Source organism: Streptomyces sp. NPDC020192 (genome assembly GCF_044388685.1).
GTDB lineage: Bacteria > Actinomycetota > Actinomycetes > Streptomycetales > Streptomycetaceae > Streptomyces.
In genome coordinates, this window is record NZ_JBIRXG010000007.1 from 1 (window position 1) to 55,835 (window position 55,835).

Annotated in this window: 56 protein-coding genes and 1 pseudogene (1 of these 57 running past the window's edge); 30 read left to right on the forward strand and 27 right to left on the reverse strand. The window is 70.6% G+C overall.

Annotated features, from left to right (window positions below; genetic code table 11):
- Window positions 1-975: 975 nt before the first annotated feature.
- Window positions 976-2,064, reverse strand: coding sequence for a redox-regulated ATPase YchF (gene ychF, locus ACH47Z_RS15395; RefSeq protein WP_399073747.1), 1,089 nt, complete (start codon window positions 2,062-2,064; stop codon window positions 976-978).
- Window positions 2,065-2,260: 196 nt separating this feature from the next.
- Here ychF and ACH47Z_RS15400 point away from each other — a divergent pair, with 196 nt between their 5' ends.
- Window positions 2,261-2,797, forward strand: coding sequence for a DUF6542 domain-containing protein (locus ACH47Z_RS15400; RefSeq protein WP_399073748.1), 537 nt, complete (start codon window positions 2,261-2,263; stop codon window positions 2,795-2,797).
- Between the two features lie 33 nt (window positions 2,798-2,830).
- Here the strand turns inward: ACH47Z_RS15400 and ppgK are convergent, their stop codons facing one another.
- Window positions 2,831-3,580: a polyphosphate--glucose phosphotransferase gene (ppgK, locus tag ACH47Z_RS15405; protein ID WP_399073749.1), complete on the reverse strand. Its 750-nt coding sequence runs from the start codon at window positions 3,578-3,580 to the stop codon at window positions 2,831-2,833.
- Window positions 3,581-3,609: 29 nt separating this feature from the next.
- Window positions 3,610-4,626, reverse strand: a complete 1,017-nt coding sequence (locus ACH47Z_RS15410; protein WP_399073750.1) for a 4-hydroxy-3-methylbut-2-enyl diphosphate reductase — start codon at window positions 4,624-4,626, stop codon at window positions 3,610-3,612.
- A gap of 65 nt (window positions 4,627-4,691) precedes the next feature.
- Between ACH47Z_RS15410 and ACH47Z_RS15415 the strand changes: the two are divergent.
- The 5 genes and pseudogenes from ACH47Z_RS15415 to ACH47Z_RS15435 all read left to right on the forward strand — a co-directional run.
- A pseudogene (locus ACH47Z_RS15415) lies at window positions 4,692-4,877 on the forward strand (amino acid permease); the annotation flags it as partial.
- Window positions 4,878-4,903: 26 nt separating this feature from the next.
- Window positions 4,904-5,068, forward strand: a complete 165-nt coding sequence (locus tag ACH47Z_RS15420; RefSeq protein ID WP_399073751.1) for a hypothetical protein — start codon at window positions 4,904-4,906, stop codon at window positions 5,066-5,068.
- A 46-nt stretch (window positions 5,069-5,114) separates the two neighbouring features.
- Window positions 5,115-6,323: an exodeoxyribonuclease VII large subunit gene (gene xseA, locus ACH47Z_RS15425; RefSeq protein ID WP_399073752.1), complete on the forward strand. Its 1,209-nt coding sequence runs from the start codon at window positions 5,115-5,117 to the stop codon at window positions 6,321-6,323.
- Window positions 6,320-6,544 carry an exodeoxyribonuclease VII small subunit gene (locus tag ACH47Z_RS15430; RefSeq protein ID WP_399073753.1) on the forward strand — a complete coding sequence of 75 codons (225 nt, stop codon included), beginning with the start codon at window positions 6,320-6,322 and terminating at the stop codon, window positions 6,542-6,544. Before xseA ends, ACH47Z_RS15430 begins: the two co-directional genes overlap by 4 nt.
- Before the next feature lie 136 nt (window positions 6,545-6,680).
- Window positions 6,681-7,271, forward strand: coding sequence for a malonic semialdehyde reductase (locus ACH47Z_RS15435; RefSeq protein ID WP_361188456.1), 591 nt, complete (start codon window positions 6,681-6,683; stop codon window positions 7,269-7,271).
- A gap of 72 nt (window positions 7,272-7,343) precedes the next feature.
- Here ACH47Z_RS15435 and ACH47Z_RS15440 read toward each other — a convergent pair whose 3' ends face one another.
- Window positions 7,344-7,871 (reverse strand): DUF4245 domain-containing protein, encoded by a 528-nt coding sequence (locus ACH47Z_RS15440; protein WP_399073754.1) that lies wholly within the window; start codon window positions 7,869-7,871, stop codon window positions 7,344-7,346.
- A gap of 127 nt (window positions 7,872-7,998) precedes the next feature.
- Between ACH47Z_RS15440 and glpX the strand changes: the two genes are divergently transcribed.
- Window positions 7,999-9,033 (forward strand): class II fructose-bisphosphatase, encoded by a 1,035-nt coding sequence (glpX, locus tag ACH47Z_RS15445; protein ID WP_399073755.1) that lies wholly within the window; start codon window positions 7,999-8,001, stop codon window positions 9,031-9,033.
- A gap of 66 nt (window positions 9,034-9,099) precedes the next feature.
- On the opposite strand, the gene ACH47Z_RS15450 is transcribed toward glpX, so the two are convergent.
- Together ACH47Z_RS15450 and ACH47Z_RS15455 are read right to left on the reverse strand one after the other, a co-directional pair.
- Window positions 9,100-9,474: a WhiB family transcriptional regulator gene (locus tag ACH47Z_RS15450; protein WP_399073756.1), complete on the reverse strand. Its 375-nt coding sequence runs from the start codon at window positions 9,472-9,474 to the stop codon at window positions 9,100-9,102.
- A 174-nt stretch (window positions 9,475-9,648) separates the two neighbouring features.
- Window positions 9,649-10,368 carry a DUF1707 domain-containing protein gene (locus tag ACH47Z_RS15455; protein ID WP_399073757.1) on the reverse strand — a complete coding sequence of 240 codons (720 nt, stop codon included), beginning with the start codon at window positions 10,366-10,368 and terminating at the stop codon, window positions 9,649-9,651.
- A gap of 181 nt (window positions 10,369-10,549) precedes the next feature.
- Here ACH47Z_RS15455 and ACH47Z_RS15460 point away from each other — a divergent pair, with 181 nt between their 5' ends.
- The 4 genes from ACH47Z_RS15460 (at window position 10,550) to ACH47Z_RS15475 (ending at window position 15,547) form a co-directional block, all read left to right on the forward strand.
- Window positions 10,550-12,220, forward strand: coding sequence for a fumarate hydratase (locus ACH47Z_RS15460; RefSeq protein ID WP_399073758.1), 1,671 nt, complete (start codon window positions 10,550-10,552; stop codon window positions 12,218-12,220).
- 419 nt (window positions 12,221-12,639) lie between these two features.
- Entirely contained in the window at window positions 12,640-13,278 is a 639-nt protein-coding gene (locus ACH47Z_RS15465) for a hypothetical protein (RefSeq protein ID WP_399073759.1), read from the forward strand.
- Window positions 13,279-13,298: 20 nt separating this feature from the next.
- Entirely contained in the window at window positions 13,299-14,843 is a 1,545-nt protein-coding gene (locus tag ACH47Z_RS15470) for a hypothetical protein (RefSeq protein WP_399073760.1), read from the forward strand.
- Window positions 14,840-15,547, forward strand: a complete 708-nt coding sequence (locus ACH47Z_RS15475; RefSeq protein WP_399073761.1) for a TIR domain-containing protein — start codon at window positions 14,840-14,842, stop codon at window positions 15,545-15,547. Before ACH47Z_RS15470 ends, ACH47Z_RS15475 begins: the two co-directional genes overlap by 4 nt.
- A 67-nt stretch (window positions 15,548-15,614) precedes the next feature.
- Here the strand turns inward: ACH47Z_RS15475 and ACH47Z_RS15480 are convergent, their stop codons facing one another.
- Complete coding sequence (locus ACH47Z_RS15480; RefSeq protein WP_399073762.1) at window positions 15,615-16,529, reverse strand: macro domain-containing protein; 915 nt, start codon at window positions 16,527-16,529, stop codon at window positions 15,615-15,617.
- A gap of 106 nt (window positions 16,530-16,635) precedes the next feature.
- Between ACH47Z_RS15480 and ACH47Z_RS15485 the strand changes: the two genes are divergently transcribed.
- Window positions 16,636-17,997 carry a macro domain-containing protein gene (locus ACH47Z_RS15485; protein ID WP_399073763.1) on the forward strand — a complete coding sequence of 454 codons (1,362 nt, stop codon included), beginning with the start codon at window positions 16,636-16,638 and terminating at the stop codon, window positions 17,995-17,997.
- 339 nt (window positions 17,998-18,336) lie between these two features.
- Here ACH47Z_RS15485 and ACH47Z_RS15490 read toward each other — a convergent pair whose 3' ends face one another.
- Entirely contained in the window at window positions 18,337-19,029 is a 693-nt protein-coding gene (locus ACH47Z_RS15490; protein WP_399073764.1) for a nucleotidyltransferase domain-containing protein, read from the reverse strand.
- 103 nt (window positions 19,030-19,132) lie between these two features.
- Here ACH47Z_RS15490 and ACH47Z_RS15495 point away from each other — a divergent pair, with 103 nt between their 5' ends.
- From ACH47Z_RS15495 to ACH47Z_RS15505, 3 genes are all read left to right on the forward strand, one after another.
- Window positions 19,133-20,518: a class II fumarate hydratase gene (locus ACH47Z_RS15495; protein ID WP_399073765.1), complete on the forward strand. Its 1,386-nt coding sequence runs from the start codon at window positions 19,133-19,135 to the stop codon at window positions 20,516-20,518.
- A gap of 84 nt (window positions 20,519-20,602) precedes the next feature.
- Window positions 20,603-21,292, forward strand: coding sequence for a DUF402 domain-containing protein (locus tag ACH47Z_RS15500; RefSeq protein WP_399073766.1), 690 nt, complete (start codon window positions 20,603-20,605; stop codon window positions 21,290-21,292).
- Between the two features lie 259 nt (window positions 21,293-21,551).
- A complete protein-coding gene (locus tag ACH47Z_RS15505) occupies window positions 21,552-23,723 on the forward strand; it encodes a SpoIIE family protein phosphatase (RefSeq protein WP_399073767.1) in 2,172 nt (723 codons plus the stop codon).
- 61 nt (window positions 23,724-23,784) lie between these two features.
- Here the strand turns inward: ACH47Z_RS15505 and ACH47Z_RS15510 are convergent, their stop codons facing one another.
- Complete coding sequence (locus ACH47Z_RS15510) at window positions 23,785-26,172, reverse strand: transglycosylase domain-containing protein (protein ID WP_399073768.1); 2,388 nt, start codon at window positions 26,170-26,172, stop codon at window positions 23,785-23,787.
- A gap of 238 nt (window positions 26,173-26,410) precedes the next feature.
- Between ACH47Z_RS15510 and ACH47Z_RS15515 the strand changes: the two genes are divergently transcribed.
- From ACH47Z_RS15515 to ACH47Z_RS15535, 5 genes are all read left to right on the forward strand, one after another.
- The gene (locus ACH47Z_RS15515) at window positions 26,411-27,340 is read left to right on the forward strand and encodes an SPFH domain-containing protein (protein WP_399073769.1); all 930 of its coding nucleotides are present in this window, start codon (window positions 26,411-26,413) and stop codon (window positions 27,338-27,340) included.
- Window positions 27,286-27,573, forward strand: coding sequence for a hypothetical protein (locus ACH47Z_RS15520; protein ID WP_399073770.1), 288 nt, complete (start codon window positions 27,286-27,288; stop codon window positions 27,571-27,573). The genes ACH47Z_RS15515 and ACH47Z_RS15520 overlap by 55 nt, the downstream gene beginning before the upstream one ends.
- Window positions 27,574-27,678: 105 nt before the next feature.
- The gene (locus ACH47Z_RS15525) at window positions 27,679-28,203 is read left to right on the forward strand and encodes a PadR family transcriptional regulator (protein ID WP_399073771.1); all 525 of its coding nucleotides are present in this window, start codon (window positions 27,679-27,681) and stop codon (window positions 28,201-28,203) included.
- Window positions 28,200-28,898 carry an ABC transporter ATP-binding protein gene (locus tag ACH47Z_RS15530; protein ID WP_399073772.1) on the forward strand — a complete coding sequence of 233 codons (699 nt, stop codon included), beginning with the start codon at window positions 28,200-28,202 and terminating at the stop codon, window positions 28,896-28,898. The genes ACH47Z_RS15525 and ACH47Z_RS15530 overlap by 4 nt, the downstream gene beginning before the upstream one ends.
- A complete protein-coding gene (locus tag ACH47Z_RS15535) occupies window positions 28,895-31,237 on the forward strand; it encodes an ABC transporter permease (protein WP_399073773.1) in 2,343 nt (780 codons plus the stop codon). Before ACH47Z_RS15530 ends, ACH47Z_RS15535 begins: the two co-directional genes overlap by 4 nt.
- A 113-nt stretch (window positions 31,238-31,350) precedes the next feature.
- On the opposite strand, the gene ACH47Z_RS15540 is transcribed toward ACH47Z_RS15535, so the two are convergent.
- Window positions 31,351-32,304, reverse strand: coding sequence for a hydrogen peroxide-inducible genes activator (locus ACH47Z_RS15540; RefSeq protein WP_399073774.1), 954 nt, complete (start codon window positions 32,302-32,304; stop codon window positions 31,351-31,353).
- Between the two features lie 135 nt (window positions 32,305-32,439).
- Between ACH47Z_RS15540 and ACH47Z_RS15545 the strand changes: the two genes are divergently transcribed.
- Both ACH47Z_RS15545 and ACH47Z_RS15550 read left to right on the forward strand, forming a co-directional pair.
- On the forward strand, window positions 32,440-32,994 hold the full coding sequence (locus ACH47Z_RS15545) for a peroxiredoxin (RefSeq protein ID WP_399073775.1): 555 nt from the start codon (window positions 32,440-32,442) through the stop codon (window positions 32,992-32,994).
- Window positions 32,995-32,997: 3 nt separating this feature from the next.
- On the forward strand, window positions 32,998-33,531 hold the full coding sequence (locus ACH47Z_RS15550; RefSeq protein ID WP_399073776.1) for an alkyl hydroperoxide reductase: 534 nt from the start codon (window positions 32,998-33,000) through the stop codon (window positions 33,529-33,531).
- 21 nt (window positions 33,532-33,552) lie between these two features.
- On the opposite strand, the gene ACH47Z_RS15555 is transcribed toward ACH47Z_RS15550, so the two are convergent.
- From ACH47Z_RS15555 to ACH47Z_RS15575, 5 genes are all read right to left on the reverse strand, one after another.
- On the reverse strand, window positions 33,553-34,941 hold the full coding sequence (locus ACH47Z_RS15555; protein WP_399073777.1) for an AI-2E family transporter: 1,389 nt from the start codon (window positions 34,939-34,941) through the stop codon (window positions 33,553-33,555).
- A 139-nt stretch (window positions 34,942-35,080) separates the two neighbouring features.
- Window positions 35,081-35,779 carry a transglycosylase SLT domain-containing protein gene (locus ACH47Z_RS15560; protein ID WP_399073778.1) on the reverse strand — a complete coding sequence of 233 codons (699 nt, stop codon included), beginning with the start codon at window positions 35,777-35,779 and terminating at the stop codon, window positions 35,081-35,083.
- A 398-nt stretch (window positions 35,780-36,177) separates the two neighbouring features.
- The gene (locus ACH47Z_RS15565) at window positions 36,178-37,503 is read right to left on the reverse strand and encodes a PhoH family protein (RefSeq protein ID WP_399073779.1); all 1,326 of its coding nucleotides are present in this window, start codon (window positions 37,501-37,503) and stop codon (window positions 36,178-36,180) included.
- Between the two features lie 381 nt (window positions 37,504-37,884).
- Window positions 37,885-38,658, reverse strand: coding sequence for an isoprenyl transferase (locus tag ACH47Z_RS15570; RefSeq protein ID WP_399073780.1), 774 nt, complete (start codon window positions 38,656-38,658; stop codon window positions 37,885-37,887).
- Window positions 38,659-39,386: 728 nt separating this feature from the next.
- Window positions 39,387-40,190, reverse strand: a complete 804-nt coding sequence (locus ACH47Z_RS15575; RefSeq protein WP_399073781.1) for a methyltransferase domain-containing protein — start codon at window positions 40,188-40,190, stop codon at window positions 39,387-39,389.
- 52 nt (window positions 40,191-40,242) lie between these two features.
- Between ACH47Z_RS15575 and ACH47Z_RS15580 the strand changes: the two genes are divergently transcribed.
- Window positions 40,243-40,734 carry a DinB family protein gene (locus ACH47Z_RS15580; RefSeq protein WP_399073782.1) on the forward strand — a complete coding sequence of 164 codons (492 nt, stop codon included), beginning with the start codon at window positions 40,243-40,245 and terminating at the stop codon, window positions 40,732-40,734.
- On the opposite strand, the gene ACH47Z_RS15585 is transcribed toward ACH47Z_RS15580, so the two are convergent.
- Entirely contained in the window at window positions 40,724-41,137 is a 414-nt protein-coding gene (locus ACH47Z_RS15585) for a hypothetical protein (protein WP_399073783.1), read from the reverse strand. The two genes, ACH47Z_RS15580 and ACH47Z_RS15585, sit on opposite strands and share 11 nt — an antisense overlap.
- Window positions 41,134-42,060 carry an LLM class flavin-dependent oxidoreductase gene (locus ACH47Z_RS15590; protein ID WP_399073784.1) on the reverse strand — a complete coding sequence of 309 codons (927 nt, stop codon included), beginning with the start codon at window positions 42,058-42,060 and terminating at the stop codon, window positions 41,134-41,136. Before ACH47Z_RS15590 ends, ACH47Z_RS15585 begins: the two co-directional genes overlap by 4 nt.
- 45 nt (window positions 42,061-42,105) lie before the next feature.
- On the opposite strand from ACH47Z_RS15590, the gene ACH47Z_RS15595 reads away from it, so the two are divergent.
- The 5 genes from ACH47Z_RS15595 (at window position 42,106) to ACH47Z_RS15615 (ending at window position 45,570) form a co-directional block, all read left to right on the forward strand.
- Window positions 42,106-42,483: a DUF192 domain-containing protein gene (locus ACH47Z_RS15595; protein WP_399073785.1), complete on the forward strand. Its 378-nt coding sequence runs from the start codon at window positions 42,106-42,108 to the stop codon at window positions 42,481-42,483.
- Window positions 42,484-42,579: 96 nt separating this feature from the next.
- The gene (locus tag ACH47Z_RS15600; RefSeq protein WP_399073786.1) at window positions 42,580-42,858 is read left to right on the forward strand and encodes a Scr1 family TA system antitoxin-like transcriptional regulator; all 279 of its coding nucleotides are present in this window, start codon (window positions 42,580-42,582) and stop codon (window positions 42,856-42,858) included.
- A complete protein-coding gene (locus ACH47Z_RS15605) occupies window positions 42,855-43,277 on the forward strand; it encodes a DUF3224 domain-containing protein (protein WP_399073787.1) in 423 nt (140 codons plus the stop codon). Before ACH47Z_RS15600 ends, ACH47Z_RS15605 begins: the two co-directional genes overlap by 4 nt.
- Before the next feature lie 270 nt (window positions 43,278-43,547).
- Window positions 43,548-44,108 (forward strand): ArsR/SmtB family transcription factor, encoded by a 561-nt coding sequence (locus ACH47Z_RS15610; protein WP_399073788.1) that lies wholly within the window; start codon window positions 43,548-43,550, stop codon window positions 44,106-44,108.
- A gap of 100 nt (window positions 44,109-44,208) precedes the next feature.
- Window positions 44,209-45,570: an alpha/beta hydrolase family protein gene (locus ACH47Z_RS15615; RefSeq protein WP_399073789.1), complete on the forward strand. Its 1,362-nt coding sequence runs from the start codon at window positions 44,209-44,211 to the stop codon at window positions 45,568-45,570.
- 95 nt (window positions 45,571-45,665) lie between these two features.
- Here ACH47Z_RS15615 and ACH47Z_RS15620 read toward each other — a convergent pair whose 3' ends face one another.
- A complete protein-coding gene (locus ACH47Z_RS15620) occupies window positions 45,666-46,913 on the reverse strand; it encodes a serine hydrolase domain-containing protein (RefSeq protein ID WP_399073790.1) in 1,248 nt (415 codons plus the stop codon).
- Window positions 46,914-47,068: 155 nt separating this feature from the next.
- Here ACH47Z_RS15620 and ACH47Z_RS15625 point away from each other — a divergent pair, with 155 nt between their 5' ends.
- Together ACH47Z_RS15625 and ACH47Z_RS15630 are read left to right on the forward strand one after the other, a co-directional pair.
- Window positions 47,069-48,226, forward strand: a complete 1,158-nt coding sequence (locus tag ACH47Z_RS15625) for a sensor histidine kinase (protein WP_399073791.1) — start codon at window positions 47,069-47,071, stop codon at window positions 48,224-48,226.
- Window positions 48,217-48,885: a response regulator gene (locus ACH47Z_RS15630; protein WP_399073792.1), complete on the forward strand. Its 669-nt coding sequence runs from the start codon at window positions 48,217-48,219 to the stop codon at window positions 48,883-48,885. The genes ACH47Z_RS15625 and ACH47Z_RS15630 overlap by 10 nt, the downstream gene beginning before the upstream one ends.
- Window positions 48,886-48,937: 52 nt before the next feature.
- On the opposite strand, the gene ACH47Z_RS15635 is transcribed toward ACH47Z_RS15630, so the two are convergent.
- The 9 genes from ACH47Z_RS15635 to ACH47Z_RS15675 all read right to left on the reverse strand — a co-directional run.
- Window positions 48,938-49,546: an OmpA family protein gene (locus ACH47Z_RS15635; protein WP_399074210.1), complete on the reverse strand. Its 609-nt coding sequence runs from the start codon at window positions 49,544-49,546 to the stop codon at window positions 48,938-48,940.
- 13 nt (window positions 49,547-49,559) lie between these two features.
- On the reverse strand, window positions 49,560-50,141 hold the full coding sequence (locus tag ACH47Z_RS15640; protein WP_399073793.1) for a hypothetical protein: 582 nt from the start codon (window positions 50,139-50,141) through the stop codon (window positions 49,560-49,562).
- Between the two features lie 33 nt (window positions 50,142-50,174).
- The gene (locus tag ACH47Z_RS15645; RefSeq protein ID WP_399074212.1) at window positions 50,175-50,774 is read right to left on the reverse strand and encodes a pilus assembly protein TadG-related protein; all 600 of its coding nucleotides are present in this window, start codon (window positions 50,772-50,774) and stop codon (window positions 50,175-50,177) included.
- Window positions 50,771-50,968 (reverse strand): Flp family type IVb pilin, encoded by a 198-nt coding sequence (locus ACH47Z_RS15650; protein WP_399074214.1) that lies wholly within the window; start codon window positions 50,966-50,968, stop codon window positions 50,771-50,773. Before ACH47Z_RS15650 ends, ACH47Z_RS15645 begins: the two co-directional genes overlap by 4 nt.
- Before the next feature lie 110 nt (window positions 50,969-51,078).
- On the reverse strand, window positions 51,079-51,825 hold the full coding sequence (locus ACH47Z_RS15655) for a response regulator (protein ID WP_399073794.1): 747 nt from the start codon (window positions 51,823-51,825) through the stop codon (window positions 51,079-51,081).
- 12 nt (window positions 51,826-51,837) lie between these two features.
- A complete protein-coding gene (locus ACH47Z_RS15660; protein ID WP_399073795.1) occupies window positions 51,838-53,007 on the reverse strand; it encodes a sensor histidine kinase in 1,170 nt (389 codons plus the stop codon).
- Window positions 53,008-53,179: 172 nt separating this feature from the next.
- Window positions 53,180-54,067 (reverse strand): DUF5936 domain-containing protein, encoded by an 888-nt coding sequence (locus tag ACH47Z_RS15665; protein ID WP_399073796.1) that lies wholly within the window; start codon window positions 54,065-54,067, stop codon window positions 53,180-53,182.
- Window positions 54,068-54,082: 15 nt separating this feature from the next.
- Window positions 54,083-55,030, reverse strand: a complete 948-nt coding sequence (locus tag ACH47Z_RS15670) for a type II secretion system F family protein (protein ID WP_399073797.1) — start codon at window positions 55,028-55,030, stop codon at window positions 54,083-54,085.
- Between the two features lie 11 nt (window positions 55,031-55,041).
- A protein-coding gene (locus ACH47Z_RS15675; RefSeq protein WP_399073798.1) for a CpaF family protein crosses the window boundary here: on the reverse strand, window positions 55,042-55,835 show its 3' portion. Its footprint extends 544 nt past the window's final position; 794 of the gene's 1,338 nt are visible here — the last part of the coding sequence; its start codon lies off the right edge, out of view — the gene reads right to left on this strand; its stop codon occupies window positions 55,042-55,044.

The following is a 55,835-nucleotide window of genomic DNA, read 5'->3' on the forward strand; positions in this document are numbered from 1 at the left end:
GTTCACAGCGTCCTCGCTGTGTTATTTCAAAGGAACCTCGTCCCAGCAGATGCTGGAGACGGGGTATCAACATATCTGGCGTTGATTTTTGGCACGCTGTTGAGTTCTCAAGGAACGGTCACTTCCTTTGTACTCACCCTCTCGGGCTTTCCTCCGGGCGCTTCCCTTCGATCTTGCGTTTCCGACTCTATCAGACCTTTTCTCGATCCGATTTCCTCGGCGCTTTCCAGGTTCTCGCTCTCGCGTTTCCCTCTCCGGCGGTTCCGACTCTATCAGATCCTTTCGGCGCCTGATTCCCAGTCAGCGGGAGTTGCCTTCACGACTGTTGGGCCGTTCCGACGAGTGAGACTTTAGCTGATTCGCTGCCCCGGACGCTAATCGAGCCGCTCACGCTCGAACCTTCGGGCACGGATTCCTTATTTAGCAAGAGCGCACAGCAGGCAGAACGGCATGACAAAGCACCGTCAGCTTCTGTGGATCTTACGGAATAGCCGTCCGGGGCCGACTGGAATCGGTACTCACGTCGGACAACTCGGAGAAGAGTACGGATCGGGGAACCCCGTGTCAACTTTGGTCCTGCGGCTTACCCACCGGGCACGTTCTCGACGGATGTCTCATGATCGACGAACGAAACACCACGCAGGTGAAACCGGAAGTTGCTTCTTCCCGCCGACGATGTTCCCTGGCGGGTAGCCGGAAACGGACTCCGGTCGACGGCGGGTCAGGATTGCGGCCGTCCAACTCTGGCTGGTCCAGCAGCAGGGTCAGGTCTCGCCCCGGCCTGCCTCCGTGGCCTGCGACGGCTCAGTTGCACCTCGGGCGGAATATTGCCAGTCAGCTGACACCGACCAACGTGGCGCCAGAATCATCCGGCACTCATCTGGCACGGCGCTGACGAAGGGGCCGGCTCCCGAGGAGCCGACTCCTTCTCACCTGCACGCTTGTGAACCCACCTCACGCACAGCAGCAAATCGGTTACACGTTGAACCGGAACTCCACCACGTCCCCGTCCTGCATGACGTACTCCTTGCCCTCCATGCGGGCCTTGCCCTTGGCGCGGGCCTCGGTGACCGAGCCGGTGGCGAGCAGGTCGGCGAAGGAGATGACCTCCGCCTTGATGAAGCCCTTCTGGAAGTCGGTGTGGATCACGCCAGCCGCCTCGGGGGCCGTGGCGCCCTTCTTGATCGTCCAGGCGCGGGACTCCTTGGGGCCGGCCGTGAGGTAGGTCTGCAGGCCGAGGGTGTTGAAGCCGACGCGGGCGAGGGTGGCGAGGCCCGGCTCGTGCTGGCCGACGGACTCCAGCAGTTCCAGGGCCTCCTCCTCGTCCAGCTCCGCCAGGTCCGCCTCCAGCTTGGCGTTGAGGAAGATCGCCTCGGCGGGGGCGACCAGGGCGCGCTGCTCGTCCTTGAAGGCGTCGTCCGTCAGCTCGTCCTCGTCGACGTTGAAGACGTAGAGGAAGGGCTTGGTGGTGAGCAGGTGCAGGTCGTGGAGGAGCTCGTTGCGCTCCGTGCCCTGGACGATGCCGTGTGCGAAGAGCGTGTCGCCCTTCTCCAGGATCTCCTTGGCCTCCTCGACCGCCTTGACCTTGGGCGCCACGTCCTTCTTGATCCGCGACTCCTTCTGGAACCGGGGAAGGACCTTCTCGATCGTCTGGAGGTCGGCCAGGATCAGCTCGGTGTTGATCGTCTCGATGTCGTCCTTCGGCGAGACCTTGCCGTCGACGTGGACGACGTTCTCGTCCTTGAAGGCGCGGATGACCTGGCAGATCGCGTCGGACTCGCGGATGTTCGCGAGGAACTTGTTGCCGAGGCCCTCGCCCTCGGAGGCGCCGCGCACGATGCCGGCGATGTCGACGAAGTCGACCGTGGCCGGAAGGATGCGCTCCGAGCCGAAGATCGACGCCAGCTGCGCGAGACGGGCGTCGGGGACGCCGACCACGCCGACGTTCGGCTCGATCGTGGCGAACGGGTAGTTGGCCGCCAGCACGTCGTTCTTGGTCAGGGCGTTGAACAGGGTCGACTTGCCGACGTTGGGCAGGCCGACGATTCCGATCGTGAGCGACACGTTGCGACTTCCCGTAGATGAGTGGGCGATGTGAGCGGGACAGGGGTGCCAGGGGCCAGAGACCGACACCGGCCGATCCCCCAGTTTACGGCGTCCCCGCCCACCGGCTCCCGGGAGCGTCGAACGCCCGGCCAAGCTGCGTTCACCGGCGTGTCTGAGGGGCGATTCGGCACATAAACAGACCTAAGTTGGTCCAGTGGAGCAACACAGAACGCGACCCCCGAAAGACGGACCGCGACGCGGCACGCCGCCGCCCGCGCAGCTGCCCCCGCAGGCCCGGCGCGGGCCCGCACCAGCGGAGCGAGGCGCGCGGCAGGGGCGGGTCGCCCGGCCGGCGCCGCCCGGGCCACGGCTGCCGGGTCCCCGGCTCACCGGGCTCGGCAGCGGGCTGTTCAGCACCGTCGGGATGCTCCTGCTCGGCTGCCTGGACCAGCTGCTGTTCGGCGCTTCCATGACGGTGTACGGCGTGCTGTTCCTGCCGGTGTGCGTCCTGACCGCGCTGTGGGTGCGCGGTGGGGATCTGCTGACCGCTCCCGTGATCCTGCCGATCGCGTTCGCCCTCGGGCTGTTCCCCGTCGCCGACGGCAACGGGGGGCTGCTCGCCCGCCTGATGGGCGTGTTCACCGGGCTCGCCACGCAGGCCGGCTGGCTGTACGGCGGGACGCTCGTCGCCGGTGTGATCGTGCTCGTACGCCGGGTGCGGTGGGTACGGCGGCGCCGGCGCCGCACCTGAGCGCCGTACCCGACCGCCGTACCGCCGCTTCTCCTACCGCTGCTGCTCGGCCGCTCTCATCGCCGCCCCCACGATCCCCGCGTTGTTCTGCAGCTGCGCGGGGACGATCTCGGCTCTGATGCCCTCGATGAGGTGCAGGAACTTGTCCGCCTTGCGGCTGACACCGCCGCCGATGATGAACAGCTCGGGCGAGAAGAGCATCTCCACGTGCGCCAGGTACTTCTGGACGCGACGGGCCCAGTGCTCCCAGGTCATGTCGCCGTCCTCCTTGGCCTTGCTGGAGGCGCGCGTCTCGGCGTCGTGGCCGTTCAGCTCCAGATGGCCCAGCTCCGTGTTGGGCACGAGGACGCCGTCGACGAAGACGGCGCTGCCGATTCCGGTGCCGAAGGTGAGCAGGATGACCGTGCCCCTGCGGTCGCGGCCGACGCCGAAGCGCATCTCGGCGACGCCCGCCGCGTCCGCGTCGTTGACCACCGTCACCGGCAGCCCGCCCAGCCGGCCGGAGAACAGTGCGCCCGCGTCCGTGTCGATCCAGCCCTTGTCGACGTTCGCCGCCGTACGGACCATGGCGCCGCCCGTGACCACCCCGGGGAAGGTCAGGCCGACCGGGCCCGTCCAGCCGAAGTGGTCCACGACCTGCTTGACCCCGTCGGCCACACCGTCCGGTGTCGCCGGGTGGGGGGTGAGCACCTTGCAGCGCTCCTGGGCCAGGTCGCCCTTGTCCAGGTCCACAGGGGCGCCCTTGATCCCGGATCCGCCGATGTCCACGCCGAAGATCTGCATGGCACCACGTTACGACGGACCACTGACAGTCACGCCTCGGCCGTGCCGCTCCCACCACGCTCGGCCACCAGTGCGGCCGCCTCATCGCGCAGGTCACGGCGGAGTTCCTTGGGCAGCGAGAAGGTGATGGACTCCTCGGCCGCCCTGACCAGCTCCACGTCGCCGTAGCCACGCTCGCCGAGCCACTCCAGCACCTGCTCGACCAGTACCTCCGGGACGGAGGCACCGGAGGTGACGCCGACCGTCGTCACGCCCTCCAGCCAGGCCTCGTCGATCTCGCTGGCGAAGTCCACCAGGTAGGCCTCGCGGGCACCGGCCAGCTTGGCGACCTCGACCAGCCGCTTGGAGTTGGAGGAGTTGCGCGAGCCGACGACGATGACCAGCTCGGCCTCGGCGCCCATCTGCTTCACGGCGAGCTGGCGGTTCTGCGTGGCGTAGCAGATGTCGTCACTGGGCGGGGAGACGAGTCCCGGGAACTTGGTCTTCAGGGCGTCGACGGTCTCCATGGTCTCGTCCACGGACAGGGTGGTCTGGGACAGCCAGACGACCTTCGACGGGTCGCGGACCTCGACCTTGGCGACGTCGCCCGGGCCGTCGACGAGCTGGATGTGGTCGGGGGCCTCGCCGGAGGTGCCGATGACCTCCTCGTGGCCCTCGTGCCCGATCAGGAGGATGTCGTAGTCGTCGTTGGCGTAGCGGACGGCTTCCTTGTGGACCTTGGTGACCAGGGGGCAGGTGGCGTCGATGGTGGCGAGGCGGCCTCGCGCGGCCTCCTCGTGCACGACCGGGGCGACGCCGTGCGCCGAGAACATCACGATGTTGCCGGCCGGCACCTCCTCCGTCCGCTCGACGAAGATCGCGCCCTTCTTCTCCAGGGTCTGCACGACGTACTTGTTGTGGACGATCTCGTGCCGGACGTAGATCGGGGCCCCGTACTGTTCGAGGGCCTTCTCGACGGCGATCACGGCGCGGTCCACACCCGCGCAGTAGCCACGGGGGGCGGCGAGCAGGACACGGCGGCCAGTCGAAGAGGTCATGCGTCCCATCGTAAGGCCGCGTTCGGCCGCCCAGAGATCGCGTGCCCGCTGCCGCGCGGGGAAGACTGGTGGGCATGTCCGACACCGGAACGCCGGCTTCCACGACCGACGAGCGGCACCGGCTGCGGCGCAGCCTCGGCTTCTGGGACCTGGTCGTCTACGGGCTGCTGTTCATCGCCCCGATGGCGCCGGTGGGCGTGTTCGGCACGCTGGACGCCCGGTCGCACGGCGCGGTGGCGCTGGTGTACGTGGTGGCGACGGCGGTACGGCCGCGGGGCGGGGGCCGGTGAGCTGGTGGCGGCATGTGCTGGTGCCGGTGCTCGGGGCGGCGATCACGGTGGCGGTGATCGTGGCGGCGAGCGGGGTGGCGCAGGTGGTGGGGGCGGTGTGGCTGGTCATCGGCTTGGTGGTGCTGGTGGAGCAGCGGGGCAGGGTGCGGCCTGTTGAGTAGCTGAGCCGCAACGCCCGGTGTCAGAGGGGACCGTTACGCTCGGCGCATGGCTGTCAACACCTCCCCCGAAGCCCCCCTCCCCGTCGGTGAGGTCTCCCGGCTGATCGGGGGATGGATCGACCGGCTCGGGGCGGTGTGGGTCGAGGGGCAGATCACGCAGTTGTCGCGGCGGCCCGGCGCCGGGGTCGTGTTTCTGACGTTGCGGGACCCGTCGTACGACATCTCCGTGAGCGTGACCTGTTATCGGCAGGTGTTCGACGCCGTCGCCGATGTCGTCGGCGAGGGCGCGCGGGTCGTCGTACTCGCGAAGCCCGAGTGGTACGCGCCTCGCGGCCAGCTGTCGCTCCGCGCCGCCGAGATAAGGCCCGTCGGCGTCGGGGAGCTGCTGGCCCGGCTGGAGCAGCTGAAGAAGGCGCTCGGTGCCGAGGGGCTGTTCGCGGCGGAGCGGAAGAAGCCGCTGCCGTTCCTGCCGCAGCTGATCGGCCTGGTGTGCGGGCGAGCCTCGGCCGCGGAGCGGGACGTGCTGGAGAACGCCCGGCACCGCTGGCCCGCCGTCCGCTTCGAGGTGCGCAACGTCCCCGTGCAGGGCGTGCACGCCGTCCCGCAGGTCGTGCAGGCGGTGAAGGAGCTGGACGCGATCGAGGACGTGGACGTGATCATCGTCGCGCGGGGCGGTGGCAGCGTCGAGGATCTGCTCCCCTTCTCGGACGAGCAGCTCGTACGGGCCGTGGCAGAGTGCCGTACGCCCGTCGTCTCCGCCATCGGGCATGAACCCGACACTCCGCTGCTGGACTATGTGGCCGACCTCCGGGCCTCCACCCCCACAGACGCGGCCAAGAAGGTTGTACCGGACGTGGGCGAGGAGCTGGAGCGGGTGCGGATGCTGCGGGACCGGGCCCGGCGGTGTGTGCACGCGTGCGTGGAGCGGGAGGACCGGGGGCTGGCGCACGCGCTGGCCCGGCCGGCGATAGAGGATCCGCACCGGATGATCGACGAGCGGGCCGACCAGGTCGCTTCGCTGGTCGAGCGTTCGCGGCGCTGCCTCGGGCATCTGCTGGACCGCGCGGACTCGGAGCTGACGCACACGCACGCGCGCGTGGTGGCCCTCTCCCCCGCGGCCACGCTCAGGCGCGGCTACGCGGTGCTGCAGAAGGCAGACGGGCACGTGGTACGCGATCCGGAAGAGGTCGCGCAGGGCGAGGCGCTGCGGGCGCGCGTCGCCGACGGTGAATTCACGGTGAAGGTGGGCGAATGACGAGCAAGGTGGACGAGACGCTCTCCTACGAGCAGGCACGGGACGAGCTGATCGAGGTCGTACGGCGCCTGGAGGCGGGCGGTACGTCGCTGGAGGACTCCCTGGCGCTGTGGGAGCGCGGCGAGGAGCTGGCCAAGGTGTGCCGGCGCTGGCTGGAGGGTGCGCGGGCCCGGCTGGACGCGGCCCTCGCCGAGGAGGAGGCCGAAGAAGAGAGCGAGTAGGAACGGCCGGGGCACTGTGAAGCGGATCACCGCACTCCAGATTTTGTTGAAGGTTAAACCTACTCTGTCGTATGGTCGGTGCGTCAGCCGGTCCGGCACTCCTCGGACCGGACGCGCACGTTGAGGAAGTCCCCGCATGTCTCTCGTTCTTGACTCCACCGCCCAGGACCTGCTGTTCCGCGAGGCCCGCACCGCGAACACCTTCACCGACGAGCAGGTGACCGACGAGCAGGTCCAGGCGATCTACGACCTGGTCAAGTACGGCCCCACCGCCTTCAACCAGTCCCCGCTGCGCATCACCCTGGTCCGCTCCCCCGAGGCCCGCGAGCGCCTGGTGCAGCACATGGCCGAGGGCAACCAGCCGAAGACCGCCGCCGCCCCGCTGGTCGCGATCCTCTCCGCGGACAACGAGTTCCACGAGGAGCTGCCAGCCCTCTTCCCGCACTTCCCGCAGGCCAAGGACGTGTTCTTCAGCGAGCGTCCGGCCCGTGAGGGCGCCGCCGCGCTGAACGCCTCCCTGCAGGCCGCCTACTTCATCGTCGGCGTCCGTGCCGCGGGCCTCGCCGCCGGTCCGATGACCGGCTTCGACTTCGAGGGCGTCCGCAAGGAGTTCCTGGACGACGACCACACCCCGCTGATGATCGTCAACATCGGCAAGCCGGGCCCTGACGCCTGGTTCCCGCGCTCGCCGCGCCTGGCGTACGAGGACGTCATCACGACCGTCTGAGCCACCCGGCACACCGCGCACGACATGCCACAGGCCCCCGGCACCGCCGGGGGCCTGTGGCGTATCCGCAGGTCACTTGGTCTTCAGCGCCGCCGCCATCTTCGTCAGGTCACCGAAGGACGCCGTGCCGGCCACCACCGTCGTGGAGCCGTGGGTGCCGTCGAGGACGAGGGCGTCGTAGCGGCCGCCGGTGTAGTGGGTCCAGGTGCGGCCGTCGATCGTCTCGGTCTTCTTCGTCGCCGACGCGCCCTGGCTGGCGTCGTCGATGAAGTCGGCGGGCTTCTGCGTGGACTGCTCCAGCTGCACGTACTGGCCGTCCGGGGTCTGGAAGCCCATGTGCCAGCGGTCGCTCTTCGCACCGTCGTAGCTGACGGAGGTCGCCTTCCAGGTGCTCGGCAGACCCTCGGGAGCCGCGACCGGGTAGCTCGCCGCACGGCGCGCCGTGAGCAGCTCGACCCGGTAGTCGACCCGTTTGAGGTCGGGAGCGTGATCGTCGTGCGGGATCGCGAAGAAGTAGACGACCGCCGCCGCGACACCGATCACGGCCAGGGAGAGAATCATGTCCCGGGCCGTCTTCTGCTTGCCTTTGGAACCTGCCACGCCCCCTATGGTCGCAGGTGCCCCAAGCGCTCATCCGTGGGGCCCCCTGCTCATTTTGTCTGCCTAACGATAGAGTCAAGTCCAATACCCTCATCCGGCCGTCGTCGTATCAGAAAGGTGCGCTCCGATGACCGAAAATCATCATCTTCCGTCCGAGCTCGATGTTCCCTCCGAGGCTCCCGACCGCAACCTCGCCCTGGAACTCGTCCGGGTGACCGAGGCCGCCGCCATGGCCGCGGGCCGCTGGGTGGGGCGTGGCGACAAGAACGGCGCCGACGGGGCCGCGGTGCGCGCCATGCGGACCCTCGTCTCCACCGTGTCGATGAACGGCGTCGTCGTCATCGGCGAGGGCGAGAAGGACGAGGCCCCGATGCTCTTCAACGGGGAGCGCGTGGGCGACGGCACCGGCCCGGAGGTCGACATCGCCGTCGACCCGATCGACGGTACGACGCTGACGGCCAAGGGCATGCCGAACGCGATCGCCGTCCTGGCCGCCGCCGAGCGTGGCGCCATGTTCGACCCGTCCGCCGTGTTCTACATGGACAAGCTGGTCACCGGCCCGGAGGCCGCGGACTTCGTCGACATCAACGCGCCGGTCGCCGTGAACATCCGGCGTATCGCCAAGGCCAAGCGGTCCGCGCCGGAGGACGTCACCGTCGTCATCCTCGACCGGCCGCGGCACGAGGGCCTGATCAAGGAGGTCCGGGAGGCCGGCGCGCGCATCAAGCTGATCTCCGACGGCGATGTCGCCGGCTCGGTGTACGCGCTGCGCGAGGGCACCGGCGTCGACCTGCTGCTCGGCATCGGCGGCACGCCCGAGGGCATCATCTCGGCCTGCGCCGTGAAGTGCCTGGGCGGAACCATTCAGGGCAAACTGTGGCCGAAGGACGACGAGGAGCGGCAGCGGGCGATCGACGCCGGGCACGATCTGGACCGGGTGCTCACCACGGACGACCTGGTATCGGGTGAGAACGTGTTCTTCGTCGCCACCGGGATCACCGACGGTGAGCTGCTGCGCGGCGTGCAGTACCGCTCGGAGACCGCGCTGACCGAGTCCATCGTGATGCGGTCGAAGTCCGGGACGGTGCGGCGGATCTATTCCGAGCACCGGCTCAGCAAGCTGCGGGCCTACAGCGCCATCGACTTCGACAAGGCCAAGTAGGTCCGGGGTTTTGTAGCGCCTGAGCGGTTCCCCGCGCCCCTTCGGGGGCGCGGGACGTGCCTCTGCCTAACCCGCCATCCTGTCTGCCGTCGTCCTCGCCGCCTTCTTCAGTTCCATCTCCCTGCGGCGACGCCTCGCCAGGACCACCCGGCGCTCCGCTGCCGTGAGGCCGCCCCAGACGCCGTAGGGCTCGGGCTGGAGAAGGGCGTGTTCGCGGCATTCGACCATCACCGGGCAGCGGGCACAGACGCGCTTGGCCGCCTCCTCGCGGGACAGCCGGGCGGCGGTCGGCTCCTTCGACGGCGCGAAGAACAGGCCGGCCTCGTCACGCCGGCACACCGCTTCGGTGTGCCAGGGTGCGTCTTGGTCCCTGTCTCGCACTGGCACCCGCTGGGCCGGAACGGCAGCGACCTGCAGGGACGAATGCGGCGGTTGCAGCACGGTCTACTCCTGACGACGGCTTCGCGAGCGAGAGACGATGCAGCAAGGCCTACCCGCTGTGCGCGCGCCTATGCACTGCGTTCCCAACCGTGGGCGCACGGCGGCTCGTTCGCGCCCCCTGGCTCGCCACGCGCGAGGACCGGCTCCTTCCGCTTACCGGCCGATTCGCGACCGTCAATGGCCCAGGTGTTTGCGCAGCTTGCTGTCGACCTTGTCCTGGACCCGCTCCAGCTTCCGGTCGACCTTGCTCTGCACCCGGTCCAGGATGTCGCCTATGCGCTTGCCGCGCCGGGGCCGCGCCTCCACGTTGCCGAGGACGGCCCAGCCGTCGACGTAGACCACCGGGGCGTCGGCGTCGACCGAGTCCAGCGTGTCCACCTCGAAGTTGCCGAGGACACCGCCGCCGGTGCCGCGCAGCGACACGTTCTCCGGGACGCGGATCTGGACGTCGCCGAAGACCGAGACGGCCTTGATCACGACCTGCTGGTACTCGAAGATCGCCTCGCTGAGGTCGATCTCGACGCTGCCGAAGACCGAGTACGCGTGCAGCCGGCGCCCGGCGCGCCAGCGGCCGCGGCGCACGGCGCTGCTGAAGACCGCGACCACGTTGGCGTCCGCCTCGTGGGGTATCGCGCCCGGGGTGGGCCGGGGCGGGACCGGCGTGTAGGCGGGGGCGGCCGGCTGCTGGTGGGCGGCGGGCAGGTCCCGGATGAAGACCTCCAGCTCACCCACCGTCTTGGCGTGCAGCACTCCCTCCACGCGCTCGGCGTGCTCGTCGGCGGTCAGGCGCCCCTCCGCGAGGGCCTCCCGCAGGATGTCGGCGATGCGGTCACGGTCGGCGTCCGAGGCACGCAGCTCGGCAACCGGCGTCTCGGTGTGCTTCTGAAGGTCCACGGCAGACAGCGTACCGAAACGCGATAGATCGCGACTACCCCTCATCCGACACCTGTGGAAAACCCTCACCCCGCCCGAACTGAGCCTTACCTCACAGGTTCCGTGTCAGCGGCAGGTTCTACGCTGGTGAGGCCCGCCAGCGTCGGCGGGCGCCGTCCGTCAGAGTGAGGAATGGGCTGAGATGCCTGAGTTCGCGTACACCGATCTGCTCCCCCAGGGAGAGGACACCACCCCCTACCGGCTGGTGACCTCCGAGGGCGTGTCCACCGTCGAGGGACCGGACGGGCGGACGTTCCTCAAGGTGGAGCCGGAGGCGCTGCGCAAGCTGGCCGAGGAGGCCATCCACGACATCCAGCACTACCTGCGCCCGGCCCACCTGGCCCAGCTGCGCCGCATCATCGACGACCCGGAGGCCAGCGCCAACGACAAGTTCGTCGCGCTGGACCTGCTGAAGAACGCGAACATCGCGGCGGCCGGTGTGCTGCCGATGTGCCAGGACACCGGCACGGCGATCGTCATGGGCAAGCGCGGGCAGAACGTGCTGACCGAGGGCGGCGACGAGGCGGCCCTCTCGCGCGGCATCTACGACGCGTACCTGAACCTCAACCTGCGCTACTCGCAGATGGCTCCGCTCACCATGTGGGAGGAGAAGAACACGGGCTCCAACCTCCCGGCGCAGATCGAGCTGTACGCGACCGACGGCGGCGCCTACAAGTTCCTGTTCATGGCGAAGGGCGGCGGCTCGGCCAACAAGTCGTTCCTGTACCAGGAGACGAAGGCCGTCCTGAACGAGGCCTCCATGATGAAGTTCCTGGAGCAGAAGATCCGTTCGCTGGGCACGGCCGCCTGCCCGCCGTACCACCTGGCGATCGTCGTCGGCGGTACGAGCGCCGAGTACGCGCTGAAGACCGCGAAGTACGCCTCCGCGCACTACCTGGACGAGATCCCGGCGGAGGGCTCGGAGCTGGGCCACGGCTTCCGCGACAAGGACCTCGAGCAGAAGGTCTTCGAGCTGACGCAGAAGATCGGCATCGGCGCGCAGTTCGGCGGCAAGTACTTCTGCCACGACGTCCGCGTGATCCGGCTCCCCCGCCACGGCGCCTCCTGCCCGGTCGCGATCGCCGTCTCCTGCTCGGCCGACCGCCAGGCCGTCGCGAAGATCACCGCCGAGGGCGTCTTCCTGGAGCAGCTGGAGACGGACCCGGCGCGGTTCCTGCCGGAGACGACCGACGAGCACCTGGACGAGTCCGGTGACGTCGTCAAGATCGACCTGAACCAGCCGATGGACACGATCCTCGCCGAGCTGACCAAGTACCCGGTCAAGACCCGGCTCTCGCTGACCGGCCCGCTGGTCGTGGCCCGTGACATCGCGCACGCCAAGATCAAGGAGCGGCTGGACGCGGGCGAGGAGATGCCGCAGTACCTGAAGGACCACCCGGTGTACTACGCCGGTCCCGCGAAGACCCCCGAGGGTTACGCCTCCGGTTCCTTCGGCCCGACCACGGCCGGCCGTATGGACTCCTACGTGGAGCAGTTCCAGGCGGCGGGCGGCTCCAAGGTGATGCTCGCGAAGGGCAACCGCAGCAAGCAGGTCACCGACGCGTGCAACGCCCACGGCGGTTTCTACCTCGGCTCCATCGGCGGCCCGGCCGCCCGCCTCGCCCAGGACTGCATCAAGAAGGTCGAGGTCGTCGAGTACGAGGAGCTCGGCATGGAGGCCGTCTGGAAGATCGAGGTCGAGGACTTCCCGGCGTTCATCGTGGTGGACGACAAGGGCAACGACTTCTTCCAGGATCCCGCCCCGGCCCCGACGTTCACGTCGATCCCGGTGCGCGGGCCCGGGCTGGCGTAGCGCCTGTGGTGCGGCGGGGGATGGCCCGCGGCGGAGCCGCTGATGGATACTGCGCCCCCGCCGCCCCTACCCGTCCCATCCCCAGGGGCTGCCGCCCCTTCGACCCCGCCCGGGGAGCTCCAGGCCCTGGACCCCGTCGGCCCGACGACCTCGTCCTCAAACGCCGGACGGGCTGCTCGGTGCCGTCGGACGAACCAGTCGAACGACTCCTTCCAGGTCCCACGCCGCAGTTCCCGTACCGAGCCCCTGGCCCTCCGCCAGGGGCTCTGCCCGTTCCGGCTCCGGCCGCCGCAGCCGGATCGGAAGCGGTTCGGAAGCGGTGAAACCCGCTCCGGCCGGGCGGATGTCGGGCAAGGTAACTCCGTTCGTACCGAAGAGACGAGCGTGACCCGGCGGTCTGCCGGGAGCTGCGAGGAACCATGAACCATACCTACCGGCCGCCGAGCCTGTTACCCGCCGCCGGCCACGAGCGGACGTACGCGCTGATCATCGCCGGTGTCCCGCTCCTGCTCATCCTGCTGACCGGCGTACTGCCCGGCCTGGCCTCGGACAGCGGCGGATCCACCGACGCGGCCCCGAGCGGCGGCGGCTACTCCTATCAGCCTTCCTTCTCCTACCAGCCACCCTTCACCGATCCGGCGACATCGGACACCTCCATACCGGACACCTCCACGACGTACGGCACGACCCCGGAGGCGTCCGCCTCGGGCACCGACGCCACCGACCTCCTCTCCCCGAGCCCGAGCATCACGACGGGCACGGAAGACGCGGCCGATCCCCGCTCGACGGTCACCCGCTACTTCGAGGCCATCAACAACCGTGACTTCAAGACCGCTTGGGACCTCGGCGGCAAGAACCTCGACGCGTCCTACTCCTCCTTCGTGTCGGGCTTCGATCAGACCGCGCAGGACGACGCCACAGTCGAGTCCGTCGACGGGACGACGGTCTCGGTGAGCCTGACCGCCCGGCAGACCAACGGCACGCAGAAGTCTTACAGCGGCCGGTACACCGTGGTGGACGGGATCATCACCGCCGCCTCGATCACCCCCACCGGCTGAGCAGAGCGGAGCAGCACGACATGGCCAGTGACATCCTTTCCCGCTCCGCTCCGCCGCCGGAGCCGACCGGGCCCGTCCCGGACCGCTCGCCCGGGGACGCCACGAGCGACGCCACCCGGCTGCTGTGCGCCGGCACCTACCTCGACCCCGAGTACCGCGCGACCGTCATCGGGGAGCTGACCCACCCGTTCCGGGTCGTGGCACCGTCGTACGGGTACGACGCGGTTCCCGTGCTCGCGCACGCCCTCGCGGCGCGCCGGCTGCACCGCGTCCGGCTGGCGGTCCTCGGCGCGGGTCTCGTCGTCACGTTCGTCCTCATGGGCACCGGCGTCCTGAACTCCTACGCCGGATGGCTGACCGCGCTGTGGCTCGTGTGGGTCACCGCGTATCTACGGCGGGTCGTCACCCTGCAGACGCTGGTGTCCCGGCTGCGCGGCCGTACCGATCCGACGGGCCGGACGAGCGGGTTCAACGGCTCCTATCCCGAACACCCCCTGCTGACGGCCGAACTGGTGGCCAAGATCGACAAGGAGCAGACGGCGGACGGCAGTCTGGTGCGCTACGGCGGCTACAAGCCGTTCGTCGGCGCGGGCGAGCCCGTGCGGCGCTGGTCCACCGCCGAGTTGCTGATCGGGGCGCCGGTGCCCGTGTTCGAGCAGCACCGGCACGGACCGGGCATGCCCACGGACACCGTCCCCGGCCAGGAGCCCCAGCGGCAGGAGGTCATACCCTTCACCGCCGAAAAGCTCATCTCGTACGTCGCCGACCGCATGACCGCGGAACTGCGCGACCGGGCCCGCCGGTCGGAGCGGATCGACGGACTCGCCGTCGAGCGGAGCACGTTCACCACGGCCGTCACGACCCGTCCCGGTGTGACGGAGCCGGCCCGGGACACGCGTGACGGCGGCTGGGAGGACCGCTACGACGCACAGCGCCCGTATCTGTGTGTCCGGGTGGGCTCGTGGAACCAGGAGCTCGTCACCACGGCGTTCGTCGGATTCGACCTCAAGGGAAACTCCCTGCACACCGAGTTCTACTCGTACGTGCTGGCGCCGATCCAGGCGAGCTTCCACCTGGTGGACCGGCTCCCCGCCGCCCTGAACGTCCGACTGCTGCTCAGGGTCGCGTGGCACACCCTGCGGAGCACACCCGAGGCCGTTCTGCGCCCGGTGCTCAACCGGCTGCGCAGGACCCGGATCCGGGTGCTGGAGTCACCCGACACCAGTGAGTTCCGCCTCGGCCGCTACGCGGACACCGTGCGGAACCGCGGGGCGTTCACCAGCATCCGGGAGCTGGCGACCAGCGACGACTTCCACGTCTTCTTCCAGGAGACGGACACGATCAAGTACACGCAGATCGTGGAGCGCCAACTGCTGCAGGTCATCCGTGACTTCCTGCTCGAGCACAACGTGGACCTGGCGGAGCACGAGGCCCGCCAGACGAACATCCTCAACAGCTACGGCGACAACAACAACTTCGTGAACAACAACAGCGGCACCGTCAACTCGGGCACGCAGAACTTCCACCGCGGCGCCGAGAGCGGCAAGGGGGCGGGAACCTCATGACCGGGACCGGGCACCACAACAACTTCGTCCGCGACAACAGCGGCACCGTCAACTCGGGGACACAGAACTTCTACGACGGTCCCCAGCATGTCCCGCCTGTCTCGCCTGCCCCGCCGCGGCACGGCGCTTCCGGCCCCTCCCCCGACCGCGGCCGCAACGTCTTCGTCGTCCACGGGCGGGACGAGGAGGCGCGGATGAAGGTGTTCGACCTGCTGCGCCTGCTCGATCTGCGGCCGCTGGAGTGGGAGGACCTGGTCAGAGCCACCGGCAAGACGGCGCCGTTCCTCGGCGAGGTCGTCGCGCAGGCCCCCGCGCAGGCCCAGGCGGCGCTGGTGCTGCTCACCCCGGACGACATCGTGCAGCTGCATCCGGATCTGCGGGGGCCGAACGAGCCGCCGTACGAGAGCGAACCGACCGGTCAGCCCCGGCCGAACGTGCTGATCGAACTGGGCATGGTGCTGATGGCGTACCCGGAGCGCACGCTGCTGGTGGAGGTCGGGGCGCTGCGCACGATCTCCGACATCGCGGGCATGAACGTGATCCGGTTCGACGGCTCGGCGACCGCGCTGGGCAAGGTCGTCGAGCGGCTGAAGCTGGCGGGCTGCAAGGTCAACGACACCGGCTCGGACTGGCGCCAGACCTGGCCGTACCGCCATCTGTCGGCGTACGGCCGCACCGGGGGCGCGGTGCCGCCGGCCCGCTGAGCCGCGGTACGGGCCCGGTGACCGGGGGAGGGGCCCGTACCGCACCGGCGCGAACTCCCGGCGGGTGTCAGGCGTGCCGCCGGGCACCCGCCGCCAGCGTGGCCAGGAAGGCGCCGGCCTCCGGCAGGTCGATGCGGCCCAGCTCGCCGGGGCGGACCACCACGTGCAGTTCGCGGCAGACCGTCCGCTCCCAGGAGTGCGTGACGAACGACAGCAGGATCAGCCGCAGCAGGCTGTCCTCGTCGAGGTCGTGCAGCCGGGCGAGGCCGGCGCCGGTCAGCGGCATGGTGACCCGTTCGAGCTGGGCGTGCCGGTGGACGGCGTCCCACAGCCGGTCCAGGCCGAACCACAGGTCGTGCACGCTGGAGGAGGCGACGCAGTCGTTGCCCATCCGGCTGTAGGCGACGGCGAAGACCAGCTGCGGCCGGCTGCCGAGGGTGGCGACGGTCCCGATCGGGTACCGGTCCCGTTTGCCGCGCGGCTTGTCCCGTGCGCTCTCCCGCCCGACCGGGACGGCCCCGTGCAGCGCGGCGGCCAGTTCCGCGTCCAGGCGCGGGGCGTCCCCGTCGTAGCGGCGGGCGAGCAACTGGCCTTGTACGCTGCCGTCGTTGATGACGACACCGTCGTCCACGAGAGTGTCGAAGGTGTCGGTGAACCCCACCACCAGATGACCCGGCTGCTCGAAGAGGTCGCCCTCCTCGACCACCACCGTCATACCGGGGCGCCGGAACTCCTGCCGTACCGCGGACTGGGGGCGCGCCCGGGCGAGTCCCCAGGCCAGGCACAGGGCGACGGAGCCGGCCAGGACCGGCCCGGGAGGGGACACGGCGCGGGGGAACAGCTGCCCGACGAACTGCACGACCGCCGACACGGCGCCGAAGGCGGCCAGCACACTGCCCGCGAACATCCGCCGCCCGCGCCGCGACCCCGGAAGCCGCAACCGGAGCCGCACCCCGGTCTCTCGCGAACCGGACCATCGCATGTTTCCCTCCAGGACCTGTCGGTGTTGGTACGCTGACGCGCGGTCACGCGGCCGAGGGGGCACGGAGGGGGCGAGGCGCGTGCAGACCCGCACATCGTGCGTACGCGTGAGCGTCCTGGGGCCCGTACGGCTGGACGTGCACGGCACTCCGGTACACCTCACCCCGCTGACGGCCCGTCTGCTGGTGCGGCTGGTCGCCGCCGAGGGCGAGGCCGTGACCGCGCGCCGGCTGTACCGGGACGTCTGGCAGCCGACCGCCGAACTGCCACGGCAGGAGCTGCGCAACCGCAACGAGGTGCAGAAGCGGATCAGGGAGCTGCGGCAGGCGTTCGACCTCGCCGGGCCGGGGCACGGCGCCCGGATCATCCGCACCGGACAGCTGCCGTCCGCGCGCGGTGCGCAGAGCACCTACCAACTGTGCCTGTCCGAGGACGAGTTGGACAGTACGGAGTTCACCCGTCTGGTGGGCGAGGCGCTGCGCGCGGCACCGGCCTCGGCCGTGCGGCTGCTCGGGGAGGCGCTGCGGCTGTGGCGCGGCCGGCCGCTGACCGAGGTGGACGACGAGGAGTTCGCGCTCGCGCCGGTGCGGCGGCTGACCCGGCTCCGGGAGACCGCGCTGCGGGAACTGGTCGACGGACACATCGCGCTGGGCCGTGACGACCTCGCGCTGCCGGTGGCCGAACAGCGGACCCGGGAGCGGCCGGACGACCCCGAGGCCGCCGACGTCCTCGCCCTGCTGAACGCCCGGCTGCGCAAGCGGTACGGCGGTGAGCTGCTGCGGCACACCCTGCGCGGGCTGCGGGTGGACGTCGTCGTGGTGCGCGGTGACCTGTTCGAGCAGGGGGACGCCAATCTGGTCGTGGGGTTCTCCGACACCTTCGACACCTTCGCCGACGATGTCGTGATCAGCCGGGAGAGTGTGCAGGGGCAGCTGGTCGACCGCCTCTTCGAGGGCCGGCACCGGCTCCTCGACGACAAACTGCGGCGCGGACTGGGCGAGTTCACGCCCTTGTCCACGGAGAGCGTCCAGGCGAAACGGCGCGGCCGGCGTGCCCGCTTTCCCATCGGTACGGTGGTGGCGGTGCCGGTCGGCAGGCGCCGTGTGTTCGCCGTGGCCTACTCCCGGCTGGGCAACGACCTGCGCGCCCGGTCCGGCCCGGCGGATCTGCGCCTGAGCCTGGAGCGTCTCTGGCCCTCGGTCGCGCTGCACGGCCTGTTCAAACCGGTGGCGATACCCCTCATCGGCGCGGGCCTGTCCCGTATCGTCGAACTCGACCGCACGCAGCTCCTGCTGCTGATCGTCGAGACCTTCACCGAGAGCCTGCGCCAGGACCCGGCCGTCTCCCCGGAACTGCGCATCGTGCTCCGCACCGACGACCTGGAGCGCACGGACCTGTCGGCGGTCGAGGCCTTCCTCCGTGTCGCCGACGAACGGGGCCCGGCCTCCCCACCGGCCACGGTCCGCTGAGCGCCCACGATCCGCTGACTGCCCACAGCTCGCTGACCAGCCAGGATCCACTTCCCGGCCACGGTCCACTGACCGGCCACGGTCCACTGACCGGCCGCGGCTCGCTGACCGCCCACGGTCGGCTGACCGGCCACGATCCACTGACCGGCCGCGGTCCGCTGACCGGCCACGGCGCATTGCCCGTCCACCGCGGCGCGTTGACCGGCCACGGTACGTCGACCGCCCACGACGCGTTGATCTGCTCACTCCCCCAGCAAAGCCCCACCCCCGCTTCCGCCGACAGCCACGGCCCGCTTCCGGAACGCTTCCGACCGGCGCACGGGACCGGGTGCCCCGCCCTCACCCCCGCCGGTACCCGGCCCACAGCGGCCCACCCGCCAGCCCCAACGCCTCCGTGAACGCCGCCATCCCCTCCGCCGTACCCGCGATCGCCGCGCCCGCGGTCAGCCGGCCGTGCAGCCCTGGCTCGGCCTCGGCCAGGCGCCGGGAGAGCCACTTGCCCCCGCCCAGCCAGTGCCCACCCGCCAGCAGGGCCAGTTCCGAGGCGCGCCGCAGCAGCTCGGCCACCAGATAGATCCGCTCCAGCGGGTCGGCGCAGCCCCGGAAGTCGTCCAGGGCGTCGGTCAACGCGTACCGCCGGTCCTCCAGCTCCGCAACCGACACCGCGGGCGGCCCGGCGGCCAGCCTCTCCCGGGCCTCGGTCCGCAGCGCGGCCCCCAGGCCGTCCGTGTCGGTCAGCAGGAGCCCGTTCGCGCACATGGCCAGCAGCGGTGACCCGCGCTCGGCCGTCTCGCGCTCGGCGAAGCCCCGCCAGTCGGCCTCGGTCTGCACGAACAGTTCCACCGGCCAGCCCTCGTGCACGAGGCTCTCGCGGAAGGGCGCGGGCGGGCCGGGCAGCAGCACCACGATGTCGAGGTCCGAGGTGGGGGTACGGCGGTCGGTCAGGACGCTTCCGGTCAGGAACGCCGCGCGGGCCCCGGGGAAACGGGTCCGTACCAGGTCGCGGGCGATCGTCGCATGATCCCTCTCCATCGGGACAGTGTGCCGTCGGCATCGGGGCCCTGAGCCGTCGGCCCCCGCACCCGCCCGGACCAACCCCCGGAACAACGCCACCCCCTCGACCGCTATACCCGGCATGAGCGAATACCGCATCGAGCACGACTCCATGGGCGAGGTCCGGGTCCCGGCGCAGGCCAAGTGGCGGGCGCAGACGCAGCGGGCCGTCGAGAACTTCCCGATCTCCGGACAGCGCATCGAGCGCGCCCACATCGAGGCGCTCGCCCGGATCAAGGGCGCCGCCGCGAAGGTGAACGCGCGGCTCGGGGTGCTCGACAAGGACATCGCCGAGGCCGTTCAGGAGGCGGCTGTCGAGGTCGCCCGCGGGGACTGGGACGAGCACTTCCCCATCGACGTGTTCCAGACCGGTTCCGGCACCTCGTCCAACATGAACACCAACGAGGTCATCGCGACGCTGGCCAGTGAGCGGCTCGGGCGGGATGTGCATCCGAACGACCACGTCAACGCCTCGCAGTCGTCCAATGACGTGTTCCCGTCCTCCATCCACATCGCCGCCACCGCCGCCGTCACCCACGATCTGATCCCGGCCCTCACCCACCTCGCCGACTCCCTCACCCGTAAGTCCGAGGAGTTCGCCGACGTGGTGAAGTCGGGCCGGACACATCTCATGGACGCCACGCCGGTGACCCTGGGCCAGGAGTTCGGCGGGTACGCCGCCCAGGTGCGCTACGGCGTCGAGCGGCTCACCGCCTCCCTGCCCCGCCTCGCCGAGCTGCCGCTGGGCGGGACGGCCGTGGGGACGGGCATCAACACGCCGGCCGGGTTCTCCGCCGCCGTCATCCAGGAGGTCGCCCTCGCCACCGGGCTGCCGCTCACCGAGGCCCGGGACCACTTCGAGGCGCAGGGTGCCCGGGACGGGATCGTGGAGACCAGCGGGCAGCTGAGGACCATCGCGGTCGGGCTCACCAAGATCGCCAACGATCTGCGCTGGATGGCGTCGGGGCCGCGGACCGGGCTCGCCGAGATCCGGCTGCCGGACCTGCAGCCCGGGTCGTCCATCATGCCGGGCAAGGTCAACCCGGTCGTCCCGGAGGCCGTGCTGATGGTCGCCGCCCAGGTGATCGGCAACGACGCCACCATCGCCACCGCCGGAGCCGCCGGGAACTTCGAGCTGAACGTGATGCTCCCGGTCATCGCCAGGAACGTGCTGGAGTCGATCCGGCTGCTCGCCAACGTGTCGCGGCTGCTCGCCGACCGGACCGTCGACGGCATCACCGCCGACCGGGAGCGGGCCCGTGAGTACGCCGAGTCGTCCCCGTCCGTGGTCACCCCGCTCAACAAGTACATCGGCTACGAGGAGGCCGCGAAGGTCGCCAAGAAGTCCCTCGCCGAGCGGAAGACCATCCGGGAGGTCGTCCTCGAGAACGGGTACGTCGAGCGCGGCGATCTGACGGTCGAGCAGCTCGACGAGGCGCTGGATGTCCTCAGGATGACGCGGCCGTAACCGCGAGCGAACCTTTACGGTCACCGGCGCGGAACCGTGACATGCACCGCAGCGTCGTGTGCCTACGGCACCTAATATCTGTCCATGACGGACGGCGGAGCGATGACACGCACGGCAGCGGGAGCTGCGAGGTACTGGTCCCCCGGGAGCCGGATCCTGTGGCGCTACCGGGAGAACGCCGGCGAGCACTTCCACATCGCCCGGCCCGTCACCGTCGTACGCGACGACACGGAGCTGCTCGCCGTGTGGCTGGCCCCCGGCACCGAGTGCATGAAGCCGGCGCTGGCCGACGGCACGCCGGTGCATCTGGAGCCGCTCCAGTCCCGCTACACCAAGCCGCGCACGGTGCAGCGGGACCACTGGTTCGGCACCGGTGTGCTGAAGCTCGCCCAGCCCGGCCGGCCCTGGTCGGTGTGGCTGTTCTGGGAGCCGGGCTGGCGGTTCAAGAACTGGTACGTCAATCTGGAGCAGCCGCTGGCCCGTTGGGCGGGCGGGGTGGACTCCGAGGACTACTTCCTGGACATCTCCGTGCACCCGGACCGCAGCTGGCACTGGCGCGACGAGGACGAGTTCGCGCAGGCCCAGCGGGACGGGCTGATGGACGCGTCGACCGCCGAACGGGTACGGGCGGCGGGTGAGGACGCCGTCGAGGTGATCGAGGCCTGGGGGGCTCCGTTCTCGGAGGGCTGGCAGCACTGGCGCCCGGATCCGTCCTGGGCGGTACCTTCTCTCCCCGAGGACTGGGACCGTACGACCGCGCACGTGTCCTCATGAGACCCTTGATGCGCCCCCGGGCAGGAAACGTAGGATCGTCCTCCGCAAGAGCGCACACAAGCAACTCCCGGAGCATGCGCCGGGTCTGACCGATCGTCACCGAGGGGCGGCACGACGTGAGCGAGGGGCACCAGGGCACAGGAACCACCTCTGACCACGCGGGAATTCCGTTCCTGGGGCACGCATTGCGGGTATCGGGACTTCTGCGGGAGCAACTGCGCGCCCGGCGCGCAGTGCCGTACGGATGGATGCGACACGCGTGACGGAGCAGCCCACCTCCTTCGAGCGCCCTCAGGGCGCCGACCCCGCGGAGGCCCGCGGGGCGGTCCTGCATACCCCGAAAGCGCCCGGCAGCTCCGGCTTACCGGTGCAGGCCCGGGCCGACGGAACGCCGTCCGGACCGGGCACGGCGACACCCTGTGGTCAGGGACAGGACGGCAAGGGGACGCAGCCCCCGGTCGGCAAGGGGAAGGAGCCCCCAGTCAACGGCCCCGAGCACTCCCAGCCCGCCGCCGCCGACGAGGCCGTGGGGGCATCTCCCGCGCATGGGGGTCCCCCTGCGCGAGCGAAGCCGAGCGTGGGGGAACACCGCCCGCGTCCCGCGCCGGAGGGCATTCCGCCCCAGCCCGGTGCCGAGCAGGAGCGGACGCCGGGCGGCCAGGACCGCCGTACCGGACGCGGACTGCCGCCGGGCCGGCCGATGCCGATGCGGCGCGACGGGGACCGGCTGAGGTTCGTGGGCGCGGCCACCCGGCGCATCGCGCGCGGCCTCGATCTGGACGAGATCGTGATGGGCCTGTGCCGGGCGACCGTGCCGACGTTCTCGGACGCGATCCTGGTCTATCTGCGCGACCCGCTGCCGGTCGGCGACGAGCGGCCCACCGGTCCGGTGGTGCTGCGGCTGCGCCGGACCGACCGGATACCGGAGGAGCGGGACACCGACGGGGTGCTGCTGCCGCCGGCCTTCGACCCGGAGCCGGAGCCGAGCGCGCTGACCGAGCTGTCCTCGCTCACCACCGAGCTCGCCGAGGTGCGCCCCGGCGGCGCGCTGAACGAGGTGCTGCGCGGGGTGCGCCCGGTGTTCGCCGACGCGCCCGCCGCCCGGGCCGCCCTGCCCGAACTGCTCGGCGACGGCAGCGAGGCGCTCGTACCGTCCGGGCAGCACGCGATCCTCGCCCCGCTGCGCGGCCGGCGCCGGGTGATCGGCGCGGCCCTGTTCCTGCGCCGCCCGGAGCGGCTCGCGTTCGAGGCGGACGATCTGCTGGTCGCCGCCCAGCTGGCCACGCACAGCGCGCTCGGCATCGACAAGGCGGTGCTGTACGGCCGCGAGGCCTACATCGCCGACGAGCTGCAGCGCACCATGCTGCCCGAGACCCTGCCCCGCCCGACCGGGGTGCGGCTGGCCTCGCGCTATCTGCCGGCCGCCGAGACCGCGCGGGTGGGCGGCGACTGGTACGACGCGATCCCGCTGCCCGGCAGCCGGGTCGCGCTGGTCGTCGGTGACGTCATGGGCCACTCCATGACCTCGGCGGCGATCATGGGCCAGCTGCGTACGACCGCGCAGACCCTGGCCAACCTGGACCTGCCCCCGCAGGAGGTGCTGCACCACCTGGACGAGCAGGCGCAGCGGCTCGGCACCGACCGCATGGCGACCTGTCTGTACGCCGTCTACGACCCGGTCACGCATCGCATCACCATCGCCAACGCCGGTCATCCGCCGCCCGTGCTGCTGCACCTGGGCGGCCGGGCCGAGGTGCTGCGGGTGCCGCCCGGCGCGCCGATCGGCGTCGGCGGGGTGGACTTCGAGGCGGTCGAGCTGGACGCGCCCGCCGGGGCCACGCTGCTGCTCTACACCGACGGTCTGGTGGAGTCCCGGCTGCGGGACGTGTGGACCGGGATAGAACAGCTGCGGGAGAAGCTCGCGGCGACCGCCCGGCTGACCGGCCCCGACCATCCGCCGCCGCTGGAAGCCCTGTGCGACGAGGTGCTGGACATGCTCGGGCCGGGTGACCGGGACGACGACATCGCGTTGCTCGCGGCCCGCTTCGACGGGATCGCGCCGAGCGATGTCGCGTACTGGCGGCTGGACCCGGAGGAGACGGCTCCCGGCCAGGCCCGCCGGCTGGCCCGCCGCGCGCTCGCCCGCTGGGACCTGGAGGACCTGACGGACGCGGTGGAGCTGCTGGTCAGCGAGGTCGTGACGAACGCCGTACGGTACGCGTCCAGCCCGGTGACGCTCCGGCTCCTGCGCACCGACGTGCTGCGCTGCGAGGTCGGCGACGACGTCCCGCAGCTGCCGCGGCTGCGCCAGGCCCGGGCCGACGACGAGGGCGGGCGCGGCCTCGTCCTGGTCAACAAGCTGGCCCGGCGCTGGGGCGCGACCCGGCTGAGCAACGGCAAGGTGGTGTGGTTCGAGCTGAACCGGGCCTGAGAGAGCCGTACATGTGTGAAGGGCGCCCGGGGAGTCCCGGGCGCCCTTCACGTGTGCGCTCCTACTGGCCGAAGTTCTGGCCGTCGCCCGGATTGAGCGGGTTGCCCGTGACGGGGTCCGTCGGCGGCTGCGTCGTCGGCGGCTGTGTGGGAGGCGTGGACGTCGGCGGCTGTGTGGGAGGCGTGGACGTCGGCGGCTTGCTGGTCGGCGGCTTCGACGGGGGCGTGGACGTCGGCGGCTTGCTGGTCGGCGGCTTCGACGGCGTGTTGGACGCCGTGGCGGGGGTCGACGGCGTGTCGGACGGCTGGACGGCCGCGCCCTGCGTGGTGTCCAGGTCGAACTTGGTGACGTCGCCCATCGCCCCGAAGGTGTACGCGGCCCATATCAGCGCCGGATAGCTGCCGCCGTTGATACGCCCGCCGCCCTTGGTGATGAGGCCCGTGGCGCCTGTCAGCGGAACCTGCGCGTGGGACTTGGCGGACTCGCCGAACAGGCCGACCGAGGTGACCAGGCCGGGCGTGTAGCCGGTGAACCAGGCCGACTTGTTGTTGTCGGACGTACCCGTCTTGCCGGCGACCTGCTGGCCGTTACGCGCCGGGTTGCTCGCCACCGACTGGTTGGCCGTACCGTCGTCGACCACGCCGGTGAGCACGGAGGTGACCGTGTCGGCGGCGGTCCGGCTGACCACCTGGTCGCCGATCGGGTCCGGGAGGTTGACGGTGCGGTCCTTGTGCTCGGCCGACTTGATGATCGCCGGGGTGACCTTCTTGCCGTGGTTGTCGAGGGTCGCGTACATGCCGGCCATCTCCATCGGGCTCGCGCCCATGGAACCCAGCGTCTGCGCGGGGACCGCCTCCATGCCCTTGGTGTCCATGCCGAGCGCCTTGGCCGTGGTCATGACCTTGTTCATGCCCACGTCGACGCCCATCTGCGCGAAGACGGAGTTGACGGACTGGTTCATCGCCGTCTGGACGGTGATGTTGCCGTAGTCGTGGTTGTCCTCGTTCGGCGGGCCGAAGCCGACCTTGGCGCCGTTGTCCACGACCTGGCGGCCGCTCGTGCCGTCGTAGATCGTGCTCGCGCCGATCGCCCGGCCGTCCTGCGTCTTGGCGCCCTCGTCCACGGCGGCGGCCAGGATCACCGGCTTGAAGGTGGAGGCGGGCTGGTAGTCGCGGCGGGTCGCGTTGTTGGTGAAGTGCTTGAAGTAGTCCACGCCGCCGTACATGGCGAGGACCCTGCCCGTCTTCGGGTCGACGGACACGGCACCGGGCTGGACGTCGCCGTCGACGGAACGCTTCTTCGCGTTCAGCTTGCTGGTCAGCTGCTCCGTGACGGCCTGCTCCAGCTGACGCTGCTTCTTCTTGTCGATGTTGAGCGTGATGGTCCAGCCGCCCTTTTTCACCAGCGCCTCGGCGTCATTGAGGGTGGCGGCGTCGCCCTGGGCGACGAGCTGCTTGTACAGGGCCGAGTTGGCCGCGTCCACCAGGTAGCCGGTCTGCCCCTTCATACCGGGCGCCGCCTTGGGCGCCTTGGGGATCTCGAACTTCATGGCCTGGCGCTTGCCCGCGTCCAGCCAGTGCTGCTTGACCATGTTGTCCAGCACGTAGTTCCAGCGGGCCTGCGCCAGCTTCTTGCCCGTGTCGGTCGCGATGCCCCAGTCGTACTGGTTCGGCGCCTGGAGCAGCGCGGCGAGGTAGGCGCCCTCCTCGACCGTGAGGTTCTTGGCGTCCTTGCGGTAGTAGGCCTGGGCCGCGGCCTGGATGCCGTAGGCGCCGCGGCCGTAGTAGCTGGTGTTGATGTAGCCCGCGAGGATGTAGTCCTTGGACTTCTGGCGGTCCAGCTTCAGCGAGATGACCAGTTCCTTCAGCTTGCGCGTGGGGGTCTGGGTCTGGTCCAGGTAGTAGTTCTTGACGTACTGCTGGGTGATGGTCGAACCGCCCTGTGTGCCGCGCCCCATGGCGGTGTTGAGCAGACCGCGGGCCATGCCTCTCAGGTCGATGCCGCCGTCCTGGTAGAAGGTCTTGTTCTCGGCCGCGACGAAGGTGCGCTGGACGTCCTTGGGGACCTCGGCGAGGTCGACGCTCTCCCGGTTGAGTTCGCCGGTGCGGGCGAGGAGCGTGCCGTCGCTGTACCTGTAGATGTTGCTCTGCAACTGGGCGGCCGCGTTCCCCGCCGGGATGTTGATCGTCATGTACAGCGCGATGAACGCGCCCACGACGAGCAGGCAGAGGCCGAAGAAGGTCCCGAGCATCTTCTTCCAGGTGAAGAGCCGGCGTATTCGGCCCTTGGGCGGCTTGGCGGCCTTGCCGGCGGCCCTGCGGCCCGGGGCGGGCCCGGCGCTGCCGCCGGGTGCGGGAGCGGCACCGCCCTCGGGGGCGGAGCGGCGGCGCTTGGGTGCCGCGCGGTGTCCGCCGCGCTGTCGCGCTCGTCTCTCTTCCGCTCGTCCCATGGGTCCCTACGCTCCACATCCGTCTCGGGGTCAGCTCCGAAAACTAACACCCGCCTATATGACAAAGGGCGTCCGATCCGCTCTTTTACGGACGTGACAATCAGCACCTGCCCCAAGGGAACCGACGGTTCTGGAGGCCGGAGGGTTGCTTCGGGACTGCCCCGGGTTGCTTCGGATCAGAAAAGTGTTATCACTTAGATAGACCGAAGTGAGCAGTACCAGAAACGGGGGATCACCCATGACCACCACCGACGCCACACCCGACGTACCCGAGATGCCCGCGCCCCGCGTACGGGAGTTCACCGCGCCCAGCATCGGCGGCGGGCTCGCCCTGCTGCTCGGCCTGGTCGGGCTCGGCGCGACCGTCGCGCTGCTCGCCACCGCCGCGGCCGTCTCCGCCGCCGGCGCCAAGGCCGGACTGATCGTCGCCGGGATCGTCGTCTTCCTCGCCGCGGTCATCTCGCTGCGCGGGCTGAACACGGTCGCCCCCGGCGAGGCCCGGGTGGTCCAGCTCTTCGGGCGCTACCGGGGCACGATCCGCCAGGACGGCCTGCGCTGGGTGAACCCCTTCACCTCGCGGACCCGGATCTCCACCCGGGTGCGCAACCACGAGACCGCCGTACTGAAGGTGAACGACGCCTACGGCAACCCGATCGAGCTGGCCGCGGTCGTGGTCTGGAAGGTCCAGGACACCGCGCGGGCCACCTTCGAGGTGGACGACTTCGCCGAGTTCGTCGCCACGCAGACCGAGACCGCCGTGCGGCACATCGCGATCGAGTACCCCTACGACGCCCATGACGAGGGCGGCCTGTCGCTGCGCGGCAACGCCGAGGAGATCACCGAGAAGCTGGCCGTCGAGCTGCAGGCGCGGGTGGAGGCGGCCGGAGTACGGATCGTCGAGTCGCGCTTCACCCATCTCGCGTACGCCCCCGAGATCGCCTCGGCGATGCTCCAGCGGCAGCAGGCCGGGGCGGTCGTGGCGGCCCGGCGGCAGATCGTGGACGGCGCGGTCGGCATGGTCGAGGCGGCGCTCGGCCGGATCGCGGAGGCGGACATCGTGGTACTGGACGAGGAGCGGAAGGCGGCGATGGTGTCCAACCTGATGGTCGTGCTGTGCGGCGACCGGGCCCCGCAGCCGGTACTGAACACAGGGACCCTCTACCAGTGACGGACTCCCCCGAAGGGACTCCCCGGCGGCGGCCGCAGCAGCGCAAGCAGGTGCTGCTGCGGCTCGACCCGTCGGTCTACGACGCACTGGCCCGCTGGGCCGGGGACGAGCTGCGCTCGGCCAACGCGCAGATCGAGTTCCTGCTGCGGAAGGCGCTGGCGGAGGCGGGCCGGCTGCCGAAGGAGGCGGGACCGCTGCCGCGCAGGGGCCGGCCGCCTGTTTCGGAACCGTGACAATCGGCTCCGACCTGCACCGCCGTACACCCTCCTCACGACCGGCCATGATCTACACACTCCGCGTATACACCTCACGTATACACCGTGTGTAGAGTCATCTGCATGTCCATCGGTCACACCCTTCTAGGGCTCCTGGAGTCCGGCCCGCGCCACGGTTACGACCTCAAGCGGGCCTTCGACGAGAAGTTCGGTCACGACCGGCCGCTGCACTACGGCCAGGTCTACTCCACGATGTCCCGACTGCTGAAGCACGGCCTCGTGGAAGTCGACGGGATCGAGGCGGGCGACGGCCCGGAGCGCAAGCGGTACGCCATCACCGACGCCGGCATCACTGACGTCGACCGCTGGCTCGGCACCCCGGAGAAGCCCGAGGAGTACCTGCAGTCGACCCTGTACACCAAGGTCGTCCTCGCCCTCCTCACCCACCGCGACGCGGCCGTCATCCTCGACGCCCAGCGCTCCGAGCACCTGCGCAGCATGCGGATCCTGACCGACCGCAAACGCAAGGGCGACCTCGCGGACCAGCTGATCTGCGACCACGCGCTGTTCCACCTGGAGGCCGACCTGCGCTGGCTGGAACTGACCGCCGCGCGCCTCGACAAGCTCCGCGAGGCGGTGGCCGCATGACCAGCGTTCCTCCTCCCCCCGGCTCCCTGCTCGCCGCCGAGAACCTGCGCAAGGCCTACGGCCCCACGGTCGCGCTCGACGGTGCCGGGTTCTCCATCCACCCCGGCGAGGTCGTCGCCGTCATGGGCCCCTCCGGCTCCGGCAAGTCGACACTGCTGCACTGCCTGGCGGGCATCGTCCCGCCGGACTCCGGGTCCATCACCTACGCCGGCCGTGAACTGGCCGGCATGAGCGACGCCGAGCGCAGCGCCCTGCGACGCTCCGAGTTCGGGTTCGTCTTCCAGTTCGGCCAGCTGGTGCCCGAGTTGACCTGCGTGGAGAACGTGGCCCTCCCGCTCCGGCTGAACGGCACCTCCCGCAAGCAGGCCGAACAGGCCGCGCTCAGCTGGATGGAGCGCCTGGAGGTCGACGACCTCAAGGGCAAGCGGCCCGGCGAGGTCTCCGGTGGCCAGGGGCAGCGCGTCGCGGTGGCGCGGGCCCTGGTCACCGCGCCCCGGGTGGTCTTCGCCGACGAGCCGACCGGCGCGCTCGACTCCCTCAACGGCGAGCGCGTGATGGAGCTGCTGACCGACGCGGCCCGCTCGTCCAACGCGGCCGTCGTCCTCGTCACGCACGAGGCCCGGGTGGCCGCCTACTCCGACCGGGAGATCGTCGTACGCGACGGGAAGTCGCGGGACATGGAGCGGATCGTATGAAAGTCCGGCAGTGGGCCAGAGACCTCGGCCTCGGGGTCCGGTTCGCCTTCACCGGCGGGCGCGAGGGCTGGATCCGGGTCCTGCTGACGGCGGTCGGAGTCGGTCTCGGCGTGGCGCTGCTGCTGCTGACGACCGCGATCCCGAACGCGCTCGCGGTACGGGACCAGCGCAACCAGGACCGTCTGGACTACACCTACGGCTCGCACCGGCCGAAGGCCGCGAACACCCTGCTGATCTCCGACGCCGACACGACGTACCACGGCAAGGACGTCCGCGGCCGGCTGGTGGAGCCCGAGGGGCCCAAGGCGCCGGTCGCACCGGGCCTGACGGCATACCCGGCGCCGGGCGACATGCTCGTCTCCCCCGCGCTGAAGAACCTGCTCGGCTCCGCGGACGGCACGGTGCTGCGCGCGCGGCTGCCGTACCGGATCGTCGGGACGATCGGCGAGCCCGGGCTCGTCGGCTCCCACGAACTCGCCTACTACGCCGGGGCGAAGGGCCTGGCCCCGCGCATCGACGGCTGGCGCACGGCCCGGATCACCCACTTCGGGCCGCCGCAGGCGCGCCCGGCGCAGAAGGCGGACCCGGTCCTGATCCTGCTGGTGCTGGTCGTCTTCGTGGTGCTGCTCATGCCGGTCGCCGTGTTCATCGCCGCGGCCGTACGGTTCGGCGGCGAACGACGCGACCGCAGGCTGGCCGCGCTGCGGCTGGTGGGCTCAGACAGCCGGATGACCCGGCGGATCGCGGCGGGCGAGGCGCTCGCCGGATCGCTGGTCGGGCTGGTCTTCGGCACCGTGTTCTTCCTGCTCGGCCGCCGGCTCGCGGGCTCGGTCGAGGTCGTGGGCGTCAGCGTGTTCCCGAGCTACCTCGACCCCTCCCCCACACTGGCCGCCCTGGTCGCGGTCGCCGTACCGGCGGCGGCGGTGCTGGTCACGCTGTTCGCGCTGCGCGGGGTGGTCATCGAGCCGCTGGGCGTGGTCCGTACGGCCAGACCGGCGCGCCGCCGGCTGTGGTGGCGGCTGCTGCTGCCGCTGGGCGGCCTCGCCTGCCTCGCCCCGATGATCGGCCAGGGCCGCTCGAACGGCGAGTTCAACCAGTACCTGGTGATCGGCGGCGTCCTGCTGCTGCTCGCCGGCATCACCGCGCTGCTGCCGTGGATCGTCGAAGCGGTGGTGGCCCGGCTGAACCAGGGCGGCGTGGCCTGGCAACTGGCGGTACGACGGCTGCAGTTGAGCAGCGGTTCGGCGGCCCGCATGGTGAACGGCATCGCGGTCGCGGTGGCCGGGGCGATCGCGCTCCAGATGCTGTTCGCGGGCGTCCAGGGCGACTACACCAAGCAGACCGGGAAGGACACCAACCGCATTCAGATGCAGATCAACCTGTCCCGGGGCCTCCCCTTCGGGCAGGCCGCCGAGACGTTCGCCGCGACGAAGGGCGTACGCAAGGCCACCGCGCTAGGCAGCACCACCCTGGGCGACCGGCGCTGGACCCCTGGTGACGGGCCGGACAACACGGTGGACGTCACCGTGGGCACCTGCGCCTCCCTGCGCGAGCTGGCCCGGCTGACCTCCTGCCGCGACGGGGACATGTTCGCGGTGAAGGGCGGCGAGGAGGACTCCGAGGTGGACAGCCTCGCCCGGCCGGGCCGCGCCCTCCACGTCAACACCAGCGACGGCCTGGGCGCGGGCCCGGACGTCGTCTGGACCGTGCCGGGCAACCTGAAGCCGGCCCGCGCGATCACCGGCCCGAACGGGGTCAAGGAGAGCGCGGTGCTGATGACACCGGCCGCCGTGCCCGGCCGGATGGACAGCGCGCTCTCCGGAACGGTGTACCTCAGGCTCGACGAGTCGGTGCCGGACGTGCACGAGTACGTCCGCAACACTGCCGCGCGGCTCGACCCGCTGGCGGACGCGCTGGTGTGGTCGTCCACCGAGCAGTCGGTGAAGTTCACCTCCATCCGCACCGGCCTGTTCGTCGGCGCCATCTGCGTCCTGGCACTCATCGGCGCGAGCCTGCTGGTCTCCCAGCTGGAGCAGCTGCGCGACCGGCGCAAGCTCCTGTCGTCGCTGGTCGCCTTCGGCACCCGGCGGCGCACCCTGGGCCTGTCGGTCCTGTGGCAGACGACGATCCCGATCGCCCTCGGCCTGCTCCTCGCCTCGGCCGTGGGGCTGACGCTGGGCACGGTCCTGCTGAAGATGGTCGGCGCGACGGTGGGCGTGGACTGGCCGAGCGTGCTGGCGATGACGGGCGCGGGCGCCGTGGTGGTCCTGACGGTGACGTTGCTCAGCCTGCCGCCGTTGCTCCGGCTGATGCGGCCGGACGGGCTGCGCACGGAGTAGCCCCGCCGGCCCCGCACCCCGAACAACGACTGGCAGTGCTGGTACCGATCCCCTCCGTATGACCGAATTCCCCGCGGGCCCCGGGCCGACGGGGAACTCGGCCCGCCCGTCCCCTAGGCCCGCTCGTCCAGCACCCGCACGGGCAGCGCTCGCAGGGCCTCGCGGAGGGCGGCGGCCAGCTCCTCGTACTCCGCGGAACGCGCCGCCCCCACCCGCATCGCGAAGGCGACCCGGCGGCTGGGGGCGGGCTCGGCGAAGGACCCGGTGAGGAGCTGGCTGCTGCGGGTGGTCTCCAGCTTGAGCGCCGTACGCGGCAGCAGCGTGCACCCGAGACCTCCCGCCACCAGCTGGACCAGCGTCGACAGGCCGGCCGCCGTCGTCGTGACCGGAGCGTCCTCGCGCCCCGCCTCGCGGCAGATGTCGAGGGCCTGGTCGCGCAGGCAGTGGCCCTCGTCCAGGAGCAGCAGGTTCAGCTCCTTCAGCGCCTCGCGCGGGATGCCCTCGCGGCCGCCGAGCCAGTGGTCGAGCGGGGTGACGAGCACGAAGTCCTCGTCGAAGAGGGGGAGTTCGGCGACGCCGGGGACGCCGAGCGGGACCGCCAGCAACAACAGGTCCAGCCGGCCGGAGTTGAGGCCCTCCAGCAGGCTGGCGGTCTGCTCCTCGTGGACCTGGAGGTCGAGCTGGGGGTAGCGGTCGTGCACGAGTCGCAGCACGGTCGGCAGGAGGTACGGCGCCACGGTGGGGATGACACCGAGGCGCAGGGCGCCCGTGAACGGCGCCCGGACCGCCTCGGCCTCCTCCAGCAGCGCGCCGACCGCCTCCAGCACCGCCTTCGCCCGCACCGCGAGCCGCTCGCCGGCGGGCGAGAGCAGCACCTTGCGCGTCGTACGCTCGAGGAGGGTCACCCCGAGGGCCTCTTCCAGCGCCGAGACGGCGCCGGACAGCGCGGGCTGGCTCATCCCGATCACGGCGGCCGCGTCCCGGAAGTGCAGATGCTCGGCGACGGCGGCGAAGGCACGCAGCTGTGCGAGGCTCGGTTGCTTCCGCCTGCCGTTACTGATGGTCACTGATAACTACCTCCGATCAACCCGACCGAGTGTAGCTATTTCACTGATCAATGCACCTTGTGCCACCATCAGCGGAGTCCAACCCACACGGGAAAGGCCCTCAAAAGGGGCGTTTCTTCGCTGCAAGGAGAGCGTGTGCTCACTGTCGGTGACAAGTTCCCCGAGTTCGAACTGACCGCCTGCGTCTCGCTGGAGAAGGGCAAGGAGTTCGAGCAGATCCACCACAAGTCCTACGAGGGCAAGTGGCTGGTCGTCTTCGCGTGGCCGAAGGACTTCACCTTCGTCTGCCCGACCGAGATCGCCGCGTTCGGGAAGCTGAACGACGAGTTCGCCGACCGCGACGCCCAGATCCTCGGCTTCTCCGGTGACTCCGAGTTCGTCCACCACGCCTGGCGCAAGGACCACCCGGACCTGACCGACCTGCCGTTCCCGATGATGGCCGACTCCAGGCACGAGCTGATGCGCGACCTCGGCATCGAGGGCGAGGACGGCTTCGCGCAGCGCGCCGTCTTCATCGTCGACCCGAACCGCGAGATCCAGTTCACGATGGTGACCGCCGGTTCCGTGGGCCGTAACCCCAAGGAGGTCCTGCGGGTCCTGGACGCCCTGCAGACCGACGAGCTGTGCCCCTGCAACTGGAACAAGGGCGAGAACACCCTGGACCCGGTCGCGCTGCTGGCCGGTGAGTGACCCATGTCGCTCGACTCGCTGAAGTCCCGCGTCCCGGACTACGCCAAGGACCTGAAGCTCAACCTGGGCTCGGTCATCGGCAACTCCGACCTGCCCGCGCAAGCGCTGTGGGGCACGGTGCTGGCGACCGCCATCGCCTCCCGGTCCCCGATCGTGCTGCGTGAGCTGGAGCCGGAGGCGAAGGCGAACCTGACGCCGGAGGCGTACACGGCCGCCAAGGCGGCCGCCGCCGTCATGGCGATGAACAACGTCTTCTACCGGACGCGTCACCTGCTGTCCGACCACGAGTACGGCACCCTGCGCGCGGGCCTGCGGATGAACGTCATCGGCAACCCGGGCGTGGACAAGACCGACTTCGAGCTGTGGTCGTTCGCCGTCTCCGCGATCAACGGCTGTGGCATGTGCCTGGACTCGCACGAGCAGGTGCTGCGCAAGGCCGGTGTGGAGCGCGACGTGATCCAGGAGGCGTTCAAGATCGCCTCGGTGGTCCAGGCCGTCGGCGTCACGCTGGAGGCCGAGGCCGTCCTGGCCGAGTAGGCCGTGCCGCGAAGGCCCCGTTCACTCCGCGTGGACGGGGTCTTCCGCGTTCTCCGCCACGGGCTCCGGCTCGACAGCGGCAGCCTGTTCCCGCTGCTGTTGCTGGAGCTCCAGCGAGTACTGCCGCAGATATCCGACCACCGTGTTCGTCACCGCCACCAGCGGTACGGCCACCACCGCGCCGCCGATGCCGGCCACCATGCCGCCGGCCGCCACGGTGAGGACGACCGCGAGCGGGTGGACGCGGACCGCGCGGCCGAGGATGAACGGCTGCAGGATGTGGCCCTCTATCTGCTGGACGGCGAGGACGACCACGAGGGTCATGACGGCCGTGAAGACGCCCTGGGTGACCAGGGCCACGATCACCGCGAGCGCGCCGGAGGCGACCGCGCCGACGAGCGGGATGAACGAGAACAGGAAGATGAAGACGGCCAGCGGGACGGCCATCGGCACGTCGAGGAAGTAGATGCCGATGCCGATGAAGGTGGCGTCGATGAGGGCGACCAGGACCGTGCCGCGCACGTAGGCGGTCAGGGTGCGCCAGGCACGCGGACCGGCCCCGGCCACGCCCGGGCGGGCGGCGGCGGGCACCAGCTTCAGGAACCACTCCCAGATGCGCTTGCCGTCGTAGAGCAGGAACAGCGTCGAGAAGAACACCAGCAGAATGCCGGTCAGGGTCTCGACGATGACCTGGACGCCCTCCAGGCCGAAGGAGGTTATCTGGTCGGCGTTGGCGCCGATCGCCTCGCGGAGGTTCTTGGCGATCTGGTTGATCTGCTTGTCGGTGACGTGGAAGGGGCTCTTCAGCAGCCAGTTGCGCAGGTCGTCGATGCCGTGCTGGATCTGGTTGGAGAGCGTGTCGATGTTCTCCATGACCTGCCAGGTCACGAACCAGCCCATCAGGCCTATGACGACGAAGCCGCTGATGGCGGTGAGCGCGGTGGCGATGCCGCGCGGCACCCCGCGGCGGGTGAGCCGGGCGACGGTCGGCTGGAGCAGCGCGGTGACGAGCAGGGCGATGACGAAGGCGAAGACCACCAGCTGGACCGAGCTGATGACCTTCATCAGGACCCAGACGGTCCCGGCGAGCACCAGCAGCCTCCACCCCGCCTCGGCGGCGACGCGCACGCCCCAGGGCACGGCCTGGGCCGGGTCGGGGCGGGGTCCGGCCGGCGGCGCGGGCTGGGGGGCGGGGGGCGGAGCGTCAACCACCGGAGCCACGGGAGCCACCGGGGCAGCCGGAGCGGCCGGGGCGGCGGGCGTTGGGGCCGGGCCGGGTCGATCGGGCGCGGAGAGCGGGGGGTTCGGGTCGGTCTCCTGCTCGACCTCCGCGCGGCGCTCGTCCAGGCGCTCGCTCATCTCGGTGAGACCGGCACCGAGCTTGCCGAGCCACCCTGGCACTCGCGACATGATCCGCCCTCTTCCCCCGCGTCCCCGCGTGCTCGCCACCTCTCCTCCCCCAGGAGATATCCGGATACGACCGTACAGGGCGAAAGCCCCTCCCCTAAGGACGGGGAGGGGCTTCGTCAGGTTGAGAGCGCGGCCGGTCTCAGTAGTTGCCGTTCGCCTGCCAGTACGTCCAGGCGTCACACGGGCTGCCGTACCGCTCGTTCATGTACTGCAGGCCCCACTTGATCTGGGTGGCCGGGTTGGTCCGCCAGTCGGCGCCCGCGGACGCCATCTTGCCGGCGGGCAGCGCCTGTACGAGGCCGTAGGCGCCGGAGGAGGCGTTGACCGCCTGGTAGTTCCAGGTGGACTCGCGCGTCACGATGTTGCTGAAGCACTGGTACTGGCCGGACGGCACGATCTGCCGTGCGATGGCCTGGACCTGCGCCACCGTGTACGACGACTGCACGGGGAAGATGCCGTCGCTGCCGTCGGAGCTGCGGCTGGCCGCCGACTTCGCCTCGGCGCGCTGCTTGGCCTCGTCCGCCGCCTTCTGAGCGGCCGCCTTCTTGGCGTACGCGGTATCGGCGGCAGCCTTGCGGGCCGCTGCCTCGGCGTCCTTCTTGGCGCTCGCGTCCGCGGCGATGGCCTGGGCGTCGGCCTGCTGCGTCAGGGACGCGGACTGGACCTGGGCCTGCTGACCCGCGGGTATGTCCGCGAGGAGCGTGGTGTCGGCAGCCGTCGCCTCGGCGTCGTTGTTGTTCTGCGCGACGCTGCCCGAGGCAACTCCGACGACGCTTCCGACGGCGGTGACCGCGGTGGCCGAGACCACTGCGAATCCCCGGACCGAAATCCGGCTCACTCGGTTTCCTTCCAGCATCGCCCGCTTCGGTGACCCTGGCGGACGCAATCGTGCCCCTGGCACTGGCCTCCCAACTGCGGGGTCACGGGAGGCACGGGCCCGGTGGGCATCTCCCCTCGGGGAGCGCCGCGTGGTGCTCGGGCGGCATACGACGAACTCTATGGAGTTGGTGGTGCTTCTGGGGCGCCGTACCGCTGGGGGTACAGCTGTGTCGTATGCGGGGCCTGACAGGAACGAGACTCTGCCGTAATACAACGCCGCGTGGCAATTCCGAGTTGCGTGTGAAAGCTCACATCCCGTTTGCCCCCGGGGATTTACGGAAAGCTCCACACACCGAGGCGCCGCCCGGCTAGGCTCTTGGCCTTTGCCGGACGGCGCCAACTGTCGGACGGGACGGGTCAGATGTGGCCGTCCTCCAGCATTTCGGTCACAAGGGCGGCGATCTGGGACCTCTCGGACCGCGTCAGGGTGACGTGGGCGAAGAGCGGGTGCCCCTTCAGCTTCTCCACGACGGCGACGACACCGTCGTAGCGGCCGACCCGCAGATTGTCCCTTTGCGCCACATCATGGGTCAGAACGACCCGTGAATTGGCGCCGATCCGGGACAGAACGGTCAGCAGGACGTTCCGTTCGAGCGACTGCGCCTCGTCCACGATCACGAACGCGTCGTGGAGGGAGCGCCCCCGGATGTGGGTCAGGGGCAGCACCTCGAGCATCCCGCGCGCGGTGACCTCCTCGATGACGTCGCGGCTGGTGACCGCCGACAGCGTGTCGAAGACGGCCTGCGCCCACGGGCTCATCTTCTCCGCCTCGGAGCCCGGCAGATAGCCCAACTCCTGCCCGCCGACCGCGTACAGCGGCCGGAAGACCATCACCTTCTGGTGCTGGCGGCGCTCCAGGACCGCCTCCAGGCCCGCGCACAACGCCAGCGCCGACTTGCCGGTGCCGGCCCGGCCGCCCATCGAGACGATCCCGACGTCCGGGTCGAGCAGCAGGTCGAGCGCGATGCGCTGCTCGGCGCTGCGGCCCTTGATGCCGAACGCCTCCCGGTCGCCGCGCACGAGGCGGATGTTGCCCTCGGCGGTGATCCGGCCGAGCGCCTTGCCGCGCTCGGACTGGATGGTCAGTCCCGTGTGCACGGGGAGACCGGAGGCCTCCGGGACGTACACGTGCCCTTCCTCGAACAGGATGTCCACCTGCTCGCCGGGGAGGGTCAGTTCGGACATTCCGGTCCAGCCAGAGTTCTCCGTGATGGCGAGTTCGGCCCGGTACTCCTCGGCGAGGAGGCCCACGGACGAGGCCTTGATCCTGAGCGGGAGGTCCTTCGACACGACGGTGACGTCGTACCCCTCGGCCTGCAGATTGCGGGCCACCGCGAGGATGCGGGAGTCGTTGTCCCCCAGGCGGTAGCCGGTGGGCAGCACGCTGGGGTCCGAGTGATTGAGCTCGACACGGACGGTCCCGCCCAGCTCCCCGATCGGGATGGGGGCGTCGAGGCGACCGTTCTTCACCCGGTAGTCGTCCAGCAGGCGCAGGGCCTGGCGGGCGAAGTAGCCGAGTTCCGGATGGTGCCGCTTGGCCTCCAGCTCCGTGACCACGACGATCGGGAGCACGACCTCGTGCTCGTCGAAGCGGGTCAGGGCGTTCGGGTCGGCCAGCAGGACGCTGGTGTCGAGAACATAGGTGCGCCGGTCTGGCTTGTGGCGCTTTGTGCTGGTCACCACGGAAGGACGTACCCCCTCGGATGAGGTCGGGGAGCGACGAGGTGGAAGCAGGGCCGGGAGGGCGGGAATGACCGGGCCGATCGACGGCCCCCGCGCGCGGCGGGCCGAGGACCGGCCCTCCACGGCTGCTTCCGTGCGATGACCGCACGGTCGGGCTGGTGCAAAGGGCCTCCCGGGCGGACGGCCCCGTGCCGCCCGCTGAGATCCGACGCCCGTGGTTCGGGCGTCGACCTGACTGGCTTATGCCCTCGAACATGCGCCGCCATGCAAATGTGGCCAACAGCGCGCCGGTGAACACCTTGTGACGTCCGCGCGAACCGGCGCACACGACGACGCCCCGTCACCGGGTGGCGACGGGGCGTACGTCAGGACCGTGCGGGGTCAGCCGCCGAAGCGGCGGTGACGTGCGGCGTAGTCGCGCAGCGCGCGCAGGAAGTCGACCTTCCGGAACGCCGGCCAGAAGACCTCGCAGAAGTAGTACTCCGAGTGAGCGGTCTGCCAGAGCATGAATCCGGACAGCCGCTGTTCGCCGCTGGTGCGGATGACGAGGTCCGGGTCGGGCTGGTCGCTGGTGTAGAGATGACGGCCGATCATGTCGATGTCGACGGACTCGGCGAGCTCCAGCATCGGCACGCCCCGGTCGTACGCGTCGAACATCATGGAGCGCACGGCGTCGGCGATCTCCTGCCGGCCGCCGTAGCCGATGGCCACGTTGACGAGTATTCCGTCGATGTGGGCGGTGGCCTCCTCGGCCTCCTTCAGCGCGATCCGCATCTCGTGGGGCAGCAGATCGGGCGTGCCGACGTGGTGCACCCGCCAGCGGCCGTCGGCGGCGAGGGTACGGACGACGTCCTCGATGATGCCGAGCAGGGGGACGAGTTCCTCCTGCGGCCGGTCGAAGTTGTCCGTGGACAGCAGCCACAGGGTGACGACCTCGACGTCGGTCTCGGTGCACCAGCCGAGGAACTCCTCGATCTTCTCGGCGCCGACACGGTGACCGTGGACGGTGGTGGAGCCGGACGCCTTCGCCCAGCGGCGGTTGCCGTCCATGATGACGCCGATGTGCTTGGGCACCTGATCGTGGTCCAGGTGGCCTTCCACCCGGCGTGCGTAGAGCCTGACGAGCAGGCTGCGCAGGTTGTCGCGCAGGTTCACGTGGCCCTCCGGGGGTTGGCGGGGATGAGGGTGCCGGAGCCGTTGAGCCTACCGTTGCTCGAGGCTTGCTAGAGCCCGGGGTTTGGGGGATGGGGGTTCGTACGGATTCGTCGTCGGGTGCGGGCCGGTGGGGGCTTGTCGCGCCCACGCGGCGGAGCCGCAGATCGGATACGGCCCCGCGCCCCTACTGGTCGGGACGGTGGCCCTCTGCCGGGAGGTTCCGGAGGCCGGGCAGAAAAAACGGGCCGGTCCGTGGGGGGGGAGACGGACCGGCCCGAGGGGGGGTTTCCACCATAACCCTTCGTAAGGGTTCGTGGGTGCATCGGCGTGCCACAACTACTCTCCGGAATCGTCCGGCGACGCCCCGATGGTTGCGGAAGACTGGATTCGGGGGTGAATCCCGGCCAATTCACAGCGAAATCACAGGGAAAACCGGTCGGACACGAACGAATTCGAAAGGATCCGGAGGGTTTGCGCCATCTCGGTGACTCTTCGGCGACTTGTCCGGGCATCCCCCCGACGGGCTACCGGACCAGCGAACGGCGACTTGACGGTTCCGCCACCGGACTGCCGGGATGTCGAACGGGTTCACAGCACCGCGCAGCCCCCTCCACTGCGCGGTACTGGTCGCGCGGCTTTGCCTGCGCGAATCACCTTGGTCTGAACCTATGTGACGGGTGGGGCTGCTGTGAACCGCAGCGGATAACAATGTGGAAACCCCGGGCGAACTACAGGCGAAGTTCCGACGGGCGGGCCGGCTTGCGGGCGTCGAAGAGGTGCCGGGCGCTGTGGGCGACGAACGGGCCCTCCCGCTCGATCCGCGCGTGCAGCGCGCGGAGTTGGGGTTCGTACGCCTCCACGGTGAAGCCCGGGACCATCCACACCACCTTGCGCAGGAAATGAACGACGGCGGCGATGTCGTGGAACTCCATCCGCAGCCGCTCCGCCCGCAGCGCGACGATCTCCAGGCCCGCCGCCTCGGCGTCGGCCCGCTCGCGCCCGGGGTCCCGGCCGGCGCGCACCTCCGCCGGCAGCGGTCCGAGGAAGTGCTCGACGAGCTCGAAGACACTGGCCGGCCCGACATGCTGGGCGAAGTACGCCCCGCCGGGCCGCAGCACCCGCACGATCTCCTCCCAGTGCGGGCGCACCGGATGCCGGCTGAGCACCAGGTCGAAGGCCTCGTCGGCGAACGGCAGCGTCGCGTCGTCCGGGGCGGCTACGACCACGACACCGCGCGGCCGCAGCAGCGCGGTGGCCTTGACGGCGTTCGGTGGCCAGCCCTCCGTCGCGGCGATCAGCACCGGCCGGTCCGGCTCGGCCCGGCTCAGCGCGAAGTCCAGCACCTCACCGCCACCGGTCTGGATGTCGAGCGCGGCCTCCGCCCTGCCCAGCCGCTCCCCCGCCGACGCGGCGTACCCCCACGAGGGCCGCTCCTCGGTGGCCCGCCCCTCGAACCACGAGAAGTCCCACCCCTCGGTCGGTACGGTGGCCCCCTCGGCCACGAGGTCCTCGAAGGAAGGCTTCGCCGTCATGCCGTCATGATCGCAGTTCCGCTGTCGGCGGGGCCTGCTAATTTCCGCTCGTATGACGCCTTACACCGCTGCGGAGAAGCAGACGCTGCACACGAGCCTGGACCGGCACCGGGACGCGGTGCTGTGGAAGCTGGAGGGACTCGACGACGAGCAGCTGCGCCGGCCGATGACCCCGACCGGCACCAACCTGCTGGGCCTGGTGAAGCATCTGGCCGCGGTCGAGTACGGCTGGTTCGTGGAGACGTTCGGGGGTGAGCCGGAGCCCCTGTGGTTCGACCCGTACGACGACCTGCGGATCACCTCCGACGAGACGACGGAACAGATCATCGCCTTCTACGGCCGTGCCCGCGCCGCCGCCGACGCGGTGATCACCGAGCTGCCGCTGGACGCCCAGGGCCGGCCGTCCTGGCGGGACATCACCGTCAGTCTGCGCTGGACCCTGGTCCACATGATCGAGGAGACCGCGCGGCACGCCGGGCACATCGACATCCTGCGGGAGCTGATCGACGGCACGACCGGCGACCACCGTCCGGTCACGAGCTGACGATGGCGTACGCCGCCTCGGCGGTCGGCACGTCGAGCAGTCCGGCGTCCAGCAGCCGCCGGGCGGGAACGTACGCCGGCACCCGCTCCGGCCGGTGTCGCGCCTCCCACACCTCCATGAGCAGCCCGCCGAACCGCGCGAGGGGGCGCAGCACCCCGGTGAGCGGTCCCTCCCTGCGCGCCCAGCGGGTCGCGATCGCCCCGCCGATCTCCGGAACCCGCTCGATGCCGCGCCACTGATCATCGGGGGCGGCGAAGACGACCCTCCGATTCCGCCCGGCCGCGACGACGTTCCCCTCTGGGTCGTACAGCACGGCACCGACGGGCCGGCTCCCGGCCCGCAGAGCTTCCCAGGCGAGCTCGAAGGGCAGCTGCCAGGGGGTGGGGAGGGGACCGATGGTCATGGGCGAGGGCCGTGTGGGACCAGGGGGCGGACCTTCTCGGCGGTGAAGCGGATGAAGGCCTCGGGGTCGGGTTCGTCCCCTGTCGGCTGGAGGACGACCGTGTCGGCACCGGCGTCGGCGAGCCGCCGTACGGCCTCTGCCACGGTGGCCGCGTCACCGGCGACCCCGAGGTCGGGCACCGACTCCAGCCCCTCGGCGGTGAGTTCGGCCCTCAGCCGGGCCTCTGCGCCGGCTCCGGTGGCGGTCAGCAGATAGACGACGACCTTGTGCGGCTCGCCGTCCCGCCCGGCCTCCCGCTGCCCCTCCTCGATGAGCCGCCGTGCCTGCCGTACGCCGTCCGGCGGGGTGGCGGCGGTGAGGACGGTGCCGTCGGCCCTTGCGCCGGAGAGGCGCAGGGTACGCGGCCCGGTGGCGCCGGTGAGGACGGGTACGGCCGACTGCGGCGGCCAGTCGAGGGCGACGTCGTCCAGGGAGACGTACCGGCCCCGTACGCTGAGCCGCTCACCTCTCAACAGGGCGCGCAGGGCGTCGAGATGCTCGCCGAGGAGGGTGAGCGGGGAGGCGGTGCGGGAGCCGACCTGGCCCATCCAGTCCTGCACGCCGTGGCCGACGACGAGGGTGGCGCGGCCGGGGAACATGCGGTGCAGGGAGGCGGCCTCCATGGCGGTGAGGGCCACGTTCCTGAGCGGTACGGGCAGCAGTCCGACACCGACGCGCACCCGCTCGGTCCACGCGAGCGCCGCCGCGGCGGTCGAGATCCCGCCCTCCCGGAAGCAGTCCTCCCACAGCCACAGCTCTTCGAGCCCCGCCTCGTCCGCGACACGGGCGACGGCCCGCAGCCGCTCGGGCGGGAGTTGGGGTCGGAAGACGGCACCGAGTTCAGTCATGTCGGCCTTCCTAGTGGGGAGGAAGGGAAACGGCAACGTGTTGATGAATCGGGCGTGTTGAGCGGGAGGGTCGGGCAGGAGATGGGACGACGTCGGCGCTGGCGGGACGGGTGGGGCAGGCTGGTCGTGGGCGCGGACGGAGCCGAGCCGCTCGCCACCGTCCCGCTGGAGATCGCCGTCTCCTACCGGGCCCGGACGAAGGGCCTGCTGGGCCGAGACGCCGTCGAAGGTGCGCTGCTCCTGTCACCGGCGAGCGGGGTCCACACGTTCGGCATGCGCATCCCGATCGACGTGGCTTATCTGGACCGCCGGCTGACCGTGGTGGCCGTCCGCACGATGCCTCCCGGCCGCCTGGGCCTGCCCCGCCTCCGGGCGCGGCACGTACTGGAGGCGGAGGCGGGGGCGATGGCGGGGTGGGGGCTGCGGGCGGGGGTGCGGGTGAGTGTCGAGACGGCGTAGACGCGACGGACGCCCGGCCGCCTCCTGATCAGGCGGCATGCTCCTCGAACACCACGGCCTCGATGTCGTCGGCGCTCATCCCGAGACGTTCACCCAGTGCGGACTACGACAGCAGGCACTCTGGAGGCCGAACTGCGCGTGGCCCACCGCATGAAGCGCCGGCAGGTCTTCGAGCGCCCCCACCCCCTCCCGTGCGTCGCCCACGTCCACGAAGCCGCGCTGCGCATGCCCTACGGCGGCGCCGAGGTGACCCGGCGGCAACCGAAGCACCTGGCAGACCAGTCCGAGCGCGCCACCATCGACGTACGCATCATTTGCTTCAGTCGCCTGCAGACGTCGGTGTTGTCAGTGGTGCGTCCTAGCATCGCGGCATGAGAGCTTCAGGGACGTTCAAGGTTGAGGAGTTCACTCCGGCGGACGTGCGGTTGCCGGAGCCGGTCGTCGAGACGGCGGTGCCGGTCGGCGTGGCCACGATGCGGAAGCGGTACGAGGGTGAGGTCGCCGGCGTGTCCGGGACGCTGTTCACCGCCGCTTACGACCAGGCGAGCGGATCCGGCACGTATGTCGCCATGGAGTCCTTCGAGGGAGCCCTCCGGGAGCGGCGCGGGTCCTTCAACTTCGCCCACTCGGCGACGACCCTCGGGGAAGGCAGAGAAGCCGAGTTCTTCGTGATCGTGCCGGGGAGCGGGACGGGGGCACTGGCCGGGATCCGAGGAAGCGGCGGTCTGCGGATCGACGCGGACGGCACCCATCGGGTCTGGTTCGAGTACGAGGTAGGTGACGGCGGTTCCTAGAGTCATGCCGCCGCCTGCGCCACCGCTCCATGCCGTTCCGCTGCGTGGTCCACTGCACAACCGCTTCCGGCAGTGGCGTGACGCGGGCGTCTTCGAGGCCGCAGGCCTGGCGAGGCATCGCGACCCGGTACGACAAATCCCCCGACAGTTACCTCGCCGGCCTCCACCTGCGCGCCTCCCGGCAGTGTGCGGCGAAGTGGCAGCTCAGCCCGCACTCAAGAGTTGCAAGGGACCCTTGCAAGTACTCTTTGTAACTCGTAGCCTTCCACCATGGCCGAACAACCGCCTGCTCAAGAGATCACCGATGTCGAGGCGCTGCGCGCCTTCGCGCACCCGATGCGGCAGAAGATCGAGCAATGCCTGCGCCGGGGGCCGGCCAACTCTGCCGTGCTCGCACGTGAGTTGGGCGAGAGCACGGGGCTGGTCAGCTACCACCTGCGGCAGCTGGCCAAGCACGGCCTCGTCGAGGAGGTCCCGGAGCTGGCGAAGGGGCGGGAGCGGTGGTGGCGGGCAGTGCCGGGGGACCGGCGGTTCCCGCCGTACAGCCGACAGACGCCGGAGATGCGCGAGGCGCTGACCGAGATGCACCGGCTCAACCTCGCCGAACTGATCGACTCCGCCCGGCGGTTCGAGGAGGCGCGCGACACGCTGGGGCCCTGGGCCGACGCGGCCCTCTTCTCGCGCGCGACGCTCCGGGTCGACCCCGGCCAACTCCGCGCGTTCTTCGAGGAGTACATCGCGCTCCTCTATCGGTACTCGGCTCCGGAAGGGAACGCGCCCGGGGCGCGGACCGTGCTCGTCCGGCTGCTCGGCATTCCCGAGACCGACTGACCGTGCGGCCCAACCGACAACGAAGGGGAACGCACGCGTGCTGCTCTCGGCCACGTCCGCATCACCGATACGCGCCGTACTGGCCGTTTTATCCGGGGCATTGGCCAGCGCCCTCCTCCTGCTGGCCGCGCCCATGGCGTACGCCGACGGGGACGGGCTGGTCCGCCAGGAGGTCACCTTCCGGGGCGGGGGTGGGCTCGTCCTGCACGGCACCGTCCTCAGCAAGAACGGAGCACCCGGCCCGGAACCCGGCATCGTACTCGTCGGCGGCTCGGGCTCCGGGCCCCGGGAGGAGTACCGGCAGGAGGCCGAGGCGTTCGCCCGGGCCGGGATCACCACGCTCGTCTACGACAAGCGGACCGTCGGCTACTCCCGGCTCCACACGGACTTCAGCCTGCTGGCCGACGACGCCCTCGCCGGAGTGCGGTTGTTGCAGTCCAGGAGCGGGGTGAACCCACGCCAGGTCGGGCTGTGGGGGTTCAGCGAGGGGGGCTGGGTGGCGCCGCTGGCCGCATCGCGCTCGACCGACGTCGCCTTCGTCGTCACCATCGGCGGGCCCGGCTACGACCCGCTGCGTACCCAGACCTGGAACCTCTCCACGCATCTGCACCACCAAGGGGTGGGCGGACCGTTCCGTCGCACCGTGGCCGGCCCCGCCGCCCAGTTCCTGGCCTCGACCGGTCTGTTCCCCGCGGCCGGCTACGACCCCTTGCCGGTACTGGAGCGGCTCCACCGAACGCCGGTACTGGCGCTGTGGGGCGATCACGACACGCAGGTGCCGCCCCAGGAGAGCGCACGGATCTTCCGCGAGGCCCTGGCCCGTGCGGGCAACCGGCACGTCGTCATCGGCTTCGTCGCCGGCGGTGCGCACAACGGGCACCGCACGTCGGACGGGTTCGACCGGATCGGCGGCCCGCTCTTCCACGGCAAGAAGCTGGGGGAGCTGACCCCGCGCTATGCGCAGACCATGACCTCATGGGTGCAGGCCGTGGCCGCCGGCCACCCACCGGCGTCGAGCGCCGCCCCCGCACCCGGGCAGGCACTCGCCTCCACCCCCATACCGGGCCACGCCTGGTACACCTGGCTCGCCCCGACGCTGCTCCTCCTGGGCTTCGCCGCCTATCCGGTGAGTGCCTTCCTGCGCCGGGGCCCGGTCCTGCGCCCGGTGCGGTGGCTGGCCGGGCTCGGCCTGCTGGCGGTCGCGGCGACGGTGGCCTGCCCGCTCGCCGTCTTCGCGGCGGGGAACGGTGCGGCAGCGCCCGTTGTGTGGGGCCGTCCGGCTTTGTGGCTGGTGGTGCAGGGGCTCGCCGTCGCCGTCGTGGTATCCGCCTGTGTCTCGGCAGCCGCATTCTGGCGCCGACGGCTGACGCCGAGCTGGGCGGTCTGGCTGCGCCTGGCCCCGGTCGGGCTGGCCGCGGTCGGGTTCGTACCGTGGGCGGTGTGGTGGGGCATTGCTGCGTGACCGCAGCCCGGGGAGCGGCGGTGGCCTCCCGCACCCTGCCGTCCGACCTCCTGCCCCCGCCGATCAGCGCGGACTGACCCCGCCGGCCTGGGCGGCTACTTTCCCTGCCTGTTGCTGGAGGTGTCGCACAGCGCGCGGTCGACGAGGTCGCTGGCGGCCCTTTGCTGCCGGATTGTCTTATGGAGGTCGTTGAAGCTGGTGGACATGGAGACGGTGACGGTGCGGCTGCCGTCGTCGGTGGCGCCGTTCAGGGTGATGTAGCCGGCTTCGCCTCCTTCGTGGCTCCAGTAGCTGCCGCCGCAGCTCAGGGGGCGGTCGACCAAGCCGAGACCGTAGCGTCCGCCGGGCCAGAACGCCTCGAACTGTTTGGGGACCGGGACGGTGTCCCGCATCTCGGCCATGCGCGCCGCGGACAGCAGCTTGCCGCCCAGCAGCCCCTGGAAGAAACGGTTGACGTCCGCCGTGGTGGAGACATAGCCGCCGAGGTCGGGGACGATCTGTTCGGTGACGTCCGTCCGTTCGCCGGAGGCGAAGACCTGGTAGCCGTCGGCGTGCGGGCGGCGAAGGGTGGACGTGGTGCCCGGCAGGTAGGTGTGGTTCATGCCGAGCGGTTTCAGGATCCGGCTCTCGACCTCCTCCTGCCATGGGCGCCCGGCGGCCTTCTCGACGATCATGCCGAGGACGACGTAGCCGGTGTTGGAGTAGCTCCAGCCGGTGCCGGGCCGGAAGTCCGGGTGGTGCCTCATCGCCCGGGCGACGATCTGTTCGGGGGTGTACGTGTCGTAGCGGTGCAGGTAGTACTGCTGCGGGGTGTCGAAGCCGGGAAGGTCGTCGTGGAGGCCGCTGGTGTTCTGCAGCAGCTGGTGCACGGTGATCTTCCGTCCGTCGTTGCCGTTGCCGTCGATCACACCGGGCAGCCAGCGGTCCACCGCGTCGTCCAGTGACAGCTTGCCGTCGTCGACCAACTGAAGGATCACCGTGGCCATGAGTGCCTTGCCGGTGCTGGCTATCCGGAAGTAGCCGTCGCGGGGCACCGGGCGGTTCGCACCCGCCACGGCGGCGCCGGCGGTGGCCACCAGATCCCGGCCGGAGGCGGTGGTCACCCGCGCCTGGACGCCGGTGATCCCCAGCGCCTGGATGGCATCGGTGTCCCGGCGCAGGTCTTCCTGCTGGTAGCCGGGCGTGGACCGCACGGTCGCGCCGTTCGAGGGCTGGACGGCTACGGCCACACTCGCTGCGCCGAGTGCGGCCGCAGCGACGGCCAGCCACCGTCGGCCGATCCGGCGGTGACGTTGCTGGGACGGGCGGCTCTGCGGCGCGGAGGCCGGGGTTGTGGATCTCATGAACCACACGCTAGGTAAGCGTCGAGTTGCGTGTCGCTACCACAGGCGGCCGATGGAAACCTACAGGTGGCTGTAGTGCCGCGGGGGCGCCCGGCACGTACAGTGGCGCGTCCGAGGGCCGCTCCCGGTCCCGTACGACAGACGAGGGCGAACCCGTGCACGGCGTGATCGGCGAGGCTCGCGCACGGTTGGTCCGGACCGGGCGCAGCGGACGCTACCTGCTCGGCACCCTGATGACCGCGACGGTGACGCTCGTGGCGGCGCCACTGCTGTGCGTACCGTCGCTGGCGGCTCCCTGGGCGGAGCGCCACCGCCGGCGCGCCGGGGCGGTGCTGGGCCGACCGGTGGAGCCGCGCCCGCGCGCCCTGCGCCGCGACCTCGCGTGGCTCGTGACGCAGGTGGCCACCGGGCTGCCCGCGGGCACACTCGCCCTGCTGTGCCTGGGCAACCTGCTCCTCACCCTCGTCGTCACCGTGGGATGGTGGGCCTTTCCCACGTCGGATCCGCCACGGCTGCTGCTGCTCGGTGTCCGCATCAACAGCTGGGCCTCCGCGCTGACGATCAACCTGGCGCAACTCCTGCTCCTTGCGGCGCTGTCGGCCATCGCCCTGCCGCCGCTCGCCCGGCTGCACGCGCGGTGCTGCCTGGCAGTCCTGGCACCGTCTCCCGCGGAACAACTGGCCGCGCGCGTCACCGAGCTCACCCGGACGCGGGCAGACGTCCTTCAGGCGCACGGCGCGGAACTCCGCCGGATCGAACGCGACCTGCACGACGGCACCCAGGCCCGGCTGGTGGCCATCGCCATACGGCTTGCCGTGGCCGGGGAGAGCCTTCCCCAGGACCCGGACGCGGCCGCCGCGCTCGTACGGCAGGCCCAGGCCGAGACCGAGGAGGCCATGACCGAGCTGCGCTCCGTCATCCGCACCATCTACCCGCCGGTCCTGGCCGACCAGGGCCTCGTCGGCGCGCTCGGCACCCTGGCCGACAGGGCCGGCGTACCGACCCGTATCGACATCGGCGACCTCGGTGAGGTCCCCGCCGCGGTCGAAGCGGTCGCCTACTTCGCCGTCACCGAGGCGCTGGCGAACATCGCCCGGCACAGCCGCGCCACCAAGGCCGCCGTCCACGTCACCCGCAACGGCGCGATGCTGTCCGCGGAGATCACCGACGACGGGACCGGCGGGGCGGACGCATCCCGAGGCAGCGGCCTGGACGGAATGCGCCGCCGCGCCGCCGCCCTGGACGGCACCATGAAGATCAGCAGCCCGCCGGGCGGGCCGACCACCATCACCGTGGAGCTGCCGTGCGTGTAGTCATCGCCGAGGACAACGTTCTGCTGTCCTCCGGACTCGAACTCCTGCTGGGCTCCCAGGGCTTCGAGGTCGCCGCGATCGCGGAGGACGCCCCCGGCTTCCTCGCCGCCGTCGAGACCCACCGCCCGGACGTCACCATCGTCGACGTGCGGCTGCCCCCGACCTTCCGCGACGAGGGTATCCGCGCCGCCCTCCGGGCTCGCCGCGACCGCCCCGGACTTCCCGTCCTGGTCCTGTCCCAGTACGTCGAGCAGGAATACGCCGGCCGCCTCCTCTCCGACACCCGCGGCGGCATCGGCTATCTGCTCAAGGACCGGGTGAGCCGCATCGCGGAGTTCACCGATGCACTGCACCGCGTGGCCGTCGGCGGTACCGCCATGGACCCCGAGGTCATCGCCCAGCTGCTCGCCGTCCGCGGCGATCCCGTCGACGCCCTCACCCCGCGCGAACGCGAGGTCCTGGCTCTGATGGCCGAAGGGCACGACAACGCCACCATCGCCCAGCGGCTTTTCGTCACCGACAACGCCGTCCACAAACACATCGGCAGCGTCTTCCTCAAACTCGGCCTGTCGGCCGGAGACAGCGGCCACCGCCGGGTCCGCGCCGTCCTGGCCTACCTCCGCCGCCATGGCGGCACCGAACCCAGCGCTGTTGAGTAATCGACGGCAGATCCACGCACTCAACGCAGCGGGCTGCACAGCCTTGACCGGGCTACTTGCTTCGGGGGAAGGACACCTCCACCCGCCGGTTCTTCCTCCTGCCCTCCTCCGTGGAGTTGTCGGCGATCGGGAACTGTTCGCCGTAGCCGCGGACCTCGAAGGTGACGTTCGGGTCGTTCAGGTCCTGGTCCAGGACGGTCTGGACAGCGTTGGCGCGTTGTTTGGACAGGACGGCGCCGTGGGCCGTGGAGCCGAGGTTGTCGGTGAAGCCGAAGACCCGGATCTGGGTGGCGTGCTGGTTCTCGATCTCCTGGGCGATGGTGGCGATCCGGGCCTTCGCCTCGTCGCTGAGCTTGGCGCTGTCCTTGCTGAACAGGACCTCGGCCTGGAGCGCGAAGGTGACGTCCGCGTTGGTGTCCTCCCGGCGTTCGTCCCCGCTCTGGTCCTCCACGACCGACTTGATGTCCAGCACCTTGGGTGGGGCGAGGGTGGCGCCTTCGGGGAGTTTGAGGTTCGGGGAGGTGGGGTCGATCTTCACGGGGGCGGTGGCGGAGGGGGCGGTGTCGGGGGGCTGGCTGGGGTCCGTGTCGTCCGCCCGGGCCGCGGTGGTGGTGGCCAGCAGGACCGTGGTGGCCGTGAGCGTGAGCGCTAGGCGGGTGATGGTCACTGCTGCCTCACCCGGAGATCTTGATGGTGGCGGAGGTGAACGTCGGCAGCTGGAACTCCACCTCGGACGTGTTCGCGGGAGGTGCCGGGAACTGCATGAACACCGCCAGGGTGTCGCCGGCCTTGAGGGTCGAGAAGCCGGTGGTGGTCAGCGGGCGGCCGTCGGTGTCCCGCAGCACGTAGTACCGCTTCTTGCCCTGCGAATCGACCAGCGTGGCCCCGCCCAGAGACCTGCCGTTCTTGATGATCTCGGTTTCGTTGCCGCTCAGGGCGGAGGGGATCGCCACGGTCTGTGCCCCGTCGTTCTTCATCGTGCCGTTGACCGTGACGAACCCGCCCGAGTCCCGTTGCGCGGAGAGGATCTGGAGGGTCAGGCCGTTCGACCCCCTCACCTCGGCCAGCGGCTGGTCCGACTGACCCTCCTGGGCACTCGGGACGGAACCGCTCGTCCTGGTGGCGGACGGCGAGCTGTCCGGCTTCTTGGCGTCACCGCCGCTTCCACCGCAACCGGCGACACCGACGGCCAGACCAGCCACGAGAGCCCATGCGGCCATCCCCCTGCGGGCCTTCGCAGTGAACCGAATGCTCATCGCTCCGCTTCCCTTTTCATCGTCGTTCCACTGTCAGTCGGCCAGGTGGACATCGAAGAGGTCGTTCGGCTTCGGAAGTCCTGACGGGTCGTCCGGCTTCAGGTCCCAGACCTTGTCCTTGCAGGTCAGTTGCGGCAGATCGGTGCCTTTGGCACCCGCGCCGGGGAGCTTGAACGTGCACAGGGGATCGATCTCGGCGATGGCGTGCGCCTTCGACCTGACGTTCTCCGTCCCGGGTACGACGGACCGGCCGACGGACTTGTTCGTCTCCACATCGGCCCGGTACTTCAACAACTCCGGGGAGAAACAGGCGCTCAGCTGCGCGTCGTTCTGCGCGGCGAGCTCCCCGGCCCGGCCGCACGGGGCGTTCGGGTTGTCGATCCCCGTCCTGCCGTCGAAGATGTCCTGCCACTTCTTCGGGTCCAGCAGGACTCGCACCCACGCGCCTCCCAGCTGGTCACGCGTGTTCTGGGCCGCGGCGAGGGCCGCCGCGTCCGCGGCCGTCTGCGCTCCGCTCCGGTTCACCGAGGCCTGGCCGACCGCGAGGTAGGCCAACGCGAGAAAGAGCAGGCCCGCCACCACCGTGAGGTAGATGGGGAAGGCCTGCCCTGCGTCGCTACGCGGAGAGATCAGCCGCCGGTGACCTGGGAAATCTTGTTCGTGATCGCATCGAAGATCGTCTGCCCGATGCTCGTACCCGTGATCGCCAACACGATCGCCACGACCACCGCGATGATGCCGAGGTACTCCACCGCGGTCTGCCCCCGGTCGCTGCGTGTGGCGCGGGTCTGCAGGTATGCGACGGTGGTGTTGAACCATTTGCTCACGGTTTTCCCCTCCAGCTTCGCCTCCGATCCGGGCACCGTACGGCCGGACGCCACGGTCGCCGAAGGGCCCCAGGACCCAACTCCAGGCCCAATCCCCGTACGCCCCCATGTCACGCCACCCCCAGCCACTTCGCCGCGGCCTGGGATCTGGTGGTGCTGTGGAGTTTGGCGAAGATGCGGTTGATGTGGTTCTTGACCGTCTTCTCGGAGATGAAGCAGGCGGCGGCGATCTGCTGGTTGGTCATGCCGGACGCGATGAGGTCCATGATCTCCGCCTCCCTCGCACTCAGCCGGTACCGGGACCGGTCCTGGAGTGACTGTCCCATGGATGATTGCAGATGCGAAAGCTTCTGGGGCGGAATTTCGCTTAAAATTGGCGGAGGTTGAGGTTCAGTATGTGCAGGTGCACTTGTAAGGAGAAACGACAGCAACGCCTCCGCCGCCCCCGGCGTCACATGCGGCCGCCCCTCCCGTACGTCCCGCACGGCCCGCACCAGCTGCTCCGTGGTGAACTCCCCGTGCACCAGATATCCCCCCGCCCCCAGCCGCAACGCCTCCCGCACGGTCTCCGTCTCGTGGCTGTAGGTGAGCATCATGACCGGGGCCAGCCGTACCAGGTGCGGCAATGCCGAGATTCCGTCGACTCCGGGCATGCGGACGTCGAGGAGGATGACGTCCGGGCGGTGTCGTACGGCCGCCTCGTACGCCTCGCGGCCGTCCGCCGCCTCCGCCACCACCGTCGTGTCGGGACGCCCGGACAGCAGGGCCGTCAGGCCCGCCCGGACCACGGGGTTGTCGTCGGCCACCAGCAGCCGCAGCGGCGGGGCGGCGGGTTCGCGCGACGGGAAGTGGTCCATGGGTGCCTCCTCTCAGGCCTGCCATGCTCGTAGCGGTACGTCCACGCGTACCTCCGTGCCCCGTTCCCGGCCACCCCGGCCGATACGGATCCTGGCGCCCGCCTGCGCCGCCCGCTCCACCATGCCCAGCAGACCGAAGTGGCCGGACGCGCGGAGCCGTTCGAGCGTGGTGTCCGGCGGCAGGCCCCGGCCGTCGTCCTGGATCGTCAGGCGCAGCAGATCGCCGTGGACCGCCGCGCGTACCTCCACATGGGTCGCGGACGCGTGCCGGTGAGCGTTCTCCAGCGCCTCCGTCGTGATGGACAGGAGGTGGCGGGCCAGCGGGGAGGGGGGGTCCAGCTGCGGGAACGAGCACGTCACCCTCAACGACGTACGTTTTGTGAAGTCCTTTATGCACGCGTGCAGTTCGGGCCAGAGAGGCAGCTCCTGCACGCCGTCCCGGCGCAGGTCCCGCAGCAGCTCCCGCGACTCCGCCGCAGCCCTGCGCGCCGAGCGGGACACCAGGTCGGCCTGGTCCCTGATCCTGGCCGGGTCGGGAGCCTCGGCCGAGGCCGTGGCCGCCAGGCCGTCCGCCGCCAGGGCCACGCCGTACAGGGTCTTGGCCACGGAGTCGTGCATCTCCCGGGCCAGCCGGGCGCGTTCCGCGCTCACCGCCTCCGCCGCCGCGAGGCGCGCCTGGGCCGTCGTCAGGGCCTGGGTCGCGGCGCCGAAGCGGAGCATCAGGTTGCGCAGGGTCGAGCCCATGGCGCCGGAGATGACGCACAGGCCGGGGAGGAGGAGCGCTTCGGCGACCGGTGCGTGGCGGTCGCCCTTCAGGGTGGCGTGGACCAGCAGCAGGATCAGGGACTGGAGCGAGGCGAAGCCGGCCGCGCCCCGCCAGCTGTATGCCAGGCCTGCCAGCAAGGGAGTGCAGACGCTCACGTAGGCGAGGGTGGTGTCCGGGCCTGCCGAGATCAGCAACAGCGAGCCGAAGAGGGTGTCCGCGGCCAGAAGGCTGGGGTGGCGCAGGAGGAGGGGGCCGAAGCGTTCCCAGTCGCGGAAGAGGACGTAGGACACCATGAAGGTGACCACCACGGCCACGCCGACCAGGCGGACGCCCAGGCCGGGGGCCGCGTGGAGCAGGGCGGCGGGGGCGGCGAGGGCGATCATGGCCAGGCGGAAGCCGAAGACCTGCCGGCACATCGCCTGCAACGCGCTGACCTGGATCTTCTCCGACGGCGCCGGGACTTCGGCTGCCCTGTCAGCCGCACCTCGCGTGCCGACCCGTCGCACGACCCGCCCAGCAGCCCCCCTCAGCCAGCCACCCGCGGACCCCCCGCTCCGTCCCGTCACCCCGGCCACCGTCACCCCCGCCTCACTTTCCCGTGAGCGAGCCGAAGTCCACTCCGGAGCCCAGGATCAGGCCCGCGCCCAGCAGCAGCATCGTGGCCGGGACCATGAACGTGGTGATCATCAGCGTGGCCTTCGGTACCGCGCGGGCGGCCTTGCGGCGGGCGTTCTGGGCGTCGGTGCGGCGCATGTCCTTGGCCAGGGACACCAGGGTGTCCACGATGGGCGCGCCCAGCTCCTCCCCCTGCTGCAGTGCCGTCACGAACATCGCCACCTGCTCGGAGTCGTTGCGCCGCCGTAGCTCCGCGAAGGCCTGGCGGCGGCTCATGCCGAGGTCCATCTGGCGCAGTGTGATGCGGAGTTCGTCGGCCCAGGGGCCCTCGTAGTGGGAGGCCACCCGGTCCAGGGCCTGCCGGAAGCCGAGCCCGGCGCTGACGACGACCGCGAGCACGTCCAGGAAGTCCGGCAGGGTGCGCTCGATGACGTCCTTGCGGACCCGGATCGCCGACCAGATGCCGACCTCCGTCCAGAACGCCCCGAAGAGCAGCAGGAGCAGCGCCACGAACCACTGGCCCCGCAGCAGGAACACCACACAGCCCACGATGCCCAGCGCGCCGTAGACCGCCCGCCGGGCCGCGTAGCGGTCGATGGTCAGGCCGCCCGGGTTGCCCGCGAGGTCGATCCTGCGGCGGTACTTGGCGACCAGGCGCGGCCCCATCAGGCGCAGCACGGCGGGGGCGTAGCGCATGCCCATGCGGTCGATGACCGAGCCGACCGCGCCGGTGCGGGTGGCGCCGACCTCCAGGGCGACGGCGAGGTCGCCGGGGAGTCTGGCGTCCGCGCGGTACATGCGGATGCCGGTGAAGGCGCCCCAGACGCCGAGGCCCATCAGCAGGGCGAGCAGGAATGCCATGAGGTCCCAGCCCCCTCACACGTCGATGCGGCTCAGGCGCCGGATCAGGACGAAGCCGACCACGTACATCCCGAACGCGATGACCACGCACGCCTGGCCGATCGGTGAGCCGGTCATGCGCGCCAGCGCTCCGCTCTTGACGCCGTTCATCAGGAACAGCGCGCCGATGCCGAGGACGGGGACGGCGTACGACGTCATCGTCACCTGGGAGAGCTGGGTGCGGATCTCGCGTCTCGTCTCCTTGCGCTCCTCCAGCGTCTCCGTCAGGTTGCGGAGGGCCGACACGACTTGGCCGCCCGCCCGGTTCGAGAGGACCAGGGTCGTGACCAGGACGACCAGCTCGCGGGACGGCAGACGGCCGGCCAGCTCGCCCAGCGCGTCGTCCAGTGACTGGCCGATCGCCAACTGGTCGGCCACCTTGGCCAGTTCCTCGCCCGCCGGGGCCTCCAGCTCCTCCGCCGCCATGCCGATCGCGGTGCGCAGGGCGAGCCCGGCCTGGGTAGCGTTGGCCAGGATGCGGGCCAGTTCGGGGAGTTGGTTGATGAAGCGCTCGATGCGTTTCTGGCGCTGCCAGTTGAGGAACTGGACGGCCGCCCCGATGCCGAGCAGACCCGCGAGCGGGCCGAAGAAGGGGGCGAGGGTGGCCTGGCCGATCAGCCAGAGCGCGGCGACCGTGGCGAGCATGTAGACGAAGAACTCGCCCGGGGTGACGTCCAACCCCGTCGCGGCCAGCCGGAGTTCCAGCCGGCGGCCGAAGCGGGTACGGCGCAGTCGCCGGTCCAGGTCGCGGAAGCGGCGCCTGCGGCCGCCGTACGCGGGTACCGGGCCCGTGTGCGTGAGGCGGTCCACGAGGGCGGCGCGCTGGGCCCGGCCCGAGGCGTAGGCGTGCAGCCCGGCCACCGCCAGGACGCAGGCCAGCAGCGTCACACCGGTGGTGAGCTGGACGAGGGTGTGGAGTTCCATGGTCCTTGGTCCTACCTGGCTTCTCGGGTGGCGAGCTGGTCCGCCGTACGGGCGACGCCGAAGGCCTGCGGGACGGGCTGGCTCGCCATGTAGAGGCGGTCGGCGGTGCGGCGCGGGAGCGGGAAGTACGCGAAGGTGCCGTACACGCGGCCGTCGGGAGTCATGGGCCGCGCGTCGAAGCGGGCCACGGTCGCCAGCCGGTACGGCTCCCCGCCGTGGCTGTCGAGCAGGGCGATCTCGGTGATGCGGCGGGCGCCGTCGGCGAACCGGGTGAGCTGGACGATGACGTCGACGGCGCTGTTGATCTGGTCGTGCAGGGCTACGAAGGGGACCTCGACGTCGGACATGGAGGCGAGGGTCTGGAGCCGGGTCAGCGCGTCCTCGGCGCTGTTCGCGTGGACCGTGGCGAGGGAGCCGTCGTGGCCCGTCGACATCGCCTGGAGCATGTCGAGGGACTCGCCGCCACGGACCTCACCGACCACGATCCGGTCGGGGCGCATCCGCAGGGAGTTGCGGACCAGGTCGCGGATGGTGACCTGGCCCTTGCCCTCGACGTTCGGCGGGCGGGACTCCAGGCGGACCACGTGGGTCTGCTGGAGCTGGAGTTCGGCGGAGTCCTCGATGGTGACGATGCGTTCGTGGGACGGGATGAGCCCCGAGAGGGCGTTCAGCAGGGTCGTCTTGCCGGTGCCCGTGGCGCCCGAGACGATGATGTTGAACTTCGCCTGCACCAGGCCGGCCAGCAGATACACCATGTGCTCGTCCAGCGAGCCGAAGGAGATCAGCTCCTGGAGGGTGAAGGAGC

Bases quoted from the DNA above. Each gene is read 5' to 3' on its own strand.
- ppgK (WP_399073749.1), bottom strand. From the start codon at position 3,580: ATGCAGATCTTCGGCGTGGACATCGGCGGATCCGGGATCAAGGGCGCC.
- ACH47Z_RS15410 (WP_399073750.1), bottom strand. From the start codon at position 4,626: ATGGGACGCATGACCTCTTCGACTGGCCGCCGTGTCCTGCTCGCCGCC.
- xseA (WP_399073752.1), top strand. From the start codon at position 5,115: ATGGCTGTCAACACCTCCCCCGAAGCCCCCCTCCCCGTCGGTGAGGTC.
- ACH47Z_RS15430 (WP_399073753.1), top strand. From the start codon at position 6,320: ATGACGAGCAAGGTGGACGAGACGCTCTCCTACGAGCAGGCACGGGAC.
- ACH47Z_RS15435 (WP_361188456.1), top strand. From the start codon at position 6,681: ATGTCTCTCGTTCTTGACTCCACCGCCCAGGACCTGCTGTTCCGCGAG.
- glpX (WP_399073755.1), top strand. From the start codon at position 7,999: ATGACCGAAAATCATCATCTTCCGTCCGAGCTCGATGTTCCCTCCGAG.
- ACH47Z_RS15460 (WP_399073758.1), top strand. From the start codon at position 10,550: ATGCCTGAGTTCGCGTACACCGATCTGCTCCCCCAGGGAGAGGACACC.
- ACH47Z_RS15465 (WP_399073759.1), top strand. From the start codon at position 12,640: ATGAACCATACCTACCGGCCGCCGAGCCTGTTACCCGCCGCCGGCCAC.
- ACH47Z_RS15470 (WP_399073760.1), top strand. From the start codon at position 13,299: ATGGCCAGTGACATCCTTTCCCGCTCCGCTCCGCCGCCGGAGCCGACC.
- ACH47Z_RS15475 (WP_399073761.1), top strand. From the start codon at position 14,840: ATGACCGGGACCGGGCACCACAACAACTTCGTCCGCGACAACAGCGGC.
- ACH47Z_RS15480 (WP_399073762.1), bottom strand. From the start codon at position 16,529: ATGCGATGGTCCGGTTCGCGAGAGACCGGGGTGCGGCTCCGGTTGCGG.
- ACH47Z_RS15490 (WP_399073764.1), bottom strand. From the start codon at position 19,029: ATGGAGAGGGATCATGCGACGATCGCCCGCGACCTGGTACGGACCCGT.
- ACH47Z_RS15495 (WP_399073765.1), top strand. From the start codon at position 19,133: ATGAGCGAATACCGCATCGAGCACGACTCCATGGGCGAGGTCCGGGTC.
- ACH47Z_RS15500 (WP_399073766.1), top strand. From the start codon at position 20,603: ATGACGGACGGCGGAGCGATGACACGCACGGCAGCGGGAGCTGCGAGG.
- ACH47Z_RS15510 (WP_399073768.1), bottom strand. From the start codon at position 26,172: ATGGGACGAGCGGAAGAGAGACGAGCGCGACAGCGCGGCGGACACCGC.
- ACH47Z_RS15515 (WP_399073769.1), top strand. From the start codon at position 26,411: ATGACCACCACCGACGCCACACCCGACGTACCCGAGATGCCCGCGCCC.
- ACH47Z_RS15525 (WP_399073771.1), top strand. From the start codon at position 27,679: ATGTCCATCGGTCACACCCTTCTAGGGCTCCTGGAGTCCGGCCCGCGC.
- ACH47Z_RS15530 (WP_399073772.1), top strand. From the start codon at position 28,200: ATGACCAGCGTTCCTCCTCCCCCCGGCTCCCTGCTCGCCGCCGAGAAC.
- ACH47Z_RS15535 (WP_399073773.1), top strand. From the start codon at position 28,895: ATGAAAGTCCGGCAGTGGGCCAGAGACCTCGGCCTCGGGGTCCGGTTC.
- ACH47Z_RS15550 (WP_399073776.1), top strand. From the start codon at position 32,998: ATGTCGCTCGACTCGCTGAAGTCCCGCGTCCCGGACTACGCCAAGGAC.
- ACH47Z_RS15555 (WP_399073777.1), bottom strand. From the start codon at position 34,941: ATGTCGCGAGTGCCAGGGTGGCTCGGCAAGCTCGGTGCCGGTCTCACC.
- ACH47Z_RS15575 (WP_399073781.1), bottom strand. From the start codon at position 40,190: ATGACGGCGAAGCCTTCCTTCGAGGACCTCGTGGCCGAGGGGGCCACC.
- ACH47Z_RS15580 (WP_399073782.1), top strand. From the start codon at position 40,243: ATGACGCCTTACACCGCTGCGGAGAAGCAGACGCTGCACACGAGCCTG.
- ACH47Z_RS15585 (WP_399073783.1), bottom strand. From the start codon at position 41,137: ATGACCATCGGTCCCCTCCCCACCCCCTGGCAGCTGCCCTTCGAGCTC.
- ACH47Z_RS15595 (WP_399073785.1), top strand. From the start codon at position 42,106: ATGGGACGACGTCGGCGCTGGCGGGACGGGTGGGGCAGGCTGGTCGTG.
- ACH47Z_RS15605 (WP_399073787.1), top strand. From the start codon at position 42,855: ATGAGAGCTTCAGGGACGTTCAAGGTTGAGGAGTTCACTCCGGCGGAC.
- ACH47Z_RS15610 (WP_399073788.1), top strand. From the start codon at position 43,548: ATGGCCGAACAACCGCCTGCTCAAGAGATCACCGATGTCGAGGCGCTG.
- ACH47Z_RS15620 (WP_399073790.1), bottom strand. From the start codon at position 46,913: ATGAGATCCACAACCCCGGCCTCCGCGCCGCAGAGCCGCCCGTCCCAG.
- ACH47Z_RS15640 (WP_399073793.1), bottom strand. From the start codon at position 50,141: ATGAGCATTCGGTTCACTGCGAAGGCCCGCAGGGGGATGGCCGCATGG.
- ACH47Z_RS15655 (WP_399073794.1), bottom strand. From the start codon at position 51,825: ATGGACCACTTCCCGTCGCGCGAACCCGCCGCCCCGCCGCTGCGGCTG.
- ACH47Z_RS15660 (WP_399073795.1), bottom strand. From the start codon at position 53,007: ATGTGCCGGCAGGTCTTCGGCTTCCGCCTGGCCATGATCGCCCTCGCC.
- ACH47Z_RS15665 (WP_399073796.1), bottom strand. From the start codon at position 54,067: ATGGCATTCCTGCTCGCCCTGCTGATGGGCCTCGGCGTCTGGGGCGCC.
- ACH47Z_RS15670 (WP_399073797.1), bottom strand. From the start codon at position 55,030: ATGGAACTCCACACCCTCGTCCAGCTCACCACCGGTGTGACGCTGCTG.